This is a genomic window from Erwinia aeris (genome assembly GCF_041224955.1).
GTDB lineage: Bacteria > Pseudomonadota > Gammaproteobacteria > Enterobacterales > Enterobacteriaceae > Erwinia > Erwinia aeris.
In genome coordinates this window covers 170114-223602 of sequence record NZ_JBGFFX010000001.1, presented here as the reverse complement: position 1 = coordinate 223602, position 53489 = coordinate 170114, and the positions used below count along the sequence as shown (strand labels likewise).

The 53489-nt window shown below is 51.1% G+C and carries 73 protein-coding genes (1 of these 73 cut by a window edge); 14 read left to right on the top strand and 59 right to left on the bottom strand.

Annotated elements, in window-relative coordinates; all coding sequences use genetic code 11:
• From AB6T85_RS01190 to AB6T85_RS01180, 3 genes are all read right to left on the bottom strand, one after another.
• Positions 1-83, bottom strand: the 5' end (the start) of a protein-coding gene (locus AB6T85_RS01190; protein ID WP_301252788.1) for a fumarylacetoacetate hydrolase family protein. The gene continues 577 nt to the left of window position 1, outside the view; 83 of the gene's 660 nt are visible here — the first part of the coding sequence; its start codon is at positions 81-83; its stop codon lies beyond the left edge, outside the window.
• Between the two features lie 29 nt (positions 84-112).
• The gene (locus tag AB6T85_RS01185) at positions 113-1171 is read right to left on the bottom strand and encodes a lytic murein transglycosylase (protein WP_253453691.1); all 1059 of its coding nucleotides are present in this window, start codon (positions 1169-1171) and stop codon (positions 113-115) included.
• A gap of 87 nt (positions 1172-1258) precedes the next feature.
• A complete protein-coding gene (locus AB6T85_RS01180; protein ID WP_253453688.1) occupies positions 1259-1534 on the bottom strand; it encodes a YcgL domain-containing protein in 276 nt (91 codons plus the stop codon).
• A gap of 155 nt (positions 1535-1689) precedes the next feature.
• Between AB6T85_RS01180 and minC the strand changes: the two genes are divergently transcribed.
• Genes minC through minE form a run of 3 tightly spaced genes read left to right on the top strand, consistent with a single transcriptional unit; the run spans position 1690 to position 3511 of the window.
• Positions 1690-2382: a septum site-determining protein MinC gene (minC, locus tag AB6T85_RS01175; protein WP_369894648.1), complete on the top strand. Its 693-nt coding sequence runs from the start codon at positions 1690-1692 to the stop codon at positions 2380-2382.
• A 43-nt stretch (positions 2383-2425) separates the two neighbouring features.
• The gene (gene minD, locus AB6T85_RS01170) at positions 2426-3238 is read left to right on the top strand and encodes a septum site-determining protein MinD (RefSeq protein ID WP_125287791.1); all 813 of its coding nucleotides are present in this window, start codon (positions 2426-2428) and stop codon (positions 3236-3238) included.
• 3 nt (positions 3239-3241) lie between these two features.
• Positions 3242-3511: a cell division topological specificity factor MinE gene (gene minE, locus AB6T85_RS01165; protein ID WP_253453681.1), complete on the top strand. Its 270-nt coding sequence runs from the start codon at positions 3242-3244 to the stop codon at positions 3509-3511.
• Positions 3512-3578: 67 nt separating this feature from the next.
• Here the strand turns inward: minE and rnd are convergent, their stop codons facing one another.
• The 9 genes from rnd to AB6T85_RS01120 all read right to left on the bottom strand — a co-directional run bounded on the left by rnd (position 3579) and on the right by AB6T85_RS01120 (position 13110).
• On the bottom strand, positions 3579-4685 hold the full coding sequence (gene rnd, locus AB6T85_RS01160) for a ribonuclease D (RefSeq protein WP_301729718.1): 1107 nt from the start codon (positions 4683-4685) through the stop codon (positions 3579-3581).
• 103 nt (positions 4686-4788) lie between these two features.
• Positions 4789-6465 (bottom strand): long-chain-fatty-acid--CoA ligase FadD, encoded by a 1677-nt coding sequence (fadD, locus tag AB6T85_RS01155; protein ID WP_369894647.1) that lies wholly within the window; start codon positions 6463-6465, stop codon positions 4789-4791.
• A gap of 210 nt (positions 6466-6675) precedes the next feature.
• Entirely contained in the window at positions 6676-7275 is a 600-nt protein-coding gene (locus AB6T85_RS01150; RefSeq protein ID WP_253453674.1) for a Slp family lipoprotein, read from the bottom strand.
• Positions 7276-7385: 110 nt separating this feature from the next.
• Positions 7386-8081 carry a tRNA (adenosine(37)-N6)-threonylcarbamoyltransferase complex dimerization subunit type 1 TsaB gene (tsaB, locus tag AB6T85_RS01145; protein ID WP_253453671.1) on the bottom strand — a complete coding sequence of 232 codons (696 nt, stop codon included), beginning with the start codon at positions 8079-8081 and terminating at the stop codon, positions 7386-7388.
• Between the two features lie 61 nt (positions 8082-8142).
• A complete protein-coding gene (gene yoaA / locus AB6T85_RS01140) occupies positions 8143-10044 on the bottom strand; it encodes a DNA repair helicase YoaA (protein WP_369894646.1) in 1902 nt (633 codons plus the stop codon).
• A gap of 499 nt (positions 10045-10543) precedes the next feature.
• Entirely contained in the window at positions 10544-10963 is a 420-nt protein-coding gene (locus tag AB6T85_RS01135) for a DUF4186 domain-containing protein (RefSeq protein ID WP_253453664.1), read from the bottom strand.
• Between the two features lie 304 nt (positions 10964-11267).
• Positions 11268-11588, bottom strand: coding sequence for a S24/S26 family peptidase (locus tag AB6T85_RS01130; RefSeq protein WP_369894645.1), 321 nt, complete (start codon positions 11586-11588; stop codon positions 11268-11270).
• Complete coding sequence (locus AB6T85_RS01125; protein ID WP_369894644.1) at positions 11588-11830, bottom strand: DNA polymerase V; 243 nt, start codon at positions 11828-11830, stop codon at positions 11588-11590. The genes AB6T85_RS01130 and AB6T85_RS01125 overlap by 1 nt, the downstream gene beginning before the upstream one ends.
• A 71-nt stretch (positions 11831-11901) precedes the next feature.
• Positions 11902-13110 (bottom strand): tail fiber domain-containing protein, encoded by a 1209-nt coding sequence (locus AB6T85_RS01120; RefSeq protein WP_369894643.1) that lies wholly within the window; start codon positions 13108-13110, stop codon positions 11902-11904.
• Between the two features lie 161 nt (positions 13111-13271).
• Here AB6T85_RS01120 and cor point away from each other — a divergent pair, with 161 nt between their 5' ends.
• Positions 13272-13490, top strand: coding sequence for a phage exclusion lipoprotein Cor (gene cor, locus AB6T85_RS01115; RefSeq protein WP_369894642.1), 219 nt, complete (start codon positions 13272-13274; stop codon positions 13488-13490).
• On the opposite strand, the gene AB6T85_RS01110 is transcribed toward cor, so the two are convergent.
• From AB6T85_RS01110 to AB6T85_RS01090, 5 genes are read right to left on the bottom strand one after another with little or no spacing between them, the layout of a single operon-like run.
• Positions 13485-14456: a hypothetical protein gene (locus tag AB6T85_RS01110; RefSeq protein ID WP_369894641.1), complete on the bottom strand. Its 972-nt coding sequence runs from the start codon at positions 14454-14456 to the stop codon at positions 13485-13487. The genes cor and AB6T85_RS01110 overlap by 6 nt on opposite strands.
• On the bottom strand, positions 14453-17587 hold the full coding sequence (locus AB6T85_RS01105) for a TipJ family phage tail tip protein (protein WP_369894640.1): 3135 nt from the start codon (positions 17585-17587) through the stop codon (positions 14453-14455). Before AB6T85_RS01105 ends, AB6T85_RS01110 begins: the two co-directional genes overlap by 4 nt.
• Positions 17588-17595: 8 nt before the next feature.
• Positions 17596-18126 carry a tail assembly protein gene (locus tag AB6T85_RS01100; RefSeq protein ID WP_369894639.1) on the bottom strand — a complete coding sequence of 177 codons (531 nt, stop codon included), beginning with the start codon at positions 18124-18126 and terminating at the stop codon, positions 17596-17598.
• A complete protein-coding gene (locus AB6T85_RS01095) occupies positions 18069-18797 on the bottom strand; it encodes a C40 family peptidase (RefSeq protein WP_369894638.1) in 729 nt (242 codons plus the stop codon). The genes AB6T85_RS01100 and AB6T85_RS01095 overlap by 58 nt, the downstream gene beginning before the upstream one ends.
• Complete coding sequence (locus AB6T85_RS01090) at positions 18797-19501, bottom strand: phage minor tail protein L (protein WP_369894637.1); 705 nt, start codon at positions 19499-19501, stop codon at positions 18797-18799. Before AB6T85_RS01090 ends, AB6T85_RS01095 begins: the two co-directional genes overlap by 1 nt.
• A 175-nt stretch (positions 19502-19676) precedes the next feature.
• Here AB6T85_RS01090 and AB6T85_RS01085 point away from each other — a divergent pair, with 175 nt between their 5' ends.
• Entirely contained in the window at positions 19677-19940 is a 264-nt protein-coding gene (locus tag AB6T85_RS01085; protein ID WP_369894636.1) for a DUF1883 domain-containing protein, read from the top strand.
• Here the strand turns inward: AB6T85_RS01085 and AB6T85_RS01080 are convergent.
• The 5 genes from AB6T85_RS01080 to AB6T85_RS01060 form a co-directional block, all read right to left on the bottom strand.
• Positions 19887-20099, bottom strand: a complete 213-nt coding sequence (locus AB6T85_RS01080; RefSeq protein ID WP_369894635.1) for an Rrf2 family transcriptional regulator — start codon at positions 20097-20099, stop codon at positions 19887-19889. The genes AB6T85_RS01085 and AB6T85_RS01080 overlap by 54 nt on opposite strands.
• Positions 20100-20113: 14 nt before the next feature.
• Positions 20114-20467 (bottom strand): phage tail protein, encoded by a 354-nt coding sequence (locus tag AB6T85_RS01075; protein WP_369894634.1) that lies wholly within the window; start codon positions 20465-20467, stop codon positions 20114-20116.
• A gap of 51 nt (positions 20468-20518) precedes the next feature.
• Complete coding sequence (locus AB6T85_RS01070) at positions 20519-21265, bottom strand: hypothetical protein (protein WP_369894633.1); 747 nt, start codon at positions 21263-21265, stop codon at positions 20519-20521.
• A 70-nt stretch (positions 21266-21335) separates the two neighbouring features.
• A complete protein-coding gene (locus AB6T85_RS01065; protein ID WP_369894632.1) occupies positions 21336-21920 on the bottom strand; it encodes a BRO-N domain-containing protein in 585 nt (194 codons plus the stop codon).
• 73 nt (positions 21921-21993) lie between these two features.
• Entirely contained in the window at positions 21994-22167 is a 174-nt protein-coding gene (locus tag AB6T85_RS01060; protein ID WP_369894631.1) for an Arc family DNA-binding protein, read from the bottom strand.
• A gap of 121 nt (positions 22168-22288) precedes the next feature.
• Here AB6T85_RS01060 and AB6T85_RS01055 point away from each other — a divergent pair, with 121 nt between their 5' ends.
• Complete coding sequence (locus tag AB6T85_RS01055) at positions 22289-22588, top strand: Arc family DNA-binding protein (RefSeq protein ID WP_369894822.1); 300 nt, start codon at positions 22289-22291, stop codon at positions 22586-22588.
• A gap of 34 nt (positions 22589-22622) precedes the next feature.
• Here AB6T85_RS01055 and AB6T85_RS01050 read toward each other — a convergent pair whose 3' ends face one another.
• From AB6T85_RS01050 to AB6T85_RS00955, 20 genes are all read right to left on the bottom strand, one after another.
• Complete coding sequence (locus AB6T85_RS01050; protein ID WP_369894630.1) at positions 22623-25982, bottom strand: tape measure protein; 3360 nt, start codon at positions 25980-25982, stop codon at positions 22623-22625.
• 75 nt (positions 25983-26057) lie between these two features.
• A complete protein-coding gene (gene bamE, locus AB6T85_RS01045) occupies positions 26058-26435 on the bottom strand; it encodes an outer membrane protein assembly factor BamE domain-containing protein (RefSeq protein ID WP_369894629.1) in 378 nt (125 codons plus the stop codon).
• Positions 26436-26523: 88 nt separating this feature from the next.
• Complete coding sequence (locus AB6T85_RS01040) at positions 26524-27096, bottom strand: hypothetical protein (protein ID WP_369894628.1); 573 nt, start codon at positions 27094-27096, stop codon at positions 26524-26526.
• Between the two features lie 21 nt (positions 27097-27117).
• On the bottom strand, positions 27118-28038 hold the full coding sequence (locus AB6T85_RS01035; RefSeq protein ID WP_369894627.1) for a hypothetical protein: 921 nt from the start codon (positions 28036-28038) through the stop codon (positions 27118-27120).
• A gap of 85 nt (positions 28039-28123) precedes the next feature.
• Complete coding sequence (locus AB6T85_RS01030; protein ID WP_369894626.1) at positions 28124-28795, bottom strand: DUF6246 family protein; 672 nt, start codon at positions 28793-28795, stop codon at positions 28124-28126.
• A gap of 59 nt (positions 28796-28854) precedes the next feature.
• On the bottom strand, positions 28855-29598 hold the full coding sequence (locus tag AB6T85_RS01025; RefSeq protein ID WP_369894625.1) for an Ig-like domain-containing protein: 744 nt from the start codon (positions 29596-29598) through the stop codon (positions 28855-28857).
• 25 nt (positions 29599-29623) lie between these two features.
• Positions 29624-30007 carry a phage tail termination protein gene (locus AB6T85_RS01020; RefSeq protein ID WP_369894624.1) on the bottom strand — a complete coding sequence of 128 codons (384 nt, stop codon included), beginning with the start codon at positions 30005-30007 and terminating at the stop codon, positions 29624-29626.
• Positions 30004-30372 (bottom strand): HK97 gp10 family phage protein, encoded by a 369-nt coding sequence (locus AB6T85_RS01015; RefSeq protein WP_369894623.1) that lies wholly within the window; start codon positions 30370-30372, stop codon positions 30004-30006. Before AB6T85_RS01015 ends, AB6T85_RS01020 begins: the two co-directional genes overlap by 4 nt.
• 1 nt (position 30373) lies before the next feature.
• Positions 30374-30721 (bottom strand): uL10 family ribosomal protein, encoded by a 348-nt coding sequence (locus AB6T85_RS01010; protein WP_369894622.1) that lies wholly within the window; start codon positions 30719-30721, stop codon positions 30374-30376.
• Positions 30722-30964, bottom strand: a complete 243-nt coding sequence (locus AB6T85_RS01005) for a hypothetical protein (protein WP_118663647.1) — start codon at positions 30962-30964, stop codon at positions 30722-30724. It abuts the gene before it with no gap.
• Positions 30965-31132: 168 nt separating this feature from the next.
• Complete coding sequence (locus tag AB6T85_RS01000) at positions 31133-31510, bottom strand: DUF7370 family protein (RefSeq protein WP_316554246.1); 378 nt, start codon at positions 31508-31510, stop codon at positions 31133-31135.
• Positions 31511-31512: 2 nt separating this feature from the next.
• The gene (locus AB6T85_RS00995; RefSeq protein WP_369894621.1) at positions 31513-31881 is read right to left on the bottom strand and encodes a hypothetical protein; all 369 of its coding nucleotides are present in this window, start codon (positions 31879-31881) and stop codon (positions 31513-31515) included.
• 9 nt (positions 31882-31890) lie between these two features.
• On the bottom strand, positions 31891-32967 hold the full coding sequence (locus AB6T85_RS00990) for a major capsid protein (RefSeq protein WP_369894620.1): 1077 nt from the start codon (positions 32965-32967) through the stop codon (positions 31891-31893).
• A gap of 11 nt (positions 32968-32978) precedes the next feature.
• Positions 32979-33419, bottom strand: coding sequence for a hypothetical protein (locus AB6T85_RS00985; protein WP_369894619.1), 441 nt, complete (start codon positions 33417-33419; stop codon positions 32979-32981).
• Between the two features lie 3 nt (positions 33420-33422).
• On the bottom strand, positions 33423-34820 hold the full coding sequence (locus AB6T85_RS00980; RefSeq protein ID WP_369894618.1) for a DUF2213 domain-containing protein: 1398 nt from the start codon (positions 34818-34820) through the stop codon (positions 33423-33425).
• A gap of 80 nt (positions 34821-34900) precedes the next feature.
• Positions 34901-35320: a hypothetical protein gene (locus AB6T85_RS00975; protein WP_369894617.1), complete on the bottom strand. Its 420-nt coding sequence runs from the start codon at positions 35318-35320 to the stop codon at positions 34901-34903.
• Between the two features lie 54 nt (positions 35321-35374).
• A complete protein-coding gene (locus tag AB6T85_RS00970) occupies positions 35375-36331 on the bottom strand; it encodes a phage minor head protein (protein ID WP_369894821.1) in 957 nt (318 codons plus the stop codon).
• On the bottom strand, positions 36279-37736 hold the full coding sequence (locus AB6T85_RS00965; protein WP_369894616.1) for a DUF1073 domain-containing protein: 1458 nt from the start codon (positions 37734-37736) through the stop codon (positions 36279-36281). Before AB6T85_RS00965 ends, AB6T85_RS00970 begins: the two co-directional genes overlap by 53 nt.
• 9 nt (positions 37737-37745) lie before the next feature.
• The gene (locus AB6T85_RS00960; protein WP_369894615.1) at positions 37746-39293 is read right to left on the bottom strand and encodes a terminase large subunit domain-containing protein; all 1548 of its coding nucleotides are present in this window, start codon (positions 39291-39293) and stop codon (positions 37746-37748) included.
• Entirely contained in the window at positions 39290-39862 is a 573-nt protein-coding gene (locus AB6T85_RS00955; RefSeq protein ID WP_369894614.1) for a terminase small subunit, read from the bottom strand. Before AB6T85_RS00955 ends, AB6T85_RS00960 begins: the two co-directional genes overlap by 4 nt.
• A 20-nt stretch (positions 39863-39882) precedes the next feature.
• Between AB6T85_RS00955 and AB6T85_RS00950 the strand changes: the two genes are divergently transcribed.
• Complete coding sequence (locus AB6T85_RS00950) at positions 39883-40329, top strand: hypothetical protein (protein WP_369894613.1); 447 nt, start codon at positions 39883-39885, stop codon at positions 40327-40329.
• A gap of 104 nt (positions 40330-40433) precedes the next feature.
• On the opposite strand, the gene AB6T85_RS00945 is transcribed toward AB6T85_RS00950, so the two are convergent.
• The 17 genes from AB6T85_RS00945 to AB6T85_RS00865 form a co-directional block, all read right to left on the bottom strand.
• Positions 40434-40652, bottom strand: a complete 219-nt coding sequence (locus AB6T85_RS00945; protein ID WP_369894612.1) for a hypothetical protein — start codon at positions 40650-40652, stop codon at positions 40434-40436.
• Positions 40653-40756: 104 nt separating this feature from the next.
• Positions 40757-41242: a GIY-YIG nuclease family protein gene (locus AB6T85_RS00940; protein WP_369894611.1), complete on the bottom strand. Its 486-nt coding sequence runs from the start codon at positions 41240-41242 to the stop codon at positions 40757-40759.
• 193 nt (positions 41243-41435) lie between these two features.
• Entirely contained in the window at positions 41436-41627 is a 192-nt protein-coding gene (locus tag AB6T85_RS00935) for a hypothetical protein (RefSeq protein ID WP_440135763.1), read from the bottom strand.
• On the bottom strand, positions 41581-42015 hold the full coding sequence (locus AB6T85_RS00930) for an Rz lytic protein (protein ID WP_369894609.1): 435 nt from the start codon (positions 42013-42015) through the stop codon (positions 41581-41583). Before AB6T85_RS00930 ends, AB6T85_RS00935 begins: the two co-directional genes overlap by 47 nt.
• Complete coding sequence (locus tag AB6T85_RS00925; RefSeq protein ID WP_369894608.1) at positions 42012-42449, bottom strand: lysozyme; 438 nt, start codon at positions 42447-42449, stop codon at positions 42012-42014. The genes AB6T85_RS00930 and AB6T85_RS00925 overlap by 4 nt, the downstream gene beginning before the upstream one ends.
• A complete protein-coding gene (locus AB6T85_RS00920) occupies positions 42433-42783 on the bottom strand; it encodes a phage holin, lambda family (RefSeq protein ID WP_369894607.1) in 351 nt (116 codons plus the stop codon). Before AB6T85_RS00920 ends, AB6T85_RS00925 begins: the two co-directional genes overlap by 17 nt.
• 427 nt (positions 42784-43210) lie before the next feature.
• Positions 43211-43600: a hypothetical protein gene (locus tag AB6T85_RS00915; RefSeq protein WP_369894606.1), complete on the bottom strand. Its 390-nt coding sequence runs from the start codon at positions 43598-43600 to the stop codon at positions 43211-43213.
• Between the two features lie 211 nt (positions 43601-43811).
• The gene (locus AB6T85_RS00910) at positions 43812-44426 is read right to left on the bottom strand and encodes a hypothetical protein (protein ID WP_369894605.1); all 615 of its coding nucleotides are present in this window, start codon (positions 44424-44426) and stop codon (positions 43812-43814) included.
• Positions 44423-45022 (bottom strand): recombination protein NinG, encoded by a 600-nt coding sequence (locus tag AB6T85_RS00905; RefSeq protein WP_369894604.1) that lies wholly within the window; start codon positions 45020-45022, stop codon positions 44423-44425. The genes AB6T85_RS00910 and AB6T85_RS00905 overlap by 4 nt, the downstream gene beginning before the upstream one ends.
• Positions 45019-45447 (bottom strand): YbcN family protein, encoded by a 429-nt coding sequence (locus AB6T85_RS00900; RefSeq protein WP_369894603.1) that lies wholly within the window; start codon positions 45445-45447, stop codon positions 45019-45021. The genes AB6T85_RS00905 and AB6T85_RS00900 overlap by 4 nt, the downstream gene beginning before the upstream one ends.
• A gap of 18 nt (positions 45448-45465) precedes the next feature.
• Entirely contained in the window at positions 45466-45648 is a 183-nt protein-coding gene (locus AB6T85_RS00895) for a hypothetical protein (RefSeq protein ID WP_253460930.1), read from the bottom strand.
• Positions 45638-45994 carry a hypothetical protein gene (locus tag AB6T85_RS00890; RefSeq protein WP_253460928.1) on the bottom strand — a complete coding sequence of 119 codons (357 nt, stop codon included), beginning with the start codon at positions 45992-45994 and terminating at the stop codon, positions 45638-45640. Before AB6T85_RS00890 ends, AB6T85_RS00895 begins: the two co-directional genes overlap by 11 nt.
• Before the next feature lie 176 nt (positions 45995-46170).
• The gene (locus AB6T85_RS00885; RefSeq protein ID WP_369894602.1) at positions 46171-46932 is read right to left on the bottom strand and encodes a replication protein P; all 762 of its coding nucleotides are present in this window, start codon (positions 46930-46932) and stop codon (positions 46171-46173) included.
• On the bottom strand, positions 46929-47651 hold the full coding sequence (locus AB6T85_RS00880; RefSeq protein ID WP_369894601.1) for a helix-turn-helix domain-containing protein: 723 nt from the start codon (positions 47649-47651) through the stop codon (positions 46929-46931). Before AB6T85_RS00880 ends, AB6T85_RS00885 begins: the two co-directional genes overlap by 4 nt.
• A 10-nt stretch (positions 47652-47661) precedes the next feature.
• The gene (locus AB6T85_RS00875; protein WP_369894600.1) at positions 47662-48483 is read right to left on the bottom strand and encodes a ParB/RepB/Spo0J family partition protein; all 822 of its coding nucleotides are present in this window, start codon (positions 48481-48483) and stop codon (positions 47662-47664) included.
• Positions 48484-48517: 34 nt separating this feature from the next.
• Positions 48518-48796 carry a CII family transcriptional regulator gene (locus tag AB6T85_RS00870; RefSeq protein WP_369894599.1) on the bottom strand — a complete coding sequence of 93 codons (279 nt, stop codon included), beginning with the start codon at positions 48794-48796 and terminating at the stop codon, positions 48518-48520.
• 110 nt (positions 48797-48906) lie between these two features.
• Positions 48907-49110 (bottom strand): Cro/CI family transcriptional regulator, encoded by a 204-nt coding sequence (locus AB6T85_RS00865; RefSeq protein ID WP_369894598.1) that lies wholly within the window; start codon positions 49108-49110, stop codon positions 48907-48909.
• A gap of 101 nt (positions 49111-49211) precedes the next feature.
• On the opposite strand from AB6T85_RS00865, the gene AB6T85_RS00860 reads away from it, so the two are divergent.
• The 7 genes from AB6T85_RS00860 (at position 49212) to AB6T85_RS00830 (ending at position 53369) form a co-directional block, all read left to right on the top strand.
• Positions 49212-49919, top strand: a complete 708-nt coding sequence (locus AB6T85_RS00860; protein ID WP_369894597.1) for a LexA family protein — start codon at positions 49212-49214, stop codon at positions 49917-49919.
• Positions 49920-50223: 304 nt separating this feature from the next.
• Positions 50224-51042 (top strand): hypothetical protein, encoded by an 819-nt coding sequence (locus tag AB6T85_RS00855; RefSeq protein ID WP_369894596.1) that lies wholly within the window; start codon positions 50224-50226, stop codon positions 51040-51042.
• The gene (locus AB6T85_RS00850) at positions 51039-51845 is read left to right on the top strand and encodes a DUF3037 domain-containing protein (protein ID WP_369894595.1); all 807 of its coding nucleotides are present in this window, start codon (positions 51039-51041) and stop codon (positions 51843-51845) included. Before AB6T85_RS00855 ends, AB6T85_RS00850 begins: the two co-directional genes overlap by 4 nt.
• Before the next feature lie 478 nt (positions 51846-52323).
• The gene (locus AB6T85_RS00845; protein ID WP_369894594.1) at positions 52324-52575 is read left to right on the top strand and encodes a transcriptional antitermination N peptide; all 252 of its coding nucleotides are present in this window, start codon (positions 52324-52326) and stop codon (positions 52573-52575) included.
• Positions 52575-52865 (top strand): hypothetical protein, encoded by a 291-nt coding sequence (locus AB6T85_RS00840; RefSeq protein WP_369894593.1) that lies wholly within the window; start codon positions 52575-52577, stop codon positions 52863-52865. Before AB6T85_RS00845 ends, AB6T85_RS00840 begins: the two co-directional genes overlap by 1 nt.
• 62 nt (positions 52866-52927) lie before the next feature.
• Positions 52928-53152, top strand: a complete 225-nt coding sequence (locus AB6T85_RS00835; RefSeq protein WP_369894592.1) for a DUF551 domain-containing protein — start codon at positions 52928-52930, stop codon at positions 53150-53152.
• 61 nt (positions 53153-53213) lie between these two features.
• Positions 53214-53369, top strand: a complete 156-nt coding sequence (locus tag AB6T85_RS00830) for a hypothetical protein (protein ID WP_369894591.1) — start codon at positions 53214-53216, stop codon at positions 53367-53369.
• The last annotated feature ends 120 nt before the right edge of the window (positions 53370-53489 follow it).

Sequence of the window (53489 nt, the reverse complement as noted above, 5' to 3'; positions counted from 1 at the left end):
TTTGCATAGTTGCTGCCTACGCAGACCACTTTGCTCACCGGGTAATCTAATAAAGCGCCCTGCCAGTTATGATGCTGATACATACTGTTCCCCTGCCTGTTTGCGTGAGTGGTCAGTGGACCACATCCTGTTGAGAAATGGCGTCGGCCATCATGCCGATACTGATGGCGAAATAATATGATCGGTTCCAGTGCATAATGACGCGGAAGTTGTCGTAAACCATAAAGGCCCGGCCCGGCGCGTCGTCGGGCAAAATAATCCAGCTGCGCTGCGCATTATCCGGCAGCGGCGCATCATCGCTGAAGCGTACGCCCAGTTTTTGCCAGTCGCCAACCGATTTCGCCTGGTCGGTTTTCAGCCCTGCCTGCGCTTTAGCAAAATCGACCGGCAGGATCACCTCCTGGCCCCAGCGCCCGCCGGGCTTCCAGCCTTCCGTTGCCAGATAGTTGGCCGTAGAAGCAAACACATCCTCCACGTTATTCCAGATATCGATTTGCCCGTCGCCGTCGCCGTCCGCGCCGTAGCGCAGGAAAGAAGAAGGCATAAACTGATTCTGCCCCATCGCGCCAGCCCAGGAGCCTTTCATCTGCGCCGCGCTGATATGCTGCTGCTGAATAATCCGCAGCGCCGCCATCAGCTCTTTGGTGAAGAAGGCTTCGCGGCGTCCTTCAAAAGCCAGCGTAGAGAGCGCAGAGACGATCTCTTCTTTTCCCTGGATTTTGCCGAAGCTGCTTTCCATCGCCCAAAGCGCCACTATATATTCCGGCTGCACGCCATAACGCTGGCTGGCCGTTTGCAGCTGCGGCAAATACTGCTGGAAGTTTTCGCGCGCACGCTGCTTTTTCCATTCCGGCAGCACGCGCGTCAGATAGTCGTCCAGCGTGACTTTCTTTTCTAACTGGTTACGGTCGGCAGAAATAGCGCGGTCGACGAAATGAATATTGCTGAAGGCAGTGTCGATAGTGGCGGCATCTATGCCCTGCTCCCGCGCCTGGCGCTTAAGCTCCTCGACATAGGCGGGAAACTCCGCCGGATCGCGCCCGGTTGCGGCCAGCGTGGTTTTCTGCTGCGCCGGCGCGGCGTTTTTTTTCTCAAGGGCTTTACTGTTCTTGCTGGCACAGCCGGCCAGCAGCAGGGAAAAAATAAGCGTGGTGAAGAGAGGTTGCTTCATAAAAGGCCCTTTTTACGTGCTTCCCGCCGTCAATAATATCCGGCGGGAAGAAAAGCGGTGGGAAAATAGCTTGCAGATGATTCCTAATTAATCTTTTTTACCTTTTTCCAGATGCATCTTAAGCAGACTTTCCATCGGCGGCGGCACCTGTAAATAATAACCTTGCTCCAGCAGCGCCGTTTTCACTTTTGCCTGGTCCGCATTGGCCAGGCGTTTACTGCCGTCCAGCGGCAGGACCATCGCCAGCTGGGGTTTACCAAATCCCTGAAGCAGTTCAGCAGGCACGCGCGAGAAATCGTCTTTTTTTTCAACATAAAGATAAGTCTGGTCACGTTTAGGACTTCTGTAGATCACACAAAACATATTTTTTACTCGAATTAACCTGGTCGGTGGCTTGCCTGAATATAGCAGTAACTATAACATGCTTGCTGAACTTCGGAATATCGTCCGGGCGCGATTAACCGTCACTCTGACGGAGATTTCGCCGGGATTTGAAATAACAGGACTGAGCGGGACAGATGTCACAAACGCCAATCGAGTTAAAGGGCAGCAGTTTTACTCTGTCTGTAGTTCACTTACATCACCACGATGCGGATGTGGTGCGCCAGGCGCTTCAGGATAAAGTCAGCCAGGCTCCCGCTTTCCTGAAAAACGCGCCGGTTGTGCTGAATGTTTCCACCTTAAACAGCGAGGTTAACTGGCGGCAAATGCAGCAGGCTATCGCGTCGACCGGCCTGCATATTGTCGGCGTCAGCGGCTGCAAAGACGAGGCGCTCAAGCGCATGATTGTTCGTGCCGGCCTGCCGCTGCTGTCTGAAGGCAAAGAACAAAAGCCCGCGCCTGAAGCGCCGGAACCGGCTAAGCCCGTTGAGATCCCGGCGGCCAGAACGCGCGTCATCAACGCGCCCGTTCGCTCTGGCCAGCAAATATACGCGAAAAACAGCGACCTGATCGTCACCAGCAGCGTCAGCGCGGGTGCCGAACTGATAGCCGACGGCAATATCCATATCTATGGCATGATGCGTGGCCGGGCCTTAGCCGGGGCCGGCGGCGATCGCGACTGCCAGATTTTTTGCACGAATTTATCCGCAGAGTTAGTGTCCATTGCCGGTGAGTACTGGATTATGGACCAAATCCCTGCTGAATTTTTTGGAAAAGCGTCACGTCTTTGCTTAAAAGATGGCGCCCTGACTATACAGACACTGAACTGAGCCAGGCTCACGAGCCCTTTCTTTTCTTAAGGAAAATTATTATATGGCACGCATTATTGTTGTTACATCGGGTAAAGGAGGCGTGGGCAAAACCACGTCCAGCGCGGCCATCGCTACCGGTTTAGCCCAGAAAGGTAAAAAAACCGTCGTGATCGATTTTGATATCGGTCTGCGAAATCTCGACCTGATCATGGGCTGTGAGCGCCGGGTAGTCTACGATTTCGTTAACGTCATCCAGGGTGACGCCACGCTTAACCAGGCGCTGATTAAAGATAAGCGTACTGAAAATCTGTTTATCCTGCCTGCTTCGCAGACGCGTGACAAAGATGCCCTGACCCGCGAAGGCGTGGAAAAAGTGCTTAACGATTTGGCCACGATGGCGTTTGATTTCATCGTATGCGATTCACCGGCGGGTATTGAAACCGGCGCGCTGATGGCGCTCTATTTCGCTGACGAAGCCATTATCACCACCAACCCGGAAGTCTCCTCTGTCCGCGACTCCGACCGTATTCTCGGCATTCTCTCTTCCAAGTCTCGCCGCGCGGAAAACGGTCAGGATCCGATTAAAGAACATCTGCTGCTCACCCGTTACAATCCGGGGCGCGTTAGCCGCGGCGATATGCTGAGCATGGAAGACGTGCTGGAGATCCTGCGCATTCCGCTGGCGGGCGTGATCCCTGAAGATCAGTCCGTGCTGCGCGCATCTAACCAGGGCGAACCGGTCATTCTGGATATCGATTCCGACGCGGGCAAAGCCTATGCCGATACCGTCGATCGTCTTCTGGGTGAAGAACGTCCCTTCCGCTTCATTGAAGAAGAGAAGAAGGGTTTCCTGAAACGCCTGTTTGGGGGATAAAACATGGCCTTACTTGATTTCTTTTTATCCCGTAAAAAAAGCACAGCCAATATAGCCAAGGAACGGCTGCAGATTATCGTGGCGGAGCGCAGGAGGGGCGACGCCGAGCCTCACTATCTGCCGCAGCTGAAAAGAGACATTCTGGAAGTTATCTGCAAATACGTGAAGATCGATCCGGAAATGCTGAGCGTTAAACTGGATCAGAAAGATGACGATATCTCCATTCTGGAGCTTAACGTGACGCTGCCCGAGGCAGAAGAAACCCCGAAATGAGCCTTTGCCACGCCTGACTTTCCCCTGCCTGTTTGCAGGGGAAAAGGGCTGCGGGCAGCCCGCGTCGTTAGTAGTCTGCCAGCAACGCCAGAATGTCGTCGCGCAGCAGATCGCCCCGCCAGCCGTCGAGCAGCTCCGGCGTCCCCATCGGTTTCAGCTTCCAGTGCCAGTTCAGCAGCTGATTAATCTGCCGCCGCGAGGCCAGCAGTTCCTGACTGACGCCGTTTTTCTCCGCCGCTTCCGCCATTAGTGCCTTCAGCGCTTTAAAGACTTTTTTATAGGCGGGATTGTCGATCAGGTTAGCGACCGGCTCTGGCAGTTCGCTTTCCGGCAGCGCATTGGCCTGCGCCACCATCGCCACCAGCGCCTTGCCGTGGAATCGTATTTCCTGGCCGCCCAGGCCAAGGTGATCCAGTTCGCCCAGCGAACCCGGCATATACCGCGCCACCTTCCAGAGGTTCTCTTCCCGCACCACAAAATTCACGGCCATGTCTTTTTCACGCGCCAGCTCCAGACGCCATGCGGCCATCAGGCGCAGCGCGGCAAGCTGGCGAGGACGCAGCTGCCAGGCATTGGCGATGTCGCGCCAGGCCTCTTCCGGCACCACAACGGTACGGCGACGCTGACACAGCAGGCCACACTCGTTCAGCGCGGCGTCGAGCCGACCGGCAGCTTCGGCTTCCGCCATCAGTTTCTGCGCAATCGGCAGCAGATACCAGACGTCCGCGGCGGCATAGTGACACTGCTTTTCCGTCAGCGGACGCGCCAGCCAGTCGGTGCGCGATTCGCTCTTATCCAGCGCGATGCCGGTAAAAGATTCCACAATGGTGGCAAAACCGCAGGAGAGCGGCCGGCCGGTGAAAGCAGCCAGGATTTGCGTATCAATCATCGGTTCCGGCAGCACGCCATACTCATGCAGGAAAACTTCCAAATCCTCGCTGCCCGCGTGCAGATATTTAATGACGTTTTGATCGAGGAGCAGCTCACGAAACGGCGTCCATTCGCTGATGGGAAGCGGATCGATCAGTGAAACCCGCTCGCCGTCAAACAGCTGAATCAGTCCAAGGCCGGGATAATAGGTGCGGGTGCGAACAAACTCGGTGTCCAGCGCCACGGCGGGAACCTGACGGGCGGCCTGGCACACTTCGGCCAGCGCCTCGTTGGTGGTTATCATGGTGTAATTCAAGGTGATCCTCTCGCTGCGGCTTCATGTGCCTCAGTGTGGTTCAATAAAAACGCCGGCTTAACCGGCGTAGAAGTTACTAGCGTGCGCCTGACTACGGCGTCGTTTTTGCCGACGCGTCGCGCAGCTCGCGGCGCAAAATTTTGCCGACGTTGGTTTTCGGCAGCTCGTCGCGGAATTCGACAATCTTAGGAATTTTATATCCGGTCAGATGCTTCTTACAGTGGGCGATTAACTCTTCTTTGGTCAGCGAGGCGTCTTTTTTTACCACGCAGATTTTCACCGTCTCGCCTGCTACCGTATCAGGAACGCCTACCGCCGCCGCCTCGCGCACTTTGGGATGCAGCATAGCCACATCTTCGATCTCATTAGGATAAACGTTAAAACCGGAAACCAGAATCATATCTTTTTTCCGATCGACGATGCGAATAAATCCTTCCGCATCGACGGTAACAATGTCGCCGCTGTGCAGCCAGCCGTTTTTCAGCACCTCGCCGGTGGCCTGCGGATGGTTCCAGTAACCCGGCATAACCTGCGGCCCTTTAATGCAAAGCTCGCCCGGTTCGCCCGGCGCCACCTCGTTACCCTCGCCGTCCACGATGCGGATATCGGTCGACGGCACCGGCAGGCCGATGCTGCCGCTGTGGTAACGGATATCGTAAGGATTCACCGAAACCAGCGGCGAACACTCCGTCAGGCCATAACCTTCCAGCAGATAATGACCGGTAAGTTTCTCCCAGCGTTCGGCAACGGCTTTCTGCACGGCCATGCCGCCGCCCGCCGACAGCGACAGGCTGGAAAAATCCAGCTGCTGGAAGTCTTTGTCGTTCAACAGCGCGTTAAAAAGCGTGTTGACACCGGTAATGGCGGTAAAGCGGTTTTTCCCCAGCTCTTTCACCAGCCCCGGAATATCGCGCGGATTGGTGATCAGCAGGTTCGCCCCGCCCAGATCGATAAACAGCAGGCAGTTCACCGTCAGCGCAAAAATATGATAAAGCGGCAAGGCGGTCACTACCGTTTCTTCGCCCGCTTTCAGCAGCGAGCCATAGGTCGCCTTGGTCTGCTCCAGGTTGGCCTGCATATTGCGATGGGTCAGCATCGCCCCTTTCGCCACGCCTGTCGTCCCGCCCGTATACTGCAAAAATGCCAGATCGTCATTCACGATCGCAGGCCGGACATACTGCATCCGGTAGCCTTCTTGCAGCACGCGACGAAAGGAGATAGCGCCTGGCAGATAGTATTTCGGCACCATCCGCTTGATATAGCGCACCACAAAATTAACCAGCGTGCCCTTAGCCGGGGAAAGCTGGTCGCCCAGCCGGGTGAGGATCACGTGCTTAAGCTGCGTTTTCGCCACCACTTTTTCCAGCGTATGGGCGAAGTTTGACACGATGACGATGGCGCTGGCGCCGCTGTCGTTAAGCTGGTGCTCCAGCTCGCGCGGCGTATAGAGTGGATTGACGTTAACAACAATCATGCCTGCGCGCAGAATGCCAAACAGCGCAATCGGATACTGCAACAGGTTGGGCATCATCAGCGCGACGCGATCGCCCTTTTTCAGTCCCAGTCCCTGCTGGAGATACGCGGCGAAAGCCCGGCTGCGCTCTTCCAGTTTACGATAGGTCATCGCCTGGCCCATATTCATAAAGGCGGGCCTGTCGGCATAACGGTTAGCGGCGTGTTCGAAAAGATCGATCAGGGAAGGATAACGATCGGCATCGATTTCTGCGGGAACATCTGCAGGGTAGCGGTTCAGCCAAACCTTATTCAAGGAAACACCTCGGAAACTCAACGTTGTCGTCATCACAACCTCTTAACTGCTCCATCTGTTAACATTATATTAACTCAGCGTACCAGTTTGCTGGCCCGTTCCGTTTTGAGGTTGCGAAGCATATCACTAATTTCTTCTCGTTTTGAGAAGCTAAAAAATAACCCGACGGCCGGAAACCAGCCGTCGGGTCTGTAACGCTCGGTCTGAGCGCTATTCGGTCAGGATAGTTTGCACTTCCGCTGGCCCTGGATTATAGAACATCATTCCCGGCGGCGGGCCCCAGTAGCCGCCACGATGGCGACCGCGCGGCGGGCCATACCAGATCCAGGGATCCATCGGCGGCTGCGGTGAAACAACCTGCTGCGTCAGGCGCCAGCGCTGATAGCCCGTCACGGCGACCGTGACAAACTGGTAGCTCGCCTGGCCGATTTCGCCCTTTTCCGTGCCTTTGATCGTACCGACAACCGTCACCATCTGATTATTGAGGTCGACAGGATCGACAAAGCCGTTGATATCCGCATAAATACGGCCAATCGACGGACTGCCCAGCAGCGGACGCGCAAAATCGTCCAGCCGCATGGCGGCAATCTCCAGCCGGGTCGAGCCGTTCTGATTGGTGACCTTCACCACCTTGCCGCCAAAGCGCGACTCCTGGCCGACATACAGCTGCGGCGCATTCAGCACCCGCGCCAAATCCTGCTGCGGCGTAGGCGAATGCCCTTTGACGGAATCCGGCACGCTGGCGCAGCCCGCCAGCAGCAGGGAAATTAACAGCAAACTACCTGACCGCAATAACCGTTTATTACGCATAAAAACTCTCCAGGGATACTACTCACTTTGACTCCTTTCGGGCCAATTAGTTGCTGAGTTTTTCTCTGCCCGGCTCGTTTCACGCAGCTTAAGGCGCGGCTTGGCCAGACTTATTCCCTGCCCGGCAGCTTTTTCCAGGTGACTTCGTTGCGCAGGTAGGTCGGTTCCGCCTCTTCCGGCAGCACCGTATTGCCTGCCGCCAGCTCAAGCGCCGCCAACGGGATCATATCTTCCGCACAGGGCAGCGTTACCTCGGTCGCCTGTAAGGTCAGCGTACTCTCCGCGCTCAGCTGCGGATACGCCTGCCAGCCGGTTCCCACCATCGCCCAGCTACCGTTCAGCTGCGTCATACGCGCCAACGCGTCCTCTGGTTTGAGCACCGCTTCGGTCTCTTCTCCCTGCCAGACGCCCTGCTCGTCGCGCTGATACTGCGCCCAGTACACTTCGCCCATGCGCGCATCTATCGCGGCCAGCACGCGATCGGCGCCCTGTAAACGCCAGGCGCTCTGCGCCATGGTCTTCAGCGTCGACACGCCGATTAACGGCAGCGCCGCGCCCAAAGCCAGCCCCTGCGCGATGCCGGTTCCGATACGGACGCCGGTAAAGCTGCCCGGCCCTTTACCGAAGGCCAGTCCGTCCAGTTCGTTCAGGGTCAGCGCTTCTTGTTGCAGCTGCGCCTGCACCAGCGGCAGGATACGTTGCGTATGTTCGCGGGCGCACAGCTCAAAATGCGCCGTGACCTTGCCATTATTCAGCAACGCGACCGAACAGGCCTCGGTGGCCGTATCAATAGCTAAAATTCGCATGGATTTTTACCTCAGGCGGGACAAAATTTTCGGCGCGCAGCATAGCATACTGCGCGGGTAATTACTGCGGCCGCAGGAAATCCACCGCCTGTTGAATATCCCGCGTACGCGGCGTGGGCGGCAGGCTGTTCAGAAACACCGCGCCGTAGGGACGCATCACCAGGCGGTTATCGCAGATCACCAGCACGCCGCGATCGTCAACGTCGCGGATCAGGCGGCCGACGCCCTGTTTAAGCGTGATAACCGCGTCCGGCAGCTGCACCTCGTCAAACGGATCGCCGCCGCGCAGCTTACAGTCTTCCATGCGCGCTTTCAGCAAGGGATCGTCAGGCGAGGTAAACGGCAGCTTGTCGATAATGACCAGCGACAGCGCATCGCCGCGCACGTCCACCCCTTCCCAGAAGCTACTGGTCGCCACCAGCACCGCGTTGCCTGCCGCGATAAACTGTTTTAACAGCTCGCCTTTGCTGGTTTCTCCCTGTAGTAATACGGGCAGCGTCAGCATGGCGCGGAACTGCTCGGCCAGCTCGCGCATCATCTGATGCGAGGTACAAAGGAAGAAGCAGCGGCCGTTGTTAGCCTCGATCAGCGGCAGCAACATGCGCGCCAGCTGTCTGGCGCCACCGGGCTGATTGGGCGAAGGCAGATTGCGCGGCACGCACAGCAGCGCCTGGCTGGCGAAATCGAACGGGCTATTAAGGATCAGCGTTTCTGCGCCAGCGACGCCCAGCCTTTCAACAAAGTGGGTCATCTGCTCATTTACCGCCAGCGTGGCGGAGGTGAAAATCCAGCTGGCTGGGCGCTCGTCCATTACTTCCCGGAAGCGATCCGATACCGACAGCGGCGTCAGCGCCAGCACAAAATGGCGGCTGTTGCACTCATACCAGTAGCTGAAACCGGGCTGCGAGACATCTTTCAGCCGCTTCAGCCTGCCGCGATAGAGCGCCGCCCGTTCAAAGGCCGCATCCAGCAGCGCCGAACGGCCCAGCGACAGCTTCGCGACGTCATAACAAAGCTCCAGCGCATCGTCCAGCAGCAACAGCGCGCGCTGAATATTGGCGTTATTAAGGACTTCCCGCAGATTGCCGCGAAAGCCGGGATCGCCCAGCGCCAGGCGGAAATCCTGCGCGCTTTGCGCCAGCCGATCTGCAGATTTTTGCAGCTGCTGGGCGTCACGCACCTCGGTGCGATAGGCGATGGTGATGTCTTTGGCGAGATCCAGCAGCTGCTTGTTGGAAAGCTGCTGGCCGAAGTACTGGCTGGCGATATCCGGCACCTGATGCGCTTCATCAAAGATCATCACGTCCGCCTCCGGGATCAGCTCCGCAAAACCGCTCTCTTTTACCACCATATCGGCCAGAAAGAGATGATGGTTCACCACCACCACATCCGCGTCCATCGCTTTGCGGCGCGCTTTCACCACGAAACAGTCCTGATAGAGAGGACAGTCGCTGCCCAGGCAGTTGTCATTGGTGCTGGTGACCAGCGGCCAGACCGGGCTGTCTTCCGCCACGCCGCCGCAGGTGCTGATATCACCGTCCACCGTTTCGCTCGACCAGCCGCGCAGGTGCACCAGATCGCTCATCGCCTGCGCCGCCAGCTCGCCGCCCGCCATCGACTGCTGCTCCAGCCGCTCCAGGCAGAGGTAGTTCGAGCGCCCTTTCAGCAGCGCCAGTTTCCCTTTAAATGCTAATGCACGGGCGACCGTAGGCAAATCGCGGCTGTAAAGCTGATCCTGAAGCGCTTTAGATCCGGTAGAAATAATGACTTTTTTACCCGAGCGCAGCGCCGGTGCCAGGTAGGCATAGGTTTTGCCGGTTCCGGTGCCCGCTTCTACTATCAGCTCGCGCTTGTTATCGATGGCCGTTGTGACCGCCTCCGCCATCAGGCGCTGAGGTTCGCGTGGCTTAAAGCCTGGAATGGCCTGCGCCAGCGCGCCGTCTGCTGCAAAATCGTTTACCACGTATCCTCACCGCCCGTTAAAAAAAGCAGGCTATTATGGCAGTATTACCGTAAGGATACAAACCAATACAAATCAAAAGGTTATAGCTGAATCAGGCATGTTATGCCGCGAACGGACACAAAGAAAGGGGGTCAGAAAAGGAGGAGGCTGCGCCACTGTAGCGAGGCGCTTATAGTATTAACACTGCTTTATTTTCCCTGGTGAAAGAATCATCTTTAGCGGTGTGGGTAAGGCCAGCTATGATCCCAGCCCGACGCCGAAAGCAAGCCGGTCGCGATAAAATAGACCAGCAAAACCGCAAAAACGGCTATGGCTATTTTTTCAATTAAAACAATAATCTTAGAAGATTGCATACGAATACCCCTTATTTTACCAGTGGGTTTGCCTGCCAGAGCAAAACTAGAATGTTACCGGTAAAATCGCAAGCCTTTCCCTTTATCAATTCAATTAACTTTGTTAATGCATATTTCGTTTTTATAGCCACATCCCGCCACGGGCCTTACAGCAGCCTGAGCTGTTTATCCTTTGTCGGGTCTTTTTTGCGGCGCGGCGCGGGAGGCTGCGGCCGCTGCATCTCCAGCCGCAGCCAGTGCAGGATCGCCTGCACAACCCACGCCTGCTGCGCTGCCGTTAGCGGCTGGTGCGCAGGTATCTGGTGCCATTTGCTCAGGCAGCCGCGACAGCAGGTGGCCGTGGCATGCTGGGCAATAAATACCGGATGACCGCGCATCGGCGTTTGCTTGCCGTCATTAACAGGCTCTGCGGGAGCAAGGCGCTCACGAATAAAGTCAGCAGCATGCGCGACGATCTCCTCTTCGCCCTTGTCCAGGCAATAGCGGTATTCGCGGTGGCCTAAATGGAATTTTTGCCGAAACGGCGAGCGCGACAGGCGCAGAAAAAGATCGTCAATGGCGGGCATAATCAATCCAGGCAGAAAAAGTAAGGCAGAGCGCCAGCATAGCATTCTCCTGCCGCCGACAGGAATGCTGAGGGATGACAACCACGCAGGCATTATGCCAGGCTATCGGCCACTAAAGTGATAACAAGAGAGAACCTGATGCCTATTGATCGTCTTGACCCGGAACACCGCATGTCGGAAGCGACAATTCATACTTTAAATCAATAAATTACCGCATCCTGCCGCGCTCACACGTCCCATGATGACAAAACATGCAAAGGCTTGGAAAAGGTCACAAGCCTTTGCGTGTCCCAGATCTGTCTCATCAAAATGGCAGCCGGTCATCCCACACTTTCATCACCTGCAGAACGACTACGCCATGGATCAGCAGGTCGTCCAGCACCGAACCTTCAATCGCATCTCCGTCCGGCGTGATTATCGCCCGGCCCATCATCTTGCCGATCCCCTGCTCCCCGAACAGCTCGTAGCAAACCTCATCGCCTGGTGCCGGATTCAGAGACGAGTCTACAACATAGCTCAGATTGCCGCGCTCAATGAGGAAGGTCGCGGATGGATGCAGGATGAACAGATTGTTCAAATCGATGCGTGACTCAACGTAGTCCTGCGCCGGTGACTGGAAGCCCATCAAAAGTCCCCGTTGTTGGGATTGAACAGCTGAAAAGTCCGGCGGTCGCCCTCTTCAGTCGATACGTCCTTAAAGCTGCACTGGTAGATTTCTATCCACTCATTAGCTTGGCGCAGCGTCCAGATATGATTGTACTTTGCCAGGTTCTGTACAAAATCCACTGTAGTGACCGTGCGGCGGCCCTGTGGGCTTATTTTGATGCTTTCTCTGTATGCCGTCCCGATATCGTCATAGCGTGCCATATGCCCTCCTTTATTTACTGTTTTTATATACAGTAGTTCAGACCTGGGCAGCATGGCAACTGGCTGAATGGTCAGGCGTCGAGTCCGTCGATGGCTTTCATGCGGGCTTTCAACTCGTTAATTTCTGTTGACTGGTTGTCGATAATTTCCTGTTGGGCTTTGACGGCACCTACCAGCCTACTCAGCAGCGGCAGCATTTCAACACCCCAGATGTCCAGAGGCTTGAGCGCCATGTCATCAGCGACTTCATACAAGTCTTGCGCTATAAAACCGCGCTTTATGCTCTTGTCTTCGCGACCGTCATCCCAGACAAACGCCGCCGGTTTTACTGACATTATTTTTTTAAGATCGTCTGCGTAGTCGATGTCATAATCGATATCTTTCTTGAGATTTCTGTCAGACGTCGTAACTGAAACGTACCCGACATTGTTGTTGTTAATGAACCAGTTCAGTGTGCCGTTATAAAGCATGTTCCAGTAGTTGTTTACTTTCACACCATTTGATCCAGCCCCTGCAATGCCGTTCTTAAAGAGAACTGGAGCGCCGCTCATTGTGATAGTGCTGAGGGTAGAATCAGGAGTAAATTCGAGTGCGCCATTTGCGCCATCACCTATTAAATATTTAGGTGCTCTGAAGTTAGCGCCAAGCAATGCGACATTACTCGCATCATATTGAACGAACCTTGATGTAGTTGAGGTGCTGTTGTTGTATAAGAAATTCATAGATGGAGCGGCAGCTTTAATATTAACTCCGCCAAATGTAGGCGTGTCTGTAGCTCCAATACCCAGGGCAACTAACGCATCAGCTTTAGTTTTTGCCCCGGTGCCGCCCTGCGAAATAGCGACCGCACCGTTCGTCAAATCTGCTTTGCCGGCAATCAGGTTAGTAATTGAATTCCACGATGGGCCGCTGTATGTGCTCCCGTCTGGTAGTTTGACGGTGACATTGCCGGTACCGCTGTAAACCTGCTGCCAGTTGGCCTTATCAAGATTCAGCCCTCGAATGGCGCGCGCTGTATCCGCAGCTATTTGAGCTGTAATGCCTACAAGCGTCTGATTTGCAACCGCCGACCACGCCGCGCCGGATGCTGTAGGGCCAGTGTATGCTGCGTTAAGCGTCAAGGCGGTATCTGATTCGATTGATTTGACACCTAGTGTATACGTAACCCCGCCGACCACCACGACAATAAAATCATTCGCATTCAGGTTTGATTTAAATCCGGTTCCGGTTCCCGATACCGCTGTAGAGTTGTTCGTTAATGCAATAGTTCCTGCCGCCATAGTTTTCTCCTTGTATAACCAGGTTCGCCGCGTGGTGTCGGCCGAAAATATAGATGGGTATCTTAAGCCAATTAGCCGATATGGCACTAAATTAATGGTTTAATCTTTGCTTTAAAGAGAAAATAAATGTTATTAAATACCTCCAAACAAAAGGAAATTAGATGAAAAAGATTATCACTATCATTATCAGCCTATGTTCACTTTCTGGATGCGTTTCCGGCTCGCCTCCGATTTGCTATAACAAAGCAAATATCACCAATCATGTTTATGACATTGCCGTCTTTAAAAAAGAGGACTCCCGTTATATGGCCGGATATCCTTTTTATACATGGACGGATAAATCACAGTTCGTAGACACGTCAGAATGTGACAAGCTATAAGCCCAGCGCCTGTCTGTAATAAGCGTCGTAAACATTGCATTCAATATAACCGATAGTTCCTGCCACCCAAGTTGCTGGGCGCGAGCTGCCGGTTACCTGATTTTGCTGATAGCGGTCATTGGCCGTTACAGCATAGTTACCTGCAGAATTCACCCCACCGCTGGCGCACTCAAACCACTGTATTCCGTTTCCGGGGAATGCCGGATCGTTCATTTGGAAGACACAGGAAGTCACACCGTTTGTCGAAGCAAGAGGTACAGATGATGTCGTGGTTCCCCCGTTTAAAATGGACATTTTTAACGGCAGGCAGTTGTTATGCCAGACCAGCTGACCTTGCCGGTAAAGGAAGAAGCCCCAGCTCGGTGCGTTAACCATCATCTTTGCAAACAAGTAAATTCTACATGTCTGCATTGCATTCAGACCTGTGTTACCCCTGAATTTCAATGACCAGTACCCGTTCTGATTTACTTCTTCCCACCAGACATGGTCATAACCTCCATTCAGGTCACGATGAAAGGCGATCATCGGCACGGATGCAGGTACATTTGTTTGCAGGATTTGTCCGTACCCCGGCGTCAGGTCAATCACCTGAGCCAGGTTATAGGGAGTAAAGTCAGGTGCTATTTTGAAGGTGGGCGGATTCGTGCTGTAGTCATAAAGCGTGAAGCCGAAATAAAGATTGCTGCCAGCACCAGAAACGGGCGTGGCAGTAACCATCATTTTGCACGGATTGGCTACATTCCATGACACCGCCTGCCCGTTTACAGATACTGAATAGCTGCGTGAGTCCGTTCCAGCTGCGGAAAACGTATTCATCAAGGCCGCAGAAAGGGTAAAGCCGGGAAGCGAATATGTTTTGCTGCCAGAGCCAGAAACATCAATAACATCTGCAACAAAGTTATATGACATAGCATTAAGGACGTCAAGTGACGTTCCTTTTATAAAAGCCTGAAATCCCATGCTCATAATCGCTGTCCCATCACTGCTACAGCATTATTATTTTCATCGTAGGAAATAATACGATTGTTTGTAACTCTTAACCTTCCTTGCCCCGCGACCGCGCCGTTCATTTCGAAAGTCCCGTCTGATTTCATGATTGTCCCGGTTTGTCCCGCCACGTAATTTGCCGAATACCATGATCCAATTTTAGCGAGAGTTATTGACGCATAGTTTATGAAAGCGTCGTTGATAAACACTTGTCCATTTACAGTCGCAAAAGCCAGCTGATAGCTGCCCGGGGTATTACCCGAATAGATACCAAATTGATCCGCACTGAAAGCAACTGTCGATTTATAGCCGCTTCCTGACGGCTCAATTCCCATCGCCATGCCGGTCTTGTAATACTGGCCGCCCCTTAAGATTTGCAAGCCGACATCATAAAACGCACTGGAGGTGCCATCAGAATTAACTGTCGCCGTCAATTTTTGATTTACAGAAGAGGTCAAATCGCCAATTTGCGCCTGCACCAGCGTACTCTGCTCCGCCATTGCTTTATTAACATCAGCAATGGTCGTGCGCACGGTCAGAATATCGGCTCTCACCTCTCCATATTGCTGAAACTGGTGATCGACTGATGAGTTATTGTCGAGAGCATTTTGCAGCATACCTTCAATATTCGTGTCGATTTGCCCGCTCAGGCGCTCAAACGTCTCTGATTTCCTGATTTGCTCATCAATATAATCAATCATGCCAGGGATATCAGCCGATGCCTGCCCGCTAACCTCAACGAAAGGAGAAACACCAAACGCATTTTTGGTGCGAACATACATGTAATACGTTTTGTCGGCCTTTAGCCCGTGCAATGTCCATTGCGAGGCTCTGCCGAGGAATTGCGCCTCGCTCTCGACGTTACCGATGCTGCCTGCCGGCACTTCTCCGGTGAACCAGAATTCAAACGAGGTATCAGTCGTGGCCGTTACGCTCATAACCGGCACGATATCGGCTGAAAATATGCCGGGCGTCCACTGGATGAATGTTGGTGCACCGGGTGCGCCTATCACCAGGCTTACCTGTGTCTCCGCGCCTTTCATGCCATTCTCATTGCGTCCACGCACGCCAAGTGTATAACTGCCAGCATCCAATCCGTAAAAATCATAACGGAACTGGTCGGTTTCATACTGCGCAACCACGGCACCTACATCGTTATAAACATACAGCTCGAACACAATTTTTTTCGTTAGCGTGGCTGTTTCCCACGTCGCTGTTATCTGAACAGTCTCGCTGTTGGTGTTGATGATCCGCAGGTTTTCGATGTTCGGGACGCGATACCCGTTGAGTGTATCGTTCGGGATATCGAAAACAGCGCCCTCGTCTACTATCGCCTGTTTGTTCGGGTCGTACAGCGTTGCGGAGATGGAGTAAACCGAATTGTTATCATCCTCTGATACGCCCATCACACGGAAAAGGCGAGTCGCGACAGAACCGGTTGAGATGACGAATATCGTACCGTTTTTTACCCAGGCGGGCGTGCTGCGGAGCGTGATCACTTTGCCATTGACGCTGGCAATTTGATGTTTGATGAACTTGCCATCAGAACCCATAATGGACATTGTATCGCCGCCACCGGCCTGCTCTGATACATCGGCATCAACGGTAATAACCGCGCCACTGTGGGAGATGATGCGGCCACCGAGGCGAGTCGCAGCGTAGTTATTGTCCGCAACCTCAATAACGTCGCCAGGCATAAAGGCGATCGCGTCTCTCGCCATTTTGAATGTAACTTTCTTTATTTCTCTTTTAGCTGTTTCCAATAGCCATTTACCGGCGCGGAACGCCTGGCCACGCGATGTACAACCGAACGCTTCCAGCGTCGTTTCGTTGTAACCGTATCGGTCAATCATCTCATCGTCGGAAACATACTCCTTCACCTGCTCCCAACCGTTATCCGGATCAGTCCATGAAACTACAACCGCGTTAAATCGCTCGCTGCGTTTCATTGAGCTGTATGTGAAAAAGCCGTCAACAACATTGGCGTTAGTCACCGGTGCTACAGGGTCTTTTGGGTTGTCGAGCATGATGGAGAAACGCAGGCCATCCCAAAGCGCAATGCCCCGGAACATCCCGGCGATATCGTCCAGCAGGTCGCGTGCGCTCTTTTGCTCAGTGACATAGGCGTTGAGCGTGAAGCGTGGTTCCTTGCCACCATAACCATCGTCTACCAGCTGATCGCAGAACTGCGACAGAACGTACAGGCTGCCGTCGTCAACGTCGATGTATCCGGCACGCTTTGCCAGCCCGTACCGCGTATTCTTCACCAGTGCGCGGAAAATCCAGGCGGGGTTATTTGTCCAGGCAGACTTGAAACCACCCAGCCAGATACCGCCATATGTACGAGCAACCGGATCATAGTTATCCGGCACATCGACAATTATCCCCCGCAGATGATAGGTGCGAGTCGGCGTGTCGGTGTACTGGTCACGGTCCACAACACAGCCGGCCACCGCCGCATAAGGGTATGACAGGTTGTCGTCAGTGATTTCAGTAAAGCTGTTCCAGACGGTGCCATTTGATAGCAGGTCGCTTGTGCTGTCGGCAGTTATGCGGCGCAGGCGGATATCAAAAGGCTTCGTGTCCGGAGCATCAATCAGGTGCGCTTCCAGGTACTCGCCAGATATTTTACCGGTTATCGTGACCGTTTTTGCCGTCTGCCATGAGCTATTACCGGTGCGCGTCTCAATCACCATCGTTACCGAGGCGTTCTTCTGGTTTCCTTTCGAGTCCTGCTCTACCAAACCAGAAACGCCGATATTCATGCGCACTCGCGTCACGTCAGTATCTGTAACCGTCCTGACAAGCGGCGTGCTCTGCGTTACAGCAGCATTAACGATGGTCGTTGACTCGATAGCAGAAAAACCGGTTATTGGCGCCTGTGTAGCAGAGCCAGGCCGCCAGGCTACACTCACGCCGTTGATGCTCACGTTTCCGGAGGCGTCAGTGACAGGTGTTTTGTTCAGCATGAATGATGAAAGGTGACTCTGGTCTACCGGCCCGTAAATTGGCCCTTCACTGATCAGGTCGAGAACTTTAAGAAACTGCTTTGATTTGAGGTTATCGTCGAGAAGTTTTGCAGTGCTGCCACCGCCGCCGCCTGAGCTCATGTGTCACCTTAGCTGATGGAGATCGACCAATCCTGATTGTTCGAAGTGTCGATACCGAGGGAAATAACGTTAGAACCCACTACCATCTCACCGAGAAGAAGTGGCACCGGGCGCCCCTGGCCGATCCGGTTATCCACGCTGGTAAATGAGTTGTTCGTGATTGAGTTGGATTGCGCCGAATCTGCGCTTGTTTTCGTCTTCATGTGCGATGTCATGTAGAGCGAGTACGCTACCGAGGCCACCGTTACGGCTACCAGCGCCCACACCGCAAACCCGGCTGCTGCAAATGCGCCTTCTACGATCGGCACGAAAAGAACCGTTGCACCGTCCCGCAGATGCCTGTCCATATGGAGCACCAGGGTGTCGCTTGATACGTCAGTGCCATCGACACGCATCCTGATCCGTGTGCGATAGAAGTCGCGCTTGAACGCCGGGCATTGGGCCAGCAACAGGCGCAGCCCCTGTGAAGGCGTATCAACGTTTAAAGCGATCTGGCGGAAATGTCGTCGAAGACTCCCCGCAAATCTAAATTTGAGCATTGCTCGTGCCTCCATATGGAGTGGGTGAGTTTTATGTATGCTTGCCGGTAAGGCTCGCGGCAGCTAAGGCGTCCGGCCTGCTCATGATGCAGGACAGTGTTATCGCCCAGCCAGATCATTGCGTGGCACGGGTCAGACTCAGGAAACGCACGCCGGATGATGACGTCGCCAGGCTGGATATCTGCCGCTGATATCTCACGAAAGCCATTGGCCGCCAGGTTGTTGAGATACAGGTTCTCGCCTCGAACCCACCAGCCGTTTGAGCGCTCGAAATCGGGTAAATCGATACCGCAAAGGTGGTATGCATCCCTGAAAAGCGTGTAGCAATCAGTAACGCCGTGCTCAAAGCTGCGGCCAAGCAGATGTGGGACAGGTCGAAATTTACGGATCCTGCCGCCGCTGGCTAGCCACCAGTCAACACCAGTAGCGCTCTGCGCCTGCCGGTCAGCACCGGAAAGCACCAATTTATCCATTGGGTGAGAATGAAAAACGGCGGTGATTTCTCCCGCCGCTTCTGCTTCTAACCAGTCATCATCACTTATCCGAAAATGCCGATCCGGCTCAGGATGCGTATTTCTGCATCGCATCAGGCGTTCGCCATCGATAATCAGTCCGCAGACTTCATCGACAGATGCCGCGGCAAACTCCAGGCATTCTTGTTCTATGCTCATCAGGACACCTTGCTAGATCCGGGGAAACCGCCGAACGGCTTCGGGTTAGGCTTCGGATAGCGGAACTCGCAGCCGCGCAGGTGCTTTGAGCATTTGTCTTTTGACAGGTCAGAGGTCGGATTGTCTTTCTCGTCCGCTACCGCCGGGCCGGAATAGCCGCAGCCGTCGCCGCGATAAACCCACTGGCATACATCAGCCAGAATGGTACGCGCCGGGATAATGGCGTTGTCGCAGTCAACCGGCGTGGCCAGGTTATATGTCACCGTCTCGAACGTCTCTTCTGCCATTTCTTCAATGACGTAGCGGGACACGGCTTCCATCGTCGGATCAGCATCGGCGTTACCGTTCGGGAAGTTGACCGCATCAAGATGCTTTACAAGCACCTGCCGGCGCGTTACTACCGCACCAAGCGCATCATCAAAATCGTGGTTGATGCCGGTAATCAGGCCCGAGATGTTCGCCACCTTCATCGTCGGGCGAGAATAGGTTCCCTCTGACTTGGTTTCAAAACCTTCAACCGCGATTGGATAGGCTGAGTACTGTCGGCCCTGCCAGATGACGTTACCGTAATAGCCGTTCGTGCCTGCATGGAAGCGGATGACATCGCCGCCGAACGCCTGTAGATCGACTTCGAACAAGTCGAGCATCGCGCCTACGCCAGCATCGGTGCTTTCGATGATTAGTTCTGCTGGGATATCTCTCATATTCAGCTCATAAAAAAAGGCCACACTATGGCGACCGCTGGTTAGTTACTGATCGAATATCAGGATTTCGCTGATAGACCGTTAAGGATATGTTGAGTATTCAGCCCGTCCATGTTCGGGGCATGGGCGCACACAGCAATGAGGAATGGCTGATTACCTCTCAAAGGAATAATGCATGTCACATATACACAGTAGAGAATACATGGACGGCGGAAGCACTGTCTCCGTTCAGTGTTCTCATCAAATAAATGTGTTGGTTATGGACGATACAAATTACTCCAATTATAAAAGTGGCAGGAGTTGCCGCTATTATGGGGGGTTTTATAAAATGCTACCGGCAAACATAACAGTTCCGAGTACCGGTTACTGGAATGTGGTTTTAGCTTTACCCGCTGGTCACAGGGCTAATATTCGCTACTCCATCAACATCATAGGATAAATCCTTTTGGGCTCTCGCCTGTGTAAGTGATTCTTCAAGGGCGGCAATGATTTGCTGCTGTGTGCCGTCCTTTAAAAAGCTTAGTGATAGGCGGTTTTCCTTTGACAGAGTATCTCGCGCCCATATTTCTGTACCTTTTGCAAAAATAATTACCTTCATTTTTTTCTCCGTGATTATCGTGGCACCTGCTCAAATGTTGCTGTCAGTTCGTACTGACCGCCTGTTTTCTTCATAGACCAGGATCGGCATACAAACAGCGCCTGCGTACCGGTGTCGGAGGATGACCAGTAGAATGACTCCACTGCCATCCTCGATTTTAGGAACGCTTCGGCCTGTTTCGCCGCGTTAGGTCGTACACACTTTGTATCGTCATAGCCGATAAACGTCAGCGAATAACTATCCATCAGCGGATTAATGCCGCGGGCCTGGCGCTGCTCGTAGCCGTCGCCGAGCTTCACGACAGACACGTTTGGCGCACGGCTAACCGTGAAGCCCTTTTGTGGGCTCCATGTGAAAGTTTCTGGCATAGGTACTCCAAATAAAAACCCGCCGTAGCGGGTCGTTATGGGTGTTTCAATTTAGGCAACATCAACACCATGAATTAAATGCTTCAATGCTTTGATGCCCTCTGCGTTATAGCGGAACGCTTCGACCTGCTTATCGGAGTGCCGGGATTTGTCCAAGAAGAACTTTCCATGCTTGTCCGTTTTGAGGTTGTTGGCATTAGCTACGCGACCAATCTTTTGAGAACTAACGCCGATCATTGCGCCAACCTCACCTGCCGTATGGTAGTGCTCTTCAATCGCAGGGAGTGGAACTACTTCAACACCGAGAAGCGGGTTTACCAACGTGGCCACGATAACCTGATTGGCTGCATCACCTAAGCGAGGGAACATGTTCATCAGGTCACGCGCTGATGCGATGTTCTTCTCCAATGCCTGCGCTTTGAGTTGCTCTGCCTTTGCTAAACGATACTCAACGAGTCCACTACCTGATTTATTCTTCTCGATATGCGCCTGCTGCATAGCTTCCAGCTTATCGACCAATGCACGGCGAACAGCCTTAGACTCACGGGCTGCCACGCGAATCGCCTGCTTTATGGTCATTTCTGCAACTTCAATTTCCGCGCCGTTTTTCTGACCTACAAAAATTTTGTAGGTCTCACCGTCAAGTTCATCCTTTATGCGCTCAATGAAGACATTGTTACGCACTGCTTTCTCATCACAGGAAGTGCGGGCTTGATTAACCAGCGACAGCAACTCTTGGGAGTCGATAGTTTTTTCAGTGACAGAGCCAAAGCTATTTGATAAATTAAATCCAGTCATTTAAACCTCGAAGTTTGATTTGACACCTGATAACCGCCAACTCCACATTGGCGGTTTTTCTTTTTGGGCTTCACCGAATCCTTGCCTCTTCGCCTTCCAGCAGTTGCTTCTCCGCACCCTGCTTCACATAACTCATAAAGACTTTTCCATCCTGAAACCGGTCGCACAGGTGTCCCGCCAATGGTGACTCAATGGCGCGCAGCGCTGGCTCAATCTGGCTTTTCCATGCCTCATACATCACCTGATAGTGATGGGCCAGAGCGTCAACGTTATAAGCATGACGCTCACGCTCGCTTGGCACGTTAGCCGCTGGCACATTGACAGCTACTTCGCGATCCAGAATATTTAGCACCCAACGGCGAAACTCTTTTGCTACCGAGGTGCGGGCGAACATTGCGATGAGGTGAGCACCGCGAAGGGAGAAAACGCGCACTTTCTTCCTGTAGTTTCCTGTGGTCACTGATTCAATGACCTGAGTCATCTCATTGCTGAATTCATCAGAGTTCTGGTTAAACAGGTTGGTAATGGACTTGGCATTTTTATACTGCAGTGCATGAGCAATATCCGCTGATGTCAGCCATACATCGTTCAGATTTGCGACTGGTTGAAGTTGAATGCCGTGGAAGTTGAGATCTGATTTAGCTACAATGTTCATGTTAGTTTTCTCGCAAAAGTTGACTGACAAATTAGAGGCCCTGACTGTTAGCGCAGTTGGGGCTTCGTCGTTTTTACTGACCATTCACTCTTTCCTCACGCAGGCTCTTAGCCAGTCGCTGCACGATCGCCGAGTTAATCGAAATGCCATCCATCTCAGCCATGCGGCGGATATCTTCCTTCATGCGCTCCGGTAGGCGCAGATTGAAAACTTCATTTTTACGTCCGGTATAAAGTACATCTTGCATTGTGTCACCCCCCTAATGATGTCAACTTGGTACTAGAACCAATTTACCACTATTTTAGATGGTGTCAAGTAGGTGCTACTATCAACCTATACGTCTTATGACCTACTTTTTTGGTAAAGATATGAGCAATTACCCAAGCCAAGAGATGGATAGATTCAACGTGAGGTTGCCGGCTGGGATGCGTGATGCCATAGCTGAGCGCGCCAAAGCAAACGGCAGGTCAATGAATTCAGAAATAGTACAAATATTACAGGATGCTCTAGATGAAAAAGAGCATCCAAAGGTAGGGCTGACCGCCATTCCGGCCTACACTGATGCTGCTCCTTATAAAGATGAGCAATCTCCAGAATTTATGGCAGCCCTCAATCTTGCTCGAGTTCTGATGGTCGAGGCTGAAGCGCATCTATCAAAGAAAAAGTGAATATCTACTCTCAATGAAAGAATGGATTTATGCTTTACCCTTTGCTTAATAACCCTCTGGGGCGCTGCTGGTCTTTGATGGTATTCAGGCTAACGGTTTTCATCATGGCTGCCATTTTTTGCATGGTGGCGTTGTCAATTCCGCCAGTGGTAGTTATATGAAAATTGACCTCCTGCTGTATCACCGAGCCACCACCAGCAGAGCCTGACAAATCCTTATTGCTGATCACCTTCCCGTTATCTCCGGGGATCATGTACTGCTTGCCGGTGCTGGCCTGGTAAATCTCCGGCATGCCGTTCTCACCAACCTGATACATTGAGCCAGCAGTTACTGGTCCACCATTCTTGCGAGCACCTGCGATAGCCAAGCCGCTTGATGCCGTCAGGGCTGTGCTGTAAGCAGCCGTCCCAACAGTCGAAGCTGAACCGAGTGTTGCAATTGAAGCACTGATTGCAGCTGGTGCCCAAGCCGCCGCAGCCGCTGTAGCTTGCGCTGTAGTTGCAGCAAGCGCCGCGGCGGCGGCTGCCTGACCTACGATCATGTTTTTGACGTACTGAAGCCCCATTTCTACGAGGCCACTGACGACGCTATTCAGTATTGTTGACCCAATATTTGCCAGCGATTCCTGAAGGCTTTGCGTACCGTTGATAAGCCCGGTGATCGCATTCGTCGCCCCACCTTGCAGCGAGTCAATAGCACCACCCAGAAGCTGGTTCGTCTGGTTTTGGTTCTCCCAAATCTTCCATGCTGCATCAATGCGAGCCTGCTCGTACTCAGTATTGGCTGCATTCATCAGCGCCAGACCATTAGCCGTGATAGCACTTTTCTCTGTTTCAAACTCCTGAATCAAAGCCAACTTGCGGGCATTCTCGTTCGCTAATGCCTGAACCGGGTCAATAGCGCCCTGTGCATCCTGAAGGGGAGATATGCCAGCGGAGGTTTCAGCTCTGATTTTAGCGAGGTTTACCTGATGCTCTTGCTCCAGCTTCTCAGAGGTGGCATTGAACTGCTGCTGACTGATTTTTTTCGCTGAGAACGCCGTTTGAAGATCTGCAACATCCTGCTTATAGCTGGCGTTTTCTTTGGCTTCAGGAAGGAGCTTCTCAGCCGCAGCCTGAGCGCGAATGGCATTACCTGTGTCCCACTTTGCAGCAGCGTATTGACCAGCGAGCTTGATATCGCTCTGAGTAGCCGCACTACCAAGCGACTGCTGAGCAGTCAGAATGGCCTGATCGCGACTGAGTTCGCGTGTAGAGTCACCGGCCAGCTCAGATTGCTGCTTAAGGTTTGCCAGTTTTTGAGCAATATTCTCAGCCTGAGTTGCTGCTTTTTTCCCTTCTGCGATACCAGCCTTGGTTTCTTTATTACGGGCTATCTCCGCCTGTTGCAGATCATACTGAGCGCCTGCCAGTTGTCCTGCAGCATTTACCTGATTCTGATTGCCACCCTTATCGGCTGCCTCCATTCTTGCTTTGGTTACTGCCCGCAATCGCTTATCAGTAATAGCGAGCAAGGTATTTTCATCAGCCAGGTCTTTGTTATAGGCATCAGCTTTGTCACTGCGCGGCAACTGCAGACTGGTGGAGTTAAATTTATCTTTCGCCTTGCTCGCAAAATCTAAAGCGTTACCAAATTGATTCATCAGCCCAGCAGCCACACCAGCCTGATCGCTATCCCTTTTCAGCAGGTCTATTCCCTGTGCCAGGGTGCCATTAAGTTGCGCACGCATTAGCCCTGTCTTGCTCACTGTCTGGCTGAGCTTGCCTTCTGCAGAGTCAACTTTTCCGGCCTGAATCGCTATGTCTCGCTGCACCTGCTGATAATCCTCAGCAACAGCGGCGGCACCGCGAATACTTGCGGCCTGCTCAATAAACGTTTTTTTCTCTTCAAGCGCAGATAATTCGCCGCGCAGTCCTGTGATGGCATCTTTCTGATCAATAATCGATTGCTCAGCTTTGGCAATTTCTGCTCCCAATTGCGTCTGGCTCATCTCCTTCATTTTGGAAATAACGCCATCCAGCTTGTCGGCAAAATCAATGCTTTCCTGCTTTGCCTGCTGAGCCTTTTGGTAGAAATAGAATATTGCTGCCCCAGCCAGCATCGCGGCACCTGCCGGACCACCGACAAGTGCCAGTGCGCCACGTAGTGTGGCCATCCCTGTAGAGGCGGCGCTTGAAGCTGCAGCCGCTCTGGTTGTTGCAGCGGCCTGAGCTAATTCAGCCTCGGCTAGTGAAAGCGAAGCCAGGCGAGATGCTGACTTCTTAGCAGTCAGGTTATCGAGCGCCAAACCTTCTGCCGAACTTCCTCTCGCAACGTTATATTCTGCCTGGGCCAAATTCATAGCCGAAATTGCAGCTTCCTTGTCTGCAAAAGATCGCCGGGTGGTGGCTGCCGCCGAAGACAGCGCCGCCTGTGCCGCCTGATTTTCTGCAATGGTCTGTTGTCTTGACGCGGCCACAGCACTTATTTTTGCTGCCGTAGCCATCGTCAGAGCACCAACAAATCGGCTTCCCATAATACCGGCCAGAACAGTAACAACGCCGGAAACCGCGTTCAGGTTTTCACTGAGGGAAATAACGCCGCTGTTAAACACATTAATCGTCGATTGTACGCTTGAGCTTTCTCCGACGAATTTAGTGATGTTGTTAGTGGCAACCGTAAACGCCTGACCCATAGTCAACGCTGTATTACTGAACTCTTTCGCAATGGCATCACTTTGTTTCAGCAGCCCGTTAACCACAACCTCTGTGGTTAACTTACCTTGGGCAGCCATCCCGCGAAGCTGTCCAATAGTCACGCCAAGTGAATCAGCCAGCGCAACGGCTAGCCTGCTACCGTTTTCTGAGATGGAGTTGAACTCTTCACCACGCAGGACGCCTGACGCCAGTGCCTGAGAAAGCTGCGTCATGGTCGAGCTGGCTTCCTCCGTTGTTGCCCCGGATACTGCAAGTCCTTTGTTGATCGTCGTAGTAAGCTTTATCAAATCAGCAGTGCTTGTTCCTGCCGCTCTTGTAGAACGCTCAAGCCTGCCGTAAAGGGTTGCAGTCGCCTCAAGGCTGGAACGGGTGTCCTGGGATATATCAAAGACGCGCTGTGTTACATCAGCCAGTTGTTCAGTTGCGCGTAATGAGTTGGCAAGCTTATTGTTGACCGTTACCCATGCATTACCATACTCAGCAACCTGAGTTACTGAGATTGCGGCAGATAACGCTACGGCTACCCGGCTAAGTGAAGAAAATGATTTTTCAGCGCTATCGACAGCCTTGCCGGTCCTTTCAAATCCACTTTCCATTTTATCGAGGCGATCGTTAACCTGACGTTGACCATCAAGCAGCCGCGCCACGTTCATTTCTACCTCATAAACAAGGCTTCCAACCTGATTATCGCTCGCCATTCACTTTTCTCCAGGCATAAAAAAACCCCGCCGGAGCGAGGTTATTAAATTCATGCTATCTCTAATTTTGATAGCTTACTTTTTCGCAGCATCTGCATATGCTTGAGCTGTTTTTTGGGTTGACTCCATAATGTCATCTGTCAAAGTTTGCTGGCCCCATTTGGTAACTTTTCCACTAACAAACGTGACAGTTAGCCGGTCGGTTGCCATCTGTTCGTTATCAACGATAGCGTAGCCATATGCAATTTTATTCCAATATATCCAACGCTCTCTTTCTTGATTAACATCTGTTCTACGCGGCGCGCCCATTATCTGCATGACGTCAGATTTTGACATGCCTAATGCAAGCTGAAGTGATCTTTGATTGTAATCAACAGGGTCGACCTTAGGCATACAACCTGTAACCACCGCTGATGAAAACCCAATCAATAACGCAAATAATGCTTTCTTCATATCCTTATCCCCAAACGTAAATGATGGGGTTAATCCTAGCATGGTGTGGCAGCAAGGTGATGTAAAAGCACACGCCATCCTAGAACGCCTAATCATTAGGCTGGTGTATCCTTACAGAAAGGTAGTAAAGACCCAGCAATGTGGTTGTAGTTAAATTGAAAAGCACAAAAGAATAACAAAACAGAAAAATCACCTTTAAAGTTGGCAATGCATAATTCACTGGAATACCGGTGATGAAGTCAACGGCTGGTTTAGTAAACAGTGAGGCAAGAACGCCGCAAGCAAAGACGACAAAGCTTACTAAGGCCAAATATCCGAATAAGAAGCACAGAAATCTACGTCTGGCTAGAGGTACATTAATCAAGTTTCCTCTATACATTTCTTTAATAACAGGCGGTGTACCTGCCATCTTTTCATCAATAGTGGCACTAGAAAAAGTAGAAATTGCCGCTAGAGCCGCAATATAAAATCCGATCAAAACCTGCAATAAACCATTAACCTGTGGAACTAAACCACTTTTGCCCAACAAGCTGAAAGGCACTTCTAGTAAGGCGTAGATTAGGGTCAACACCGTTGCGCCAGCGAGTGGATACCAGAGGTCATACCGCCTCTTTTCATCATGCCTGATACTCAAATACCTGAGTGGTGCAAGCAACTTCATTACTTACTCCTTAGCAAGATCCTAAAGCATCCTTTTCATTCTAGCTTCCATATCCCCATGGATTGATGGCTCACACTGTTTAATCCCATCAGGAAGGATGATTTTTTCCATTTTCGTGAACAATTTTGTAGCAGCATCTTCTCTGACATCTAGGTCGACGCTGGTCTGTTTTCCATCTTTTGAATAGCTGATTACTAACTTGTTGTAACCTTCTCTTACTGCTCTACCGCGAAGTGAAGCTAGAAGTCTCTTCCTGCCAGTAACACCCGGCTGTTTAACTATTTTTAGCTTTATGGCCTTCTCAACCATGTCAGTATATGGGTTTTTATCCATGCTTTCTTGTTTTGACGTGCTAACTAACCGTACTCCTTGCAACCTTGACCCAAGCAAACTCTCTTCTAAGGTTTCAGAGGCATGTGAAAACAAGTCCAGAACTGGCCTTAGTTTATAGACGCTACCGCTTAAGGGGCTAGTAAACTCTTCATTATAATAGGATTTCCTAAAAATATAATTTAAGAAAGGCTCTATTGAACTCTTAGTAATTCCTGGCACGCACTCTACCAAAGCCTTGTAATGATCGGCTGAATTATGAGTAGGATTGCAGCTGATCAAGAAGTGAGCCGATACGGCAATGCCTTCACCTGCTAGCTTTGGCTCTTCCCTTAATGCTCCACTATTAAGATCACCGAAAACAGGGTCAGCCATTCTTGTGTCGCACAATTGGACGAGCAATGTGACACAATTGTCTGCTTGATTAAAATTCATATCAGATATGCGCATTGCTCTTGTGTCATTGTTAGACATTTTGAATGCATTACCTTGATTATAAAGCGATTGCATCTTTTGCACGACGTCAGCGAAAGGTAAAAAAGGAGCTTCATCGTGGCTAGGTTTAACTTTGAACTCGTAAAAAGAAACCCAACGTTCTAATGTGGAAAGCACAATAATTTCTCTATATAAAATATTATTATGCTATTTAATATCCAGTAATTAATTTTATCAATCTGATCAAAAAATCAGTGTAAATTTAAACAGTACTTATTTTTCTCGATTTTTTAGCAAGGTAGGCATCTGCAACCGCATCGTATTCCTCACGCGTGAAGCCCTTCTGATCCGGATATTTGGCTGCCAGCAGCATCTGAAACTCGGTCATTGTTAGCTGCTCAGCGTCGGTGCGGCTCATGTTGAAGTGGTTACGGGCGGCGCTGATATAGTCGAAAGCACGGAACTCCGTAGTAGACTGGCCACTTTCGTGACGCTGTAGCTGGCGCACCTTTGCTTTGCCGATAATGCCGTGGGTTATGAGCGACTGAGCGATCAGCACCATGTCACCAGGAGGCATCGCCCCTTTGCGATAAACGAATGCCCACCGCCCAGAACGTCCCGGGATAATCTCGCCGGTCAACGACGCCGGGTCACGTTCGCAGCAGGCTGTTAGCACTGAAATGGCGGCCATCATGGCTGGCTTGGCTACCTGCTTGCGATTCACATAATCCATCAGCCAGGACGGTATCTTGCCGTATGCCGCCAGAGCACGCTGAAGAAGCGGTGTGACCTCATCGTTATGCAGATCATAAAATGCCTTAACTATCTCGTCCGGCTCTCCAATACGCGACATAGCTTCAAATGAAGGCCGGAAAAAGTAATCATTTTCGCCGTGGCTTATCAGGCATTCGCCGATCTCTTTCTGTGGTGTCATAAGTTAATCCGATAACAGACATTTTCGGGGCCATCCGAGGAGAGCCCCTGAAATGACAATTAAGCAGCAGTGACCGTAACCGCCGTGGTGCCAATGTATGCACCGTCGTTCGTGGTAAACGTCACATTAGTTGAACCAGCAGCCACGCCCGTGACCAGGCCGGTAGAGCTCACAGTCGCTTTGCTCGCGTCCGAAGTTTTCCATGTGCCTGATTTATCCGTTGCGTCAGCCGGTGCCACAGCTGCCGTTAACTGGCGGGTCGCACCGACTGCGATAGATGAGGTGGCCGGAGTCACGGTTACGCCAGTAGCTGGCACCGTGTCATCGGTATCCACAACCTGAATAGTGTCAGCTGCCGCCACTTTGAACTCAGTGGAGAACGTGATGATGTCGTTAGTTCCGCCGTCCGAGCTAAGTGCGTTGATCAGCATGTAGCCAGTGAACGTGACCGGGCCGAACTCCATGCGCACCCACAATGTAGGCTGGCGGGCTGCTTGAATTTCGGTGTTGAAATACTTAATCAGGCGACCAACACCGTACTGGTCGAGCTTGTCATTCCGGCGAACCTCACCTTCAAACGAGATAGTGAAATCGGCATTGGTCACGATGTTTTCGACATAACCTTTAGTGTCGTCGGCGTCAGACGTGACGCTATTAGGTGAGAAGTCGAAACCTTTACTTGTTCCGGCTGCCAGAGCTTTCCACTCTGATTCCTGCGGGACGGTGTCGGCGCAGCCATCGGCAACTTCAAGCACGATCGCGCGACCGAACAACTTGGAGTTGTCGGTTTGGCAAATTGCCATAGTTCATTCCTCTTTGGATTTTCGGCTATTCGCCGTATTTGATTGCAAACTGAAGCCGGTAAACCAGGCGGCCTTCGGCGGTTAGTACGGGAGCGGGTATCCCGCCGAAGTTTTCGATGTAGCCGATACAGTCATTGGGTAGCGGATTATCCTGGATGCGCTGAATAATGGCCTGAACCGCACTATCTGCCGCGCCGTTGCTGCCTTTTGAGCCTATCACGTCAACCATCACGTAATACTCAGCACCCAGCTCATTCCGTATGTTTGAGCCGCCGTTTGGCCGGAATACGATAAACGCTTCTGACAGGTCGCCGCTGTCGTTCCAGACCAGTAGTTGAGTTGTGAGTCCACCCGTTAAGCCAGCATCAACAAAGTAATTGCGTAGCCTGACATGCATAGGAGGGTTCAAATGCCCATCTCCTTCTTGATAGTCCTGTCGATAAGCTCGCGAGTATCTTCAAAGCCTTTCGTAAGGAATTCCTTTTGGGCGGTTGCTCGTCGGAATGTTTGTGGAACATTTGGATCGTGAACATACACCGCATAATTAGCCGAGTAGCCTACGCGCCCGGTAAGCTTTGTCCCGTTGAGATTAAGCGATCGATACTGGCTGTTGATGAGCGTGGAGGTGTCGATGGGTGTATAAAGCGCAGCCTGGGAAGAACCGATAATTAAAGCGCTCTGAATGGCCCTGACTGCCTTTCTGCCCTGAATGTCGCCAATCAGTGCGTTGAGGTTCTGCTGAGCCTGGCGGATGCCGTGGACCTTTACTCCCATATCAGCCCCCCGTCAGAATTGCATAATCATCAACCAGCCGCTCAAAGGTGTCTGCATAGCGAATTGCCTGCATAACCTCATCAGCGCCCGCGGCGATTGGGTCTGGATTGCTCGAAGCACCAATCAGGATGTAATCACCGGTATCTGCCAGTGCGTACTCCGTCCATATGGTGTTCTTTACAACCTTCTCACCGCCAATAGCTCCTAACCGCTTACTCAGTCCACCCTGATAGTCGCAAGCAATCACCAGCGGTTCAGACCAGCCAAGAGAATCGCCGTACTCATCCAGCCCCAAAGGCTTCCAGATGGTCGCCTGTGCGGTATAGCTCCATGAAGCAAGGCTAGACATTCATCCTCCGTTAGGGCTGCTTACCCGCTCAATCTCAAACCATTCAATGCTCAGCGCATTTACCTGCTGGCCATTACCAACGGGAACGAACAGCCCGATGGTGTCGCTCATTTCAAGCCTGAGATAGCGATCAATCACGAGAGGTGAAACTACGGTCTCACTGAAAACTTTGGTTTCGCCATCAACTCGATAGACCACCTGAACGTTTAAGGCGCTTACCAGTGAATTAACAACCTGAGCCATGTCACTCCCTCCAACTGATTACAGTGGGCTTTTCAGCAGCGATGCGAGGGCAGTTAATCCGCCACTCGCCAGCCTCATTAAGGTATCCGGTAGCCTGAGCGCCGGTATCTGTTTTAATCCACACCCGGCTGAATGCCCTGGGTAACCTTTCCGATACGGGAATCCACATCAGCAGCCTCCCACAACGTCAAAGAACCCAACGCTGCTGCCTACATCAATCGGTAGTGCTGACGTACAGCCAGACGTATCCAGCGCGGCGAGAGTGTTGCGCATAGTCTTCACATCACCGCTGTAATCGAATGACCGGGACGCCCCTGAAGGCGCCGACTGTGATTTGATGCGCTGGCTGTATGCGGTGATTGCCATCAACGTCACGGCGTACACCTGAATCAGCATCAGATCGCATTCATCGTAGCCAGCCGCCTCCAGGCACATGCTGATACTGCCTAACTTGCACAGGTAGGCATCAATCATGAAGTCCGGGACGGAGTAACCCAGCGCAGATAACTGCTGTTTAACCTGCGCCGCCGTTATCTGCACTGCCATGGTTACTTATCCTTTTTGATTGCGGCCGCCAGCGCTGCTTCGGCTTCGTCAGCACGCTTGGTTTCTGCTTCCAGAGCGGCTGCGTGCTCTTTATCTTTGCTCGAAGCGTCATCCTGCAGTTTTTTGACCTGTTCCAGCGCGTCATCGAGTTTCGATTGCAGCACCGATGTATCAGTGCTTACAGGTGCAGACGGAGTTGCCACTTCAAAGGTAAGCTTCTCGCCTTTCTTCTCGCTGGTTTTCTCCGCCTTGCCGCTGGCGATCCACTTTTCAGCAACCGAATCATCCACGTCATAAACCTGACCAGCCTCCAGTTTCTGGAAGCCGGCACCGGCAAAGAGGTTTGCTGCTAATACCTTTACGAGTGCCATGATGTTTCCTTAGCTTGAAGCGTGAACGACAGAGAAGTGCCCATTGATGTCCTGCTTGACCATCAGGCCTGCAGCGCCCCAAGTGCGCCACACGTAATCACTGTTATAGAACTGACGCGGATCGGCGACGGTGCCAAATGCCTGGCCTACGATTGGTGCGATGACACCAGCACCCAATGGGACGATAAGGATTTCATTGCCAGTTAATTCGGCATCTTCCTTAATTGCCTCAACGCCTGACAGCTTCAGAATCTCTTCCAGAACAGTACGCAGCGAGTTCACGTCATAGTACTGTTCCCAGTTCGACATGATTTCGCTGGAGACATACCAGGTCTGCTTGCCATACTGCAGGTTTTGTAACTTCAGCACGTCACGCAGCGCGATTGCCTGTTGGCGAATAGCTTTCGGATCTGAGCTTGTTGCAAAGTTAAAGCTCAGCGTGATTTGCGCTACGCGCTCATCTGCCCGCAATCCTTTCCAAGTGTAATCGTCGAATTTAATGAAGTTGCCAGCAGCGTCGCGGAAGCCATCCCAGATAAAGTTCACATACTGGCGGCGAACATCATCAACAGAGCCAGACTGTGCATCAGCGAGTGATGACAGTGCGGATCCTTTGTTGAAAACCGGGTCGCGCCAGTTAAATTTGAAGCCGCTGTCGTGAATCGGCACCATCGTGCCGTCGAAGGTGTAGCTCTTGGCATCAAGCGCGGCACCAATTTGACCGGACATTGACGTATGCGCCCAGCCGCGACCGCCTTTGCGGGCGTACTCGTACACTGATTCCTCCAGGCGAACGGAGCGCGACAGCGGCATCAGGTCGTTCAGCAGCGTAAACTCGGTGTTAGGCTCAAATTCGGCTAGCACTGTTTGGTCATACGCCTTATAGAGGCGGCGGATGTCGTCGATCGCGTTTACCGCATCCAGAATTGGCGCGTTAGCGGCTTCACCACGCACCCGCGTGCGTGCGATAAAATCAGCCACTGCCTGGGCGCTGGCATTACGGGCAAACTGAAGCTCCTGAAACTGAGCCTGGTTGGCCTCAAGATTCCGGGTCTCGGTTGCCTTCTTAGTGGAAAATACAAACATGCAGGTGCTCCTTACTTAATGACAATACGCAGGAGTTCGCCTGCTGTCGCAATGGTGTATGCGTTGTCTTCTTCAACAAAGCAGCGCGTAGATTCGCCTGTGGCTTTCGCTTTAACGCGACCGTTAGCGATCGCCAGCGGCTGGCCTTTGGTATACGTGCCGGTCTCCGCAGGAACGTTAAAGAAAACGCCTTCAGTCGGGTGGAATGCAACAACCCAGTCGCCAGCGGCGATCGTGTCATCGACTGTTTTGCAGCGCAGGTAGTCATAGTTCGCGACATACAGAATCGCATCCTCATTACCATCCACGGACGCTGTGAATTTCTTGGTGGTGTCGTCGAAGTAGCCGATAGTGCCTGGCTGTGTGGCTGCAGCCACGGCGCCTTCGCGATGCAGTTGCGGGTTATGGAAGATACCGCCCGCGTGAATGACATGCTTTCCGTCTTTAGCCATTATTTACTCCGGCATTTCGCTGACTGACTGATTAGAGTTGACCTGGCGGAAAGAACCATTCAGGCCGGTAGAGGTCTGGCACTGTGCGTACAGGCCATCCAGCGCTGCACCATCGAGAGCATTGACGGCCAGATCGTCCAGGCCAAACTTCGCTTTCACGGCATTGCGCTTTTCGCCCTTTTCTTTGTCGGCGTTAACTGCCATCCCGCTTTCAATGGTGATCAGTTTGTCGGCAAATGGCTTGAACCATGCTGGTGCCACCTCACTGTTCGTTGCTGTTTCTTTGGCTTTCTTGTCAGTTTCTTCTTTCTCTTTCTTGGCCTTTTCATCGGCTTCGGCTTTCGCTTTAGCGTCATCAGCAGCCATCTGGTTATAGGCATCCATCAGCTCAGCGTCGGTCTTGCCTTCAGTCGGCTTACCAGCGGCTTTAAGCGCGTTTACAATCATGTCTTTCATCGGATTATCTTCTCCGTTGGTTTTAATTTCGTACTCAGTAGGTTTGCGCACGACTTCTTGGCGATCTCCGACGAATTCAGCGGTGCCGTCATCGTTGATCAGGTACTTCTGTTTGAAATGACGCGAGTCATCCTGGTATATGAATGCATCAGGCCACACCGTCTCCGGCCAGAGCCATTTATCATCCGTGCGCCCTTCTCTCAGCTTGTCGCTGATTGCGCGCTGGATGTCGTCAAATGAGAAATTGGAGGCGTTGGTGAAATAGAACTTTGTTTTATTGAGCAGGCCTTCTTTCGTACAGTCAGCTGCAGAGGCCAAATCAGCGGTTTCTGTTTCAACCTCTTGCGTTGAGTTGTCCGCATTTACGAAGATGCCAACGCCGTCATCTGGAGTGGCCGCGCCGGGCTCATCCAGCAGGATCGCAACATGGTCAAACCGCATGTTGCGCGCCACCCATGAGTAGCTCTTCCCTTTCGACTTGCCTTTGTTCTGCTCCCGGCTTAACAGCAGGCCGGTAGAGACATGGATTGGCTCGGCGGCTAAGTTAGCCTGCATCTCTTCAATGCGTGCCAGCACGCGCTTGCCGTTTTCCGTGGCAGAGGCGTATCGCTTGTTGATCTTCATATCCATGACGACACGGTCGCCATCTTTGCGGACATTCTCAGCCCATGCCCCAACATGGAACTTGTTAACCGCGCGTGGGTTGCTGGCGCTGACATACTCATTCCCGATCTTCGGGTGCTGCAATGGCATTGGGTTGCCCTCAATGCTCATAAAGCTTTTGTTAATCTCCGCCGCCGGGTACAGGCCGCCATTCATGACAACGTCATCCACGACAGGCACAACGCCACGAATGACGATATGCTCGTCACCGTCGATGGTTTCGGTTGAGATGTTTGCAGCATTGATGGCGAGGGATTTAACGTGGATGCTGGATAGCTTCACGTTGCGTCCTCATTGGTGGATTCAAGGTAATAAAAAACCTGCCGGAGCAGGTTGCTTATGTACAAATTTTGAAAGTAGATTTATTCAGTCAGATTTATACATTGAACGGACACATAATTTCTGGTCGCCGCCTTTACTTCTCCAACCGCTTTTTTTGCTGCTAGGCCAAAGTCTTCTTTTTCATTTTCATATAGGCCTGCGATTTTTTTGTCAGCGATTTCTTGAATATGATCGCAAGTTGCATTTTTCTGCAACGCACTAGCTATAAATTTATCTAAAGAAGCTGTCATATCACTTGCTGCCAATGCACCTGCTGTGTTGGGAGATTCCATACCTTTGTCAGTAAAAGAATTTGTCAGCAACCCCAATTTGGTCATAGCATGGCCTAATTCAAATTGAGCTCGCATTACGTCTGTACTGTCAGCTATAACAGACGTGGTGAAAAGCATAATACATACCAGCAATTTTATTTTAACGGTCAGGGTTGGCCTAACTTTCATTTTCTTACCTTAAATGCTTGAGTTTTAGCAGTTTATTTAATGTGTGTATTAATGCTAATCCTGCCATCCTTTTCTTTCCTGCGCTAGTCTTTCAATCAGCCCTTCGTTAACCAACTTCCCATGCTCATCCAAAATACACGGAATCTGGTTGCAGTAGCAGTGATAGCGGTTGCCATCGCGGCTATACCATTCGCGAACCTCTTCAACCGTGCGCGTCTTTCCATGCCAGAAAGCATGATTGGTTCGTGTGGTAGGTTTCAACGCAGACAGATGCAGCAAGGCTGTGTTTAGCCCCAACCTTTCTTTTGCCCAATCCGTTTCCTGCCACTGAGCCTCACGCAAAGCTCCGACCTGCTCTGTCTGCGCCATGTTCTTGGCTCGGGCCATTGAGACGTCGAGCCTCTGGCTGATGATGCGCGCCGTTTCTTTTGGGTTGATTCCGCGACCTATCGAATCTGCTATCACATTAGCCAGGTCACCACGTGCCCGGTCAGACTCAAGCAGCCAGTCGCTGTACGTCGATACGTACGCTGCTGCAACCTGATTCTGGTATGCAGCCGAACTGAGCAGCTGATGAAGCGTCGTCTGCTGCTCATAGATGGGCGACTGCACCGACAGGTTGGTGAAAGCCTGCTGAGTGCCTCGCTCATACTCTGCAGCGACGTACTGCAACGCCCATAAGTTGTTGCTGCCGCCTTCCAGCAGATAATCATCAAGGATTAGCTGAACACGCTGCAGCAGGTCAGCCAGTTGAGGTGCCGACATGTCGTAGATATACGTGCCAGCATTCACCTGATAAATCACGTCGCCATGCACCGCATAGCTCTGCGTGTTGCTAGCCCTCTCCTGCCCGATTAATCGCTCATCGAATAGCCTCTTCAGCGCCACCTTAATCTGGTAGTAGCGATTCTCGATGTCACGGAACATCCGGTTAACAGGTCGAGCGGATTGGGTAGGGTCAGCTTTGTTGCGGGGTACTATTGGCGTCCCGATTCGGGTTTTCGCTGTCATCGTCATCTGTCAGCGGGTCCTTATCGGTTTGTTTGGCTTCAGGGTCGGGTGTTGCTGTTTCTTTAATTGGCTCTAGCTCACCAGCAGCGCGAATCTCATTCACCTCAACTGCCGATGTGCCGAATGCCTGCTGCGTCTTCTGGGCAACTTCAGCCAGGGCCTGCATGTTGGCGATCTTCTCTTTCTCACTTGGCGCAAGCAGATCAGACCATGCCAGTGTGACCTCGCCGGTTGATGGTGGGTCGATGATGCCGATCGTCCAGAAGCGCTCGATAACTCGAGTCACCAGGTCAGTCATGAATCCCCAGCGGCGGCCATTGCAACGCGTAGCCCATGCTGTCTTGTCTTCTTCAGAAGCAAGGTTGCCCGTCTGCTTGCCAAAGAGGATGTTGAACGGGCACTGAATCGTTGCGCAGAACTGGTTAGCCGATACGGTCCAACTCGGTGTTGGGTCAGCTGCTGCAACGGAGAGCACTGAAGTTTTACCTGATTGTGTTACTAACGCCGAATCGGTACCGCTATTAAGTTTGCGAACCTTGTCATTCATTGCGTCGCCAAGCGTTGCATATCCGGCCTCTTTTGCAGATTTGGCAATGGCAGCCATATCGGTTTGAGCATCGAATTCTGTAGCAAGCTGACGGCTGGCATTCTTCAGGAAACCTTCAGCGCTGCCGCCCTTCGTCTTCTCGATGTCCAACAGGTCGTTATAGCCGGCTTCAAGAAGGGGAATGCCGGATAGGATGTTCTCGTCCTCAGAGCCCTCGCATAGCAGGATGATGCGATCGGGATGCACCTGAACCGCGCGCGGGCTGCCCGTTGTTTTATCATCACCAACCGGCTGCTCGTTAAAGTGATAGCTGACCGGCTGGCCGTAGGTTTCCGAATGTGTGTCCACGTCCGTATTGCCGGGCGTAATCTGCGCTTCCCATGCCGGGATTAGCTTCACCAGAGCTTTCGAGCCAAGGCGCTTAACGATCGCGATATCTACCGGCTCACTCCAGTCCCGGTTATCCCTGACCTGAATCAGCAGAGCAGAGTACCGGCCAACCATATTGCGGCGATCGGCATCTTTAATCTTCGCCCAGTGCTTTTTCATCAGCTTGGTGACTGCCTTCTCCCAAGCTGTTGTGTTGGTTGATTCGCGGTATTCGTCGCCATCAATGATGGTTGGATTATCGGTCCAGCATGAATCAAGGAGCTTATGCACGGCTGCAAAGCCAGTTGACCCCCTGCGGTATTGCCGGTGAAAGTTATCAAAGGTTAGTTGCTCAGGATAACCAAACTCATCCCACAACTTTGTTCTCTTGGTATTGCCATTCATGCCTGCGTACAGCATGCGCTGGCGCCCTATAGCATCAGTAAGGGCGTTAACGAGGAATTGTGCCTCGGTTGTTAATTCACTCACTGGTGCTCCTTAGAAGAAGATTGCGCCTGTTTTCTTCGGCGAATGCAGTACGCGGTATCGGGTGGCGTCCCAGTCATGGTCTTCCTGAGTGGTATCCACGTCATCAGGCTTTTTATCGTCACGCACCAGCACAGGGACACGGCTTATCCAGCCACGGCAGTAGTCGAACACGTAGAAGGCGGGTTTTTCAGGCATGCCGCTTTCTGTCGTTTTGCCTTCGATTACCGCTTCGAGCATGTCGGCAAAAAGTGATGCACCATTAATACGGGAGCCTGGCTTTTTGTTTGATTCCACCCACTTCACGCCCTGCTTCTCCATCTTCTGGCCGATGGATAACTCGTTGTCAGCCGTGTTGTAAATGGCGCTGTCAGCAGGCCCCGGAATTACCTCTTTGCAAATGCCGGGCATGATATGCATCTGCCCTTGCTGCTTCGTTTCGTCCGGCTCGTCACACTCTTCCCCCTTGAGGCGTTTATCGACCCATGCAACGCCTTTAGCGACGTTAGTGGATGACATGTTCAGGCCTTTATTAAGCTCGTCAGGCGGGCAGCCGTACCACTCACCAATAAGAACCAGTGAGCCAGCGGGCGGGCAGAACTTTCCACCATCAGATAGCATTGCCTCTGTGCCATCAGATTGCGCCCACCACAGGTTGGAAAAAGGTTTCGACTCACCCCAGTCATGTGACCGGTCAACAGTCCATGTGTCAGGAATGGTGAATGGCTTAATGACGTGAAGTGACTCGTTCCACAGGTGGTCAAAACGACCCCCGCTGGTTACATCCCATGAGCCTTCAACCCATGCTTTGCGCTTATTCGGGTCTTTAATGCTCATCAGGGTCGCGATATATACGGGGTCGAGGTAAGGGTTCTCTTTGAATGATCCGTGTATCGCCACGCGCGTCAGAGTTATCTCTTCTTCCTGCTGTGTCTGCGGGTTAGGCACCATCTGCTTTTCACGGATAATGCTTCCACGCGGTGCAGGAGCAATAAAGCGCTTCTTAACCCATGTATGGCCAATGCCAAATGGGTTAGTTGTGTTGAATGTTTCAAGCGGGATGTTTGGCAATAATGTGCCATCTTCACGCGGGTAATCCTGCGGCCTGAATGACGATCGGCGACAAGAGAACATTGATTCGTAAAAGTCAGCATTAGGTTGCTTTGTCAGCTCGTTAAAGCCGATGAACGGGAATTCCTGGCCGTGATAATCCCAGTAGTCGTCAGCCTCCTTGCCGAAGCGGAAAAGAAGCTCTTCTCCCGTAGGCCATACCCATCGCAACTCCGAAGCTGAGTTCAGAAATCTGGCTCCATCACCGAAAAGGCGATACATACGCTTTGACTGAGTGATGATGTCGGCAAGGTTTTTGTATTCTGTGTCGAAGATGATGCCGCGCCAGAAAGTGCCGTATCCCAATCCAACCAGGCGGCGAAAGCGAGCAAGTTGTGCTGCCGTCTTGCCGGGTCCGCGAGTCCCCTCAAACAGGATTTCATCGCATGGGCAACTCATTGCCAGAGATTGTGATCCGGGCAAAGGCTTCCAAACTACGTTATAGCTCATTTGCCTAATACCTCGCTCTGCTGTTGCTGTGCGGCCGCCTCCCACTCTTCAGCACTGCTACATGATGGTACTGGCATGATGTTGTGAGTTGCGGTTACTTTCTGGTCTATCTGCTCTTTGAATGCCTGAACGCTAATGTGCTTACCGAGCAATTCGAGATTCTTCACCTTGTCCGGCCATTTAATCTTTTTGAGCATATTTTCGATTGTGGTTTCATCGAAGTTAGTGATGCTCGTATTGATGTCGAAACCGCTAAGGGTTGTACGCCAGACTTTGGGCCACTCGCTGATAGCCTTAATGCCACCGTCGTCTTTCAGGATGTCGAGCACATCCATTTGGTCAATTTCCACCAGCCGACGGAGCACGTATGCTGCGTCAATACTTACCTGCTCATTACGTTCAGCTTTTAGTTGCGCAATTCGCTCTTGCACATTAGGTTTTATAAGGTTTTCGCATGCGATAGTCGGTGCGGTTTTCTCGCTGTACCCCGCCCGAATGGCCGCTTGCGTGGCGTTCAAATCGATGAGGTACTCGCGACAAAACATTTCTTGTTTGCCGGTGAGTGCCATTTACTTTTCCAAGGGATGATATGCCTGAAATGATTAAAAGGTCTGCCAAAAACGCAGGTGATGCCGGAGAGTATTACGTTGCTTATATGCTATCCCGACTGGGTATCAGTGCCGCTTTAACTACAAGCGGTTCAAGTGCTGTCGATATCATTGCTACCATTGATGGTTCAAAAAGCATCAGTATTCAGGTTAAAGGATCGTGGGCCAGAAGTGCCCCACGCCAATGGATGGTAGGCAAGCATATTCCAGCCGTATCACCTGATTTCTTTTATGTGTTCTGTAACATGTCTGAAGACATTAACAACAATAATGTTCCTGAGATTTTTATCGTCCCAAGCTTAACCGTTGCAAACAATTCCACTTGGCACCATAGTGCGCCGCTTTTCAAAATAGCTAAAGGTGAGGATGAGCAGTACCTAGACCGCTGGGACCTTATTCAATCGGCTCTGGTACAGAGCCCAGTTTGATTACATAATCAGGCGCAAGTATCCCCGAGTTCCACCTTCATAAGCGTCTTATTCACCCCAATAAAAAACCGCCCGTAGGCGGCTTATTCAATAAGATGCAGTTGCTACTTACTCAGTGCTTTTTGAATTGCATCTGCAAGTGTTTCAATTTTTTCTGCTGCATGCTTCAAGTCTTCTTCAACTTTATCGGTCCTGGTGTTTGCTCCGCTTGCACCAGCAGATGCCTTAGCCAATTCTAAAGCAGCCTGAACAGCAAGAAGCCGCTGTTTCTGCTCTTGCGTAACACCAACTGGGGTATTTTTGCTGAAGTAATCTTCTAACATCACAACCTCCTTTCATAATGAAGGCTACACATTAGCGTTAAGAATGTTCTTAGTGAAGCAAAATTAATCATCATCAGGCCACTCGTAAATGCGCCTTGTGATGGTTACCGACTCACCAACAAATTACCGGGATAAGATGCCAACTCAGCAATTTGGTCATCCCTTAAGCTGAACCACTCACCATGCGCCCTGAAGCTGTCATACTTTTGGTGAAGCTCAGTTTCCAAGCATCTGTTGGCCAGTATCTTGGCTATCAGTTGGAGTCTCGCTCCGCTCATGTTTGATAATTCAGACACGCGCTTCTCAACTCTTGTGCTGAAGCCTATTTTTGTAAGCCCACTATCTTTTGCATGAAGAACGTAAACATGAGGAGCCCCTGTCGCCCTTTCTTTATTTGCTGCCATGAGGTCAAACATGAACCCCTGGCGAAGCAGAGCATCAAAGAACCCCGCGTTAACGCACCCGGACTCTCTTAACTCTTCTGATAGTTTTTCAATCTCAGACAGCACTTCCATTTCTCCGCTTTTAGTGCGGAGGAACTCTGAATAAAGCCGCCCTATTCTTGATGTTCTTTCGACAAAGTTTTTCAATGCGTCTTACCTTTTAGTGAATAAGCCTCGTTGCCCAGATAACCGTCCACAGAGAAGCCGCCGCTTATAACGGTTATCTCCGAAGCTGATCCCTGAAAGGCTCTGTGTGGTTAATGCGCCGGGCATGGCGCGGTGAAATGCATATAAAAAAGCCCCGTACTATGGCGAGGCTCTTGTGATATGGACTTCTGGTTTAGCGGGAAGATTCGATCTGTCGAATGGCCGCCCGGTCAATATTGGCCTGCCCCAGCAATCCGTACAGCTCTGCGGACAGCTCTACCGCCTGGCCGAACGTCATATTTTCCGGCACCGGCGGCACATCAATCTGGCTGGTCAACTCAGCGGGAAGCGGAAGGCTTGGCTGGCTGATTGTCCGGTACTCCACCAGCGGTTTTTGCTGCGTCGCGCAGCCGGTCAGCAGCGCCAGCGGGAACAGGAGCAACAGCGCACTTGTCCGCCGCAAGGTAACGTTTAATTTCACTCTGAAGCTTCCTGTTTTGCTGTGCTGTTTCTGCCCGTTGCTCGATAGCCTGAGACATGACGGCGTTTTGTTGATTCACTGCTGTGACCAGGTCATTTACTGAAGATGCGAGGCCATCGTTTTTAGAACGCAGGTCGGTAATCTGATCGTCTTTGCTGTTTGCCAGCTTCTCTAGTCGGTCATTGGTGGCCGTCAGCTGGGAGTTGCGGGCATTCAGCCCCCACAGGCAGACGCAGATAAGGCCGATGACGATGAGGTGCGAGTAGTTCCTGAAAAATCCGATGATGTTCATGTGTTGAACAGCTCCTTTTCTCGCTTGCGGCGCGGCAGAAGCAGATCCGCGATTGTACCGGCACGCTTCCACTGCAAAAGCTGTTCAGCGGCGCCCGCATAGTCTTTCGCGTTAAGCTTTTTCAGCAGCGTGGAATTAACGAAGGCTGTCCGGCCAACGTTGAAAACGAAGCTACACAATGCGTCGTACTGGTTCTGCGTCAGCGGCACTTTCACATTGCCGTTAATGGCTGACTCTGCCCAGGCCAGATCGCTTAACAGCAGGCTGGTGGACTGAGCGGGCGTGATGGTCATCCCTTTTGCGATCGGCTTACCATCCACCGTGCCGGTGTGCCCGACGCCAATAGTCCAGACGCCAACCGAATCAAGATAGGCCAGCAGCCTTTCGCCCTCTTCACGTTTGATAAAGGCAATGCCGTTATTGCTGATTTTCACTCGTGCCTCCCGTCTTCGTAGCTATCCAGCTGTGAAGCCTGGCGCTGATGTAGTCGTTGCCGACATAGCCGATATAGATCGCGAACACCTGCGCGGCCGCGTCCGGTACGTTCCAGTTGAGTAATGCGCCGATTACCTGAAGCGTGGGCGCGGCGAAAAATGCCAGTGCGCTGCACGAAACGGCGTCCAGAATGCGTTTACTCCAGGGGCTTTTTGCGTATGCACTGCGTAATAGTGAAAACATGCCCGCTACTCCGGCATATCCCCATTCTGTTTTGTGGCTGTAGAGCCAGATTAAGACGTTGGCCCAAAAGCCCGGATCTTGTGAAGACATGCTGTTATCCCGCCACCGGGATGATGGCGGCTTGCTGTTGATAAATAATAAGGTGCGCCATCCCGGCAGTTTCTCAGGGGAAAGCTTCAGTGATTCGGGGGCGCAAAAAAGAAAAGGCTGTTCTGTAGAGACCTTGGTTTGTTCATTTTTCAACTACTGAAGAATTTGCAGTAGTTCAATTTGGTGTGTGGTGGTCGGCGCTGAAATCCGACTCAGGGTTGTAGCAAGCCCCGCAAAGCGCGCACTACTGTAGTTGCGGCCCATCAGCCTGCGCATTCACCACAACGGCCAAGAGTATTGCGTCGCCAAACGGTTAGAGGCTAGTCGCCGCCAATATCAATGCCCTTGCCATTGTGCAGATTTTTGGCATTAAAAAAGCCACCCGGAGGCAGCCTCAAAATTCATTGTAACGCCTAATAAATGCGGATCAGTAAGTATCAATGATAATGTTGCTGTAAATTGGCTTCTGGTTACTATCGAAAAGATGAACCTGTGTAGGATAGTCGGTTTTAAAAATATTCATTGCGAGATAATTACCATTATCACATGAGAATAATCTCACCATCTGCTGCACCCCCTGAGAATTTACCTCTGGCCCCCTCTCGCTGACTTGCAAACATCTGCTGATCGCCCCTTTATCTAATGAATATATCAAAGACTCTTTTGCCAGTGTCATGGACAATCGACCATCTTGAGTAACGGCAGAATCATGAGACTGCTGACTGCCTTGATTATGGGTTTGTTCAGAAGAATGAGAGCTACAGGAGGAAACCATCATAACAGCGGAAGTAATAGAGATTAATAACGAACGGTTCATCTTCGACCTTTAAATCACAAAGAAAATATTCCTTATAATACAACTAACAACCACCAATGTGCTCACTTATTCTTTATTTAATGGCAAAAAGCCCCAGCGGTTAGGCCGGGGCTTTCTTTAATTCTGTTGCTCAACTACTTGTGTCACGAGCATATCAGAAAAGTACCAGGCCCACGTCTCGTTTTCAAGTTATTTTTGCAATATTTTGCATTTAAGCTGCAATTTTGTGATTTTTCCCATTCATTTCCTGCATTATCGAGTGATATACGGATGCCTCAAGCAATTCACGGCACCACCTGATACGCTTCCTGCTGGATTCAACGTGTATACCAGTCAGCCGCGATAGCTCTTTCGCAATATCTTGCGAGCATTTGCGCTCGCAGTAGTGCTTAATAGCCACATGCCGGATCGGATTATCTGGCGCGAATATCCGGGCGATAATGGATTCCACGAGGTCGGCATCTTCCTGTTCGTTGGCGCGGTCGAGAAGATTGCTGACTGAGCTCTGTGGATTGATAATCTGCTGGGCCTTCAGAAACAGATCATTGCCCTTGTAGCCCTGCTTATGCAGGTTATCGACCACTTCCATAATCCGGGCTGACTCCCGGTCGTTCCACTCTTTGCGAACCATCAGGCGGCCGATGACGCTGGTTTTTCCGCTGTCTGGCCCAACGCTGCCGCCGTACTTCTCTCCCCACACATCCAGCAGGCAACGCACCCAGGCGGATTGCAGTGGCGTAATAAGCTTTACCGGTTTGAGGTATCGCTTCTTCAGATCGGATTTGCGCATTACCTGGGCGAGTTGCGCTAAGGCGTCACTATTCATGCTGCTGCCTCTCTTTGTTTAATCAGCTCTCTGGTTTTCTGCCGGTAATGTTTCGCCAGCTCCTGCAATTCTTCCCGTGTCCACTTCTTCAGCTCATGCGGCTCCATAAGGCGATCGAAAGCAGCCTGCCCAATCTTCGCTATGAGCCTTGGCTTGTATTCACCAATATTGCCGGAGAGATACGAGTTGCAGTGCTCGCACTGGAGGTGGCAGTTTCTTTCGTCGTAACGGGTTTCTTTACTGGCGCCTACCGTGCGGTAGTGACCGGCATTCATCTTCGCGCCTGTGTTGCGATCGCAACTGATACAGGGCTGCCCGGCGTCTCGGGTGCGGATGAATTCGTTAAAGGCTGTCTGGGCTTGCTTATGGAAGTAACTGAGGGGTTGTACTGCTAACTTGCGGATTTTAATGCTTCGTCTTTCCTGCTGCGCTTCGTCTTTTCTTTTTTTCTCTCGGTCTGCCTCCCTTTTCTGAAGAGCGAATCGCGCTCCATGTTCAGGGCAACACCACCACGTTCGGAAATCCTGGTAGTGGAACCATTCACGGCATATTTTACAGCGCCGTCGCTTTGGCTTATTAGCGGTTGCCTTCATCATGCGACCTGTCTTTTTCTGAGTTGATTGTATTCGCTATCAGCCGGAACCGTCAGCCTGCACCCCACATTCAGCGCCCATGCTTCCACCTGTGTGAGGTAGTGGTGCATGTCGCCTGTGTCGAGGTCTGCTGTGTGCCTTAGCGTCTGTACCTGAGTTCGTCCACCAGTTACCACGTCGACCATCACGCGCTCTTCGTAACCCAGATAGGTGTGCTTCATCGCATCCTTGACCCATGCCGGGGACGCAAAGGGCTTGCCGCGCCTGATGAGATAAGCGCTTAGCTCTGCGTACCACATGTGCTGTAAGGAGTTCTGAGGGATGCTGCGTTGATCACGCCATTCTGTGATTTTGATGCGCCAGCGTTTGCCGGAAGATACGAGGTCGAAAAGCTGTTTGGTGAATTGGCCCAGGGTGGATTTGTGCAAACAAAAATCCTGCACGCTTCACCTCCGGTTGATGGTCTCCTGCACCTTAGCCAGGTCATCTTCCATCTTCGCCATAATCAGCTCGATAGTTTGATGGTTGTGGCCGCCGGTTTTATGGAACATTTTTAAAAGAGCCAGACCTGCGCTTACTTCAGATAGATGATCCGTTCGGGACTTAATTGGCATAATTTCAGCTGTCATAAGTTTCTCCTGATAAATTTTGGTTTGAATCGTCCTCAAACACCGATCCGGGTATAAGCACCAGATTACCCATCACTGACTGAACAACGGCTCTGAAAACGGCTTCAGGTAAGTCATGCCCTGTTGACGGTGTGCGTTCGTCGATAAAAGCCACAAATGTCCCCTTCTGGCCGCCTCCGCTGATGAAAATATGCAGGTTACCTATCAAGAACCCTGCCTTATCCCAGCGCCCGTTTAGATTGGCGGGCCATTGGCCACCAATAGATTTTAAGACTGCCCATTCAAGAGCTTTTCCCTCAAGAGCAATTACCGCTATAAACCTACCGTCCATGACACCCTCACCCATTTGGGAAGCCAGTATTTTTACGAAAGAATATTCATTATGTTAGATAAAGAAAATAACGCTACTTATGTCAAATTAAACTTAAGTGCGCAGGAAAATAACTAAGCTCTTACGCTGTAAATTTTCAAAACCCGCCCCCTTTCTTTGGCTTGCCCTGCTTCTCAAATTGCTGTGTCATTTCACACCAACCCTACCGACTTGCGGCGCTGGCATTCTGAATAAAGCCACTGCGCCGGAGTTACCGAACCCAGGACGCGGGCGTCTGGCATCCATCGCATTTTCAAATCGTCGCCAGTGGGCTGGTCGTTTACCGGCATCACGTCGCGCTTAACTTCCAGGCTGACTACCGGATCGGGAATGCTTTGGCCGGCAGCGACTTTTTTCGACCATTCGTCCAGCTGCTTCGCTGCGTACTTTTCAACTTCAGCCTCGCTCAGCTGGCGCTGGTACATGGCGCGGCGGGTATCGCAGACAATCCAGTACATGACGGGTTTCGACCATGGGAAGCGCTCCGCGCCGCCAGTGTACAATCCCTTATCACGGCTGTAGCGGTGGAACTCCTGCATGACCTCTTCCACGGTCACGCCGAGGATTACCGAACTGTCTTTGCACCAGCTGATGAATTTGCCAGGCGACGGCCAGAAGTCGGAGTTGCTCGCCCTGGCGTGCCGCACGCCTGCCGCCAGCTGGTCACGGGTTTTGATGCCGTTTTCGGCGAAGGCAGCGATCCACTGTCTCTTAGTGGTTTTCTCTTCCGCTTCGCTGCGCAGGCTGGTGCTGACCGCTGCCGGAAAAATTTGCTTCAGCTGGCGAAACAGCGAGTCAACCAGCTGTTCAGCTTCGCTGCTGATGATTTTCTCAGGTTGGTAACTTCCGCCAGCCATACGGGCCATAGCGGACGCGTCGCGATTGTTAATCGCCTCTACCAGTTGCAGGTTCATATGAAATCCTCCCAGCCTTCACGGCTGTTCCAGTGTGGGGTTTGCGGATTGGCTTGCTGATGTTTGCTGGGTTGATACTTCGGCTTAAACAGGCCCTGATAGCCGTTTGCGATACTGGTGTTGATTACTTCTGCCGGGTCGTGGCCTTCCTCAAAACACTCTTTCAGCAGGTTGAAAGCCTTGCTGACCGTCAGTGCCGTTTTGATGGGCTTCTTCGACTGGCTGCGGTACTGAACCCATTCCCTCCAGGCTTGTTCGTTTAGCCATTCAGGGATCGTTACTTCAAGGGGGTTAAAACCTTTCGATTCCCCTTTAGGGGATTTAGGGGTTATAGGTTCTTTTACTGGTTCAAAAGAGTGACTGGTTCTGGGTGACACTGTGTCACCAGGGGGTGGTGACTCTCTGTCACCAGGGGGGTGACTCTCTGTCACTACCCGTGGTGACTCTCTGTCACCATCTAAACTCAGATGGTAGATGTTGCTGGAGTTACCTTTCGGCCCAGGCCGATACTCTTTTCGCAGGAATCCAAACTCGCAGAGATCATCAATATGGCGCATTACCGAGCGCTTACTAATTTCACACTGGTCAGCAATATGCTGGTATGAAGGCCAGCACTCGCCTTTATCGTTGGCATTGTCAGCCAGCTTAATCAGCACCAGCTTTCTCAATGGATTGCCAACAGTGATGCTCATGGCTTTAGCCATTAAATTCATGCTCATGGTGGCGGCCTTACTGTGTTGATAGGGCAATCCCGGCGCAGTATGCAGCCAGGATGCGCTGAATTTCGTTTGCTGTGCCATGCGAGAGGATTAGATGGTCGAAATCGCCATAGCGCGCGTGCTGCGCATCCACCAGCAGCTCAACCAGCCGCCGCGCTTTCTTAGCGCTGAATTGCGGCATTGCGTCGCTTTTCGTGAGCTTCTTTTTCCCGGCGGCGCGGGCTTTGTCCATCTGCGCCAGCGCTACCGATTCCGCGGCGGCGCCATGCTGCTGAGAAAGAGCAACCGCCGTTGTCGGTGCCACCTCGCCGGACTTAACCATCGCGATCAGGCCGTCGCCGCATTCCAGTAATTGCAGGTGATAATTCACGTCAGCCACCGAGCGCTTTACCTTCTTCGCTATCTCAGCCACTTCCCAACCCTGATTACTGAGGCGTTGGTATGCCGCTGCGCGTTCCAGCGGTGCCAGCGCCTTACCCTGTGAGCTGGTTACCATGAACGCAATGCGATCGGCCTCAGTACCCACGAAGTCCTTGCACTCTAGCCGGGGGATTTCGGTACCGGATTCAGTGGCCGCGATAGCACCGTAGTAACGGTGATGGCCGTCGATAATCTTTACGCCTTGTTCCGTTACCTGCACCGCCAGCGGCGGAACAAACTCGCCAGCGATAAACGCATCGCGAAATTCAGCAGCATGCTCCTGGTCGATTTCGCGCACGTTATAGCCCGGCTCGACATACAGCTCGCTCAGCGGCACCAGAAACGTTTTTTTAACGGTCGTTTCAGTGCCGTTTTTGTCTTTTGCCTTGTAAAGCAGTGATAAAGAACTCATAATTACTCCTGTGAATTGATCCAGTCTTTTCGCATCAGGCCTCGAAGCTGTTAGCGCAGCTCGGGGCTTTTTCTTTTATCAGAAGCAGCGCCACCTGTTTAGCCAGGCTCGCAAGTTCCTCGTCCTCTACGCCCCATTCCAGAACAGCCAGAAGCATGCTCATTTTCGGGATAAAACTGTCCTTCCATCGCGTGATCTGCGATTCGTTGATACCCAGCTCAGACGCTACGTTACGCTGTCCTCTCATCGCTATACGGTTGAGGATGTTGCTTGTAATTGCGTTGGCTTTCTTGCGGGTACTTGTGATTTCCATCTTGGATAATGTCCGTGTTGATTAGTTAGTTACGTGGGAAGGCCGTATGCCTTCACGTTGTTGTTTGGGGTGAAACACCCGCAGCCAGATTGTTTAAAGAGCAGTACTACTTAAGCGGCCTGAATATCACGTTTGCTACTGGGGAATGGCTTAAGTTCCTCGGCAATCACCTGTCCATTTTCAAAGATGGTGACCGTGATATTTCTCCCTGATGAAAGAGCTTTACTGATGGCGCTTTGACGTACATTGAAAATCTCAGCGGCCTTCTCTTGCCCGTTCCGGGAGACGAATACTGACAACGGCAGTTTTTCCATGATTGTCTCCTTTAAAACAGAACCTATTATCACCAATAGTAATGGAATAGTCAACACTACTGGTGATTGGTGATTATTCCTTGCGGTTATAAAATGGCAGTATGAAAAAGAAACCTTTAACACCAGAGCAGATCGCCGACGCCAACCGGCTAAAAGCGATATTTGATAACAAAAAGAAAGTTCTTGGCTTGTCTCAAGAGACTCTGGCTGAGCGGATGGGCATGGGACAAAGCGGTGTAGCGCAGCTGCTGAATGGCTCAAATGCTATCGGCCCGGCCCATGCAGCCAGGCTAGCCAAAATACTTGGTGTTTCGGTAGAAGATTTCAGCCCTAGTATTGCGGCGGAAATTGCTGACATGTACGCATCTTTGCAGGGTGCACCAGCTGCGAAGCCACAATATGAGTACCCTCTCTTTGCGCATGTCCAGGCTGGCCCTTTTGCTGAGGTTGGCAGCTACACAGCCAGTGATGCTAAGGCATGGGTGCCAACGACGAAGAAAGCCAGCGAGAAAGCATTCTGGCTTGAGGTTAAGGGTCACTCTATGACGGCACCGCAGGGCGTACGCCCAAGCTTTCCGGAAGGCATGCTGATTCTGGTTGATCCGGCAGAAACGGTTAACGCAGGAGATTTCTGTGTGGCGGCTGCGAACGGTGATTCAGAGGCAACCTTCAAGAAATATGACCTCGATTCAGGCATAAGCTACCTGGTGCCACTAAACCCGGCATACAGGACGATCGACTGCGACCACAGCATCCGCATCATTGGCAAAGTGGTTAAGGCCCAGTGGCCGGAAGAGACTTTTCGATAAGCCTTAGATAGTGGCCTAATTTTCATTCAGTCAATTAGGGTAAAGATACTGCAAAATTTGAAGCGGAAATAAAAATAATTTTGTATAAATGACCCGGGTTTTCCGCTTCTAGACTACTGATCATTTATCAGGATTTTCGAAAATCTTTTTTTAAGTTAGGATTAATCTTAAATAAAGATAATATATCTGCTGCTTTTGCTTTTTATCCTTCTTTGGGTAGACGCCAGAATACATTATTTTCAGTGTAAAAAATAATCGCTAATTAATTGAGGTATCTATGCCCATAAGTTGGAGAGGTAAAAAAGTGGAAAATGATGAAGAAAGCCTTTTGCATGAAAAACCTGAGCAAGGTAACCTTTTTGAACTGGAATTTAATGAATATACCCCGTCAGGCTTAGGTACCGCGCACTTGTCCGGCTTTGCAATCGCTAGCGACGAGATGGAGTATGCAGTAAAGGGTGTAGAAGGATCAACGTCAATCCCTGTACAAAACCCAGGGCAAGTCCCGGCAGCCGAGTGGTTTTGTACAAAACTAGCTGAACTTTGTGGTATAGCGACTCCGGTCTGCAAAGTTTTGAAATGTATTTCAGATGGGGAATACGTTTTTGGTTCTCGCATTGAATTTTCTGCGTGGAAAAGCGGCTTAAATGAAGCGCAATGGTTGAATATACTGTTTAATGCTTCCGATTCATTGAAAAAACAAATGTGGGCTATCTATGCATTTGACCAATTCGTTCATAACATTGATAGGCATTTAAACAATTATCTTTATATGGAAAATAGTAGGGGGCAAGTAATTGTAAAAACCTTTGACTTCAGCCTGAGCTCTTTCGTAATAGGTTGGCCAAGAAGTACTGCCATTACGCTGCCTACAGACTCAAGTACCTGTATTAACTGGAGTGTGGCCAAGCAGTTCATCGGTGATGCCCCTGAACTCAGAGTGGTAGCTATAAACATCCTTGACAAGATTGAAAGGATTGATGTAAGAACAATCTCTGATATACTCGCCGCCATGCCTGAGCAATGGATGCCTCCTATGCACAGGGAATACCTACTAAAATGGTGGGACAGTAGAGACAGAATTTTGCGTTTAGAAGCCATTAAGGCGGAGATAAGTTCATGAAAACATACAAGTACAGCTTAATCAGGGTCACCCCTAACCTTGAAAAAGGCGAAACGATTAATGTTGGACTGATTGTATACTTGGACAACGATATAGACGTACGCATGCTTCACTCCGTCTCAAAACTTCGAGCCATTGATAAAAGCCTGGATTTAAATTATCTAGAAGAGCTTACTGGAAATTTATTTAAGCTCTCAAGTACGATAAATGATTATAAGATTCTCCCTAAGCTTTTTAGGGGTTCACTATCTCTTTCGGATTTTGGCATGTTTACCGTTGATGACGCTCAAGGTTATGAAGCCAAGATGAATGAATTGATGAACAGGTTGGTTAATCCACACAGGAAAACTTATAAACGCATCAATAAAAAAATATTTTTTGATATTAAAGAAAAGTTTAGTCGGCAAGGGATACTTGGTAAATTTAATGAAGATATTTTGGACCACAAAGTTGTCGCTAATTACCCCATTAGTACTGACGAAGGTCTAGTTGCTGATTTTTTGCTGAAAAATGGAAAGTATCATTTAACTGAAACAATTGATTTTCGTTCAGAGAATATAAAAAAACAAATGGGCGAGGCTGCTTTGAGTGCATTAACCATCAGTAAAGCTTGTGAAATTTACCAAAATATTGACTCTTTTGTGATTTATGCAGCAGAAACAACTTCACAGGAAAATAGTGCAAAGCACCAGTTAAACTTGCTGGAAAAACATACCGATAAACTAATAAACGCTTTTAGCCATGAAGATATGAAATCATATTATGAAAAGATGATGGATGCAGCTTCTATGCTTCATTCCTAACATTTTATAATATTTGCCCGCCTCTGCGGGCTTTTTTGTATTTGAACCAATCCACCCTCAGCTTGATTAGCATCAATACCCACCCGGCCAGAACCCTTATCATACGACCTACAAAACAACGATGACAGCTACCGTTTGCCCGCAGCCCCCTGCGGGCTTTTTTTGTGGCTGTAATCCAGGTAACTCCTCTAAGAACCCTAGCCTGTAAAAAAATAAATTTCCTTTAAATTCATAAATATCAGCACCGCTCGTAATATTTTATCACCGCTAGTGTTGACTATAAAATTACTAATAGTGATACTAGTTCCATCAGCAGGACGCTGGCAGACACGAAACGGACTTACCGCTCTTTAACAATCAGGATTGAGGGTGATACACCCCACCAAAGTGAAGTTGGCTTTGGGGTTCAGCTGACCAACAGAACGCCAACACCAGGGCGGGTCGGTTGAACCACCTAAGCCAATTACAGGAGACAACCATGCCACGCAATAAGCAAAAGAATCTGGCCCGCGCCGCAGCGCACCGGGCTGAGAAAGCCGGGCAGCAGCGTTTTGAACGCAAGATTGAAGCAGCGCTTACCGGCTGTTCTGACCGCGTACTGAAAGCAGTTACGCAAGCGCCGAACTGGCGCGTTAAGGATCAGCCAAGCGCTGACAATATCTGCCTGGGCGATGTGGCTATCTACAACGCCGGGTTCCGCAAGCCAACAGAGACAGTAACAGCGAGGTAATGATGGAACGTTTTGCAAAAGTTTTTGAAGCGCACGATCGCCAGATTTTGGTGCGCAAAGGTGAAGACAGCGATGGCGATGCTGCACTCTTCATTATCACTATGTTTGAAGGCGCCGAAATGTCATTGAACCTTAATTTTGGTGATGACGAAGAAGCACTAGATAAAGCGCTGGAGTCTTTTACCCAGGAGCAAGCGGATCACTTCGGTAAGCAATTTGAAGGACAGACCTCTGCCTTTCAGGCCTTCCAGAAGCTAACCGGTAATACAGCAGAAGACGACGAAGAATAAGGCCGCATAAGCGGCTTTTTTTACGCCTGAATAATGGGGAAATAACCCTGTAAGGAGAGAAGATGGAGTGGATTGATTGCGAAGAATCTCTTCCAGAGCCTAATCAGACGGTTCTTGTAAATGATCTGAATGGTGAGGGCGTATTAATAGCGTGGCGCTCTCTGTGGAGAGGTGTAGGAGGAAAACCTACTGGCGATTGGCAGTGGGTTTTTCAGGTGCAAGGTATTGAGGAAGAAGACGTGGAAATTAAACAATGGCTTGCCTACCCCGCCCCACCCACTGAGTAACAACCCAAGCCGCTCTTGCGAGAACGGCTGATGATGTTACCCGTTAATCAGAGAGGAAATCATGTCACACGAAGAAAAAATCTCATACGTACAGCAAGCGATGGTGCATGGCTGCCCGTCTTATTTTGGTCTTAATGAGAATGAAGTTAGCCAGCTAGCTCCTGATAAATTAGAAATTGAATTTGACTGCGCCAAAAACTGGAATGGCGAAGAGTAACAACCCAATGCCGCCACTATGACGGCATGACGATGTTACCCATCATCCACTGACCTATTTGCCCGCCACCACGCGGGCTTTTTTATGTCTGCAAATCACTGCTGGTTCACGAGCCGGCAC

Coding starts and splice junctions, on each gene's coding strand:
- cor (WP_369894642.1), top strand. CDS start 13,272: ATGAAAAAGATTATCACTATCATTATCAGCCTATGTTCACTTTCTGGA.
- AB6T85_RS00845 (WP_369894594.1), top strand. CDS start 52,324: ATGCCACGCAATAAGCAAAAGAATCTGGCCCGCGCCGCAGCGCACCGG.
- AB6T85_RS01095 (WP_369894638.1), bottom strand. CDS start 18,797: ATGAGCATAGAACAAGAATGCCTGGAGTTTGCCGCGGCATCTGTCGAT.
- AB6T85_RS01150 (WP_253453674.1), bottom strand. CDS start 7,275: ATGCGTAATAAACGGTTATTGCGGTCAGGTAGTTTGCTGTTAATTTCC.
- AB6T85_RS01040 (WP_369894628.1), bottom strand. CDS start 27,096: ATGAAGTTGCTTGCACCACTCAGGTATTTGAGTATCAGGCATGATGAA.
- AB6T85_RS00970 (WP_369894821.1), bottom strand. CDS start 36,331: ATGACAGCGAAAACCCGAATCGGGACGCCAATAGTACCCCGCAACAAA.
- AB6T85_RS01120 (WP_369894643.1), bottom strand. CDS start 13,110: ATGGCGGCAGGAACTATTGCATTAACGAACAACTCTACAGCGGTATCG.
- AB6T85_RS01055 (WP_369894822.1), top strand. CDS start 22,289: ATGAGCAATTACCCAAGCCAAGAGATGGATAGATTCAACGTGAGGTTG.
- AB6T85_RS00850 (WP_369894595.1), top strand. CDS start 51,039: ATGAAAACATACAAGTACAGCTTAATCAGGGTCACCCCTAACCTTGAA.
- AB6T85_RS00840 (WP_369894593.1), top strand. CDS start 52,575: ATGATGGAACGTTTTGCAAAAGTTTTTGAAGCGCACGATCGCCAGATT.
- AB6T85_RS01130 (WP_369894645.1), bottom strand. CDS start 11,588: ATGGGCTTCCAGTCACCGGCGCAGGACTACGTTGAGTCACGCATCGAT.
- AB6T85_RS00995 (WP_369894621.1), bottom strand. CDS start 31,881: ATGGCACTCGTAAAGGTATTAGCAGCAAACCTCTTTGCCGGTGCCGGC.
- AB6T85_RS01005 (WP_118663647.1), bottom strand. CDS start 30,964: ATGGCTCAGGTTGTTAATTCACTGGTAAGCGCCTTAAACGTTCAGGTG.
- AB6T85_RS00880 (WP_369894601.1), bottom strand. CDS start 47,651: ATGAGCATGAATTTAATGGCTAAAGCCATGAGCATCACTGTTGGCAAT.
- AB6T85_RS00915 (WP_369894606.1), bottom strand. CDS start 43,600: ATGAACCGTTCGTTATTAATCTCTATTACTTCCGCTGTTATGATGGTT.
- AB6T85_RS01135 (WP_253453664.1), bottom strand. CDS start 10,963: ATGCCCGCCATTGACGATCTTTTTCTGCGCCTGTCGCGCTCGCCGTTT.
- rnd (WP_301729718.1), bottom strand. CDS start 4,685: ATGATAACCACCAACGAGGCGCTGGCCGAAGTGTGCCAGGCCGCCCGT.
- tsaB (WP_253453671.1), bottom strand. CDS start 8,081: ATGCGAATTTTAGCTATTGATACGGCCACCGAGGCCTGTTCGGTCGCG.
- AB6T85_RS00890 (WP_253460928.1), bottom strand. CDS start 45,994: ATGGGTGAGGGTGTCATGGACGGTAGGTTTATAGCGGTAATTGCTCTT.
- AB6T85_RS00960 (WP_369894615.1), bottom strand. CDS start 39,293: ATGAGCTATAACGTAGTTTGGAAGCCTTTGCCCGGATCACAATCTCTG.
- AB6T85_RS01105 (WP_369894640.1), bottom strand. CDS start 17,587: ATGAGCTCAGGCGGCGGCGGTGGCAGCACTGCAAAACTTCTCGACGAT.
- AB6T85_RS00875 (WP_369894600.1), bottom strand. CDS start 48,483: ATGAGTTCTTTATCACTGCTTTACAAGGCAAAAGACAAAAACGGCACT.
- AB6T85_RS00975 (WP_369894617.1), bottom strand. CDS start 35,320: ATGAAAGTTAGGCCAACCCTGACCGTTAAAATAAAATTGCTGGTATGT.
- AB6T85_RS01015 (WP_369894623.1), bottom strand. CDS start 30,372: ATGGGAGTAAAGGTCCACGGCATCCGCCAGGCTCAGCAGAACCTCAAC.
- AB6T85_RS01180 (WP_253453688.1), bottom strand. CDS start 1,534: ATGTTTTGTGTGATCTACAGAAGTCCTAAACGTGACCAGACTTATCTT.
- AB6T85_RS00945 (WP_369894612.1), bottom strand. CDS start 40,652: ATGTTAGAAGATTACTTCAGCAAAAATACCCCAGTTGGTGTTACGCAA.
- AB6T85_RS01000 (WP_316554246.1), bottom strand. CDS start 31,510: ATGGCAGTGCAGATAACGGCGGCGCAGGTTAAACAGCAGTTATCTGCG.
- AB6T85_RS01010 (WP_369894622.1), bottom strand. CDS start 30,721: ATGTCTAGCCTTGCTTCATGGAGCTATACCGCACAGGCGACCATCTGG.
- AB6T85_RS00870 (WP_369894599.1), bottom strand. CDS start 48,796: ATGGAAATCACAAGTACCCGCAAGAAAGCCAACGCAATTACAAGCAAC.
- AB6T85_RS00895 (WP_253460930.1), bottom strand. CDS start 45,648: ATGACAGCTGAAATTATGCCAATTAAGTCCCGAACGGATCATCTATCT.
- AB6T85_RS01125 (WP_369894644.1), bottom strand. CDS start 11,830: ATGGCACGCTATGACGATATCGGGACGGCATACAGAGAAAGCATCAAA.
- AB6T85_RS01065 (WP_369894632.1), bottom strand. CDS start 21,920: ATGAACATTGTAGCTAAATCAGATCTCAACTTCCACGGCATTCAACTT.
- minC (WP_369894648.1), top strand. CDS start 1,690: ATGTCACAAACGCCAATCGAGTTAAAGGGCAGCAGTTTTACTCTGTCT.
- AB6T85_RS00990 (WP_369894620.1), bottom strand. CDS start 32,967: ATGTTTGTATTTTCCACTAAGAAGGCAACCGAGACCCGGAATCTTGAG.
- AB6T85_RS01050 (WP_369894630.1), bottom strand. CDS start 25,982: ATGGCGAGCGATAATCAGGTTGGAAGCCTTGTTTATGAGGTAGAAATG.
- AB6T85_RS00860 (WP_369894597.1), top strand. CDS start 49,212: ATGAAAAAGAAACCTTTAACACCAGAGCAGATCGCCGACGCCAACCGG.
- AB6T85_RS01070 (WP_369894633.1), bottom strand. CDS start 21,265: ATGACTGGATTTAATTTATCAAATAGCTTTGGCTCTGTCACTGAAAAA.
- AB6T85_RS01025 (WP_369894625.1), bottom strand. CDS start 29,598: ATGGCAATTTGCCAAACCGACAACTCCAAGTTGTTCGGTCGCGCGATC.
- AB6T85_RS01090 (WP_369894637.1), bottom strand. CDS start 19,501: ATGAGAGATATCCCAGCAGAACTAATCATCGAAAGCACCGATGCTGGC.
- minD (WP_125287791.1), top strand. CDS start 2,426: ATGGCACGCATTATTGTTGTTACATCGGGTAAAGGAGGCGTGGGCAAA.
- AB6T85_RS01085 (WP_369894636.1), top strand. CDS start 19,677: ATGTCACATATACACAGTAGAGAATACATGGACGGCGGAAGCACTGTC.
- bamE (WP_369894629.1), bottom strand. CDS start 26,435: ATGAAGAAAGCATTATTTGCGTTATTGATTGGGTTTTCATCAGCGGTG.
- AB6T85_RS01100 (WP_369894639.1), bottom strand. CDS start 18,126: ATGCTCAAATTTAGATTTGCGGGGAGTCTTCGACGACATTTCCGCCAG.
- AB6T85_RS00835 (WP_369894592.1), top strand. CDS start 52,928: ATGGAGTGGATTGATTGCGAAGAATCTCTTCCAGAGCCTAATCAGACG.
- AB6T85_RS01185 (WP_253453691.1), bottom strand. CDS start 1,171: ATGAAGCAACCTCTCTTCACCACGCTTATTTTTTCCCTGCTGCTGGCC.
- AB6T85_RS00985 (WP_369894619.1), bottom strand. CDS start 33,419: ATGGCTAAAGACGGAAAGCATGTCATTCACGCGGGCGGTATCTTCCAT.
- minE (WP_253453681.1), top strand. CDS start 3,242: ATGGCCTTACTTGATTTCTTTTTATCCCGTAAAAAAAGCACAGCCAAT.
- AB6T85_RS00885 (WP_369894602.1), bottom strand. CDS start 46,932: ATGAACCTGCAACTGGTAGAGGCGATTAACAATCGCGACGCGTCCGCT.
- AB6T85_RS00865 (WP_369894598.1), bottom strand. CDS start 49,110: ATGGAAAAACTGCCGTTGTCAGTATTCGTCTCCCGGAACGGGCAAGAG.
- AB6T85_RS00905 (WP_369894604.1), bottom strand. CDS start 45,022: ATGATGAAGGCAACCGCTAATAAGCCAAAGCGACGGCGCTGTAAAATA.
- AB6T85_RS00910 (WP_369894605.1), bottom strand. CDS start 44,426: ATGAATAGTGACGCCTTAGCGCAACTCGCCCAGGTAATGCGCAAATCC.
- AB6T85_RS01080 (WP_369894635.1), bottom strand. CDS start 20,099: ATGAAGGTAATTATTTTTGCAAAAGGTACAGAAATATGGGCGCGAGAT.
- AB6T85_RS01075 (WP_369894634.1), bottom strand. CDS start 20,467: ATGCCAGAAACTTTCACATGGAGCCCACAAAAGGGCTTCACGGTTAGC.
- AB6T85_RS00920 (WP_369894607.1), bottom strand. CDS start 42,783: ATGTCTTCACAAGATCCGGGCTTTTGGGCCAACGTCTTAATCTGGCTC.
- AB6T85_RS01110 (WP_369894641.1), bottom strand. CDS start 14,456: ATGAGCATGGGATTTCAGGCTTTTATAAAAGGAACGTCACTTGACGTC.
- AB6T85_RS00955 (WP_369894614.1), bottom strand. CDS start 39,862: ATGGCACTCACCGGCAAACAAGAAATGTTTTGTCGCGAGTACCTCATC.
- AB6T85_RS00950 (WP_369894613.1), top strand. CDS start 39,883: ATGCCTGAAATGATTAAAAGGTCTGCCAAAAACGCAGGTGATGCCGGA.
- AB6T85_RS00930 (WP_369894609.1), bottom strand. CDS start 42,015: ATGAACATCATCGGATTTTTCAGGAACTACTCGCACCTCATCGTCATC.
- AB6T85_RS01030 (WP_369894626.1), bottom strand. CDS start 28,795: ATGACACCACAGAAAGAGATCGGCGAATGCCTGATAAGCCACGGCGAA.
- AB6T85_RS01060 (WP_369894631.1), bottom strand. CDS start 22,167: ATGCAAGATGTACTTTATACCGGACGTAAAAATGAAGTTTTCAATCTG.
- AB6T85_RS00830 (WP_369894591.1), top strand. CDS start 53,214: ATGTCACACGAAGAAAAAATCTCATACGTACAGCAAGCGATGGTGCAT.